Origin of the sequence: Streptomyces marispadix (assembly GCF_022524345.1) — a bacterium.
Taxonomy (GTDB): Bacteria; Actinomycetota; Actinomycetes; order Streptomycetales; family Streptomycetaceae; genus Streptomyces; species Streptomyces marispadix.
Genome location: NZ_JAKWJU010000002.1, coordinates 2241530 through 2298918 on the forward strand (window position 1 = coordinate 2241530; position 57389 = coordinate 2298918).

General features: G+C 71.2%; 49 protein-coding genes and 2 pseudogenes (1 of these 51 cut by a window edge). 25 read left to right on the forward strand and 26 right to left on the reverse strand.

All coding sequences use genetic code 11. The features are described from left to right. Nucleotides 1-1221, reverse strand: partial view of a peptidoglycan recognition protein family protein gene (locus MMA15_RS09495; protein WP_241058675.1) — the 5' portion only. It extends 279 nt beyond the left edge of the window; 1221 of the gene's 1500 nt are visible here — the first part of the coding sequence; it begins with the start codon at nt 1219-1221; its stop codon lies off the left edge, out of view. Between the two features lie 176 nt (nt 1222-1397). On the opposite strand from MMA15_RS09495, the gene MMA15_RS09500 reads away from it, so the two are divergent. The 4 genes from MMA15_RS09500 (at nt 1398) to MMA15_RS09515 (ending at nt 7506) form a co-directional block, all read left to right on the forward strand. After that, nucleotides 1398-2153 (forward strand): TIGR03089 family protein, encoded by a 756-nt coding sequence (locus tag MMA15_RS09500; RefSeq protein ID WP_241058676.1) that lies wholly within the window; start codon nt 1398-1400, stop codon nt 2151-2153. 190 nt (nt 2154-2343) lie between these two features. Then, nucleotides 2344-3906 (forward strand): LCP family protein, encoded by a 1563-nt coding sequence (locus tag MMA15_RS09505; RefSeq protein ID WP_241058677.1) that lies wholly within the window; start codon nt 2344-2346, stop codon nt 3904-3906. A gap of 164 nt (nt 3907-4070) precedes the next feature. Then, entirely contained in the window at nt 4071-5753 is a 1683-nt protein-coding gene (locus MMA15_RS09510) for an LCP family protein (RefSeq protein ID WP_241058678.1), read from the forward strand. 220 nt (nt 5754-5973) lie between these two features. Continuing rightward, nucleotides 5974-7506, forward strand: a complete 1533-nt coding sequence (locus tag MMA15_RS09515; RefSeq protein WP_241058679.1) for an LCP family protein — start codon at nt 5974-5976, stop codon at nt 7504-7506. Between the two features lie 115 nt (nt 7507-7621). On the opposite strand, the gene MMA15_RS09520 is transcribed toward MMA15_RS09515, so the two are convergent. Beyond that, nucleotides 7622-8605, reverse strand: coding sequence for a glycosyltransferase family 2 protein (locus MMA15_RS09520; protein WP_241063108.1), 984 nt, complete (start codon nt 8603-8605; stop codon nt 7622-7624). Between the two features lie 158 nt (nt 8606-8763). Here MMA15_RS09520 and MMA15_RS09525 point away from each other — a divergent pair, with 158 nt between their 5' ends. Then, nucleotides 8764-10272: an LCP family protein gene (locus MMA15_RS09525; RefSeq protein WP_372498217.1), complete on the forward strand. Its 1509-nt coding sequence runs from the start codon at nt 8764-8766 to the stop codon at nt 10270-10272. 120 nt (nt 10273-10392) lie between these two features. On the opposite strand, the gene MMA15_RS09530 is transcribed toward MMA15_RS09525, so the two are convergent. Further along, the gene (locus MMA15_RS09530; RefSeq protein WP_241058681.1) at nt 10393-10968 is read right to left on the reverse strand and encodes an acyl-CoA thioesterase; all 576 of its coding nucleotides are present in this window, start codon (nt 10966-10968) and stop codon (nt 10393-10395) included. Between the two features lie 159 nt (nt 10969-11127). Here MMA15_RS09530 and MMA15_RS09535 point away from each other — a divergent pair, with 159 nt between their 5' ends. After that, nucleotides 11128-12342 (forward strand): LCP family protein, encoded by a 1215-nt coding sequence (locus MMA15_RS09535; protein ID WP_241058682.1) that lies wholly within the window; start codon nt 11128-11130, stop codon nt 12340-12342. Between the two features lie 91 nt (nt 12343-12433). On the opposite strand, the gene MMA15_RS09540 is transcribed toward MMA15_RS09535, so the two are convergent. Further along, nucleotides 12434-12811: a VOC family protein gene (locus tag MMA15_RS09540; protein WP_241058683.1), complete on the reverse strand. Its 378-nt coding sequence runs from the start codon at nt 12809-12811 to the stop codon at nt 12434-12436. A gap of 76 nt (nt 12812-12887) precedes the next feature. Here MMA15_RS09540 and MMA15_RS09545 point away from each other — a divergent pair, with 76 nt between their 5' ends. Further along, nucleotides 12888-13442 carry a CGNR zinc finger domain-containing protein gene (locus MMA15_RS09545; RefSeq protein ID WP_241058684.1) on the forward strand — a complete coding sequence of 185 codons (555 nt, stop codon included), beginning with the start codon at nt 12888-12890 and terminating at the stop codon, nt 13440-13442. A gap of 231 nt (nt 13443-13673) precedes the next feature. Here MMA15_RS09545 and MMA15_RS09550 read toward each other — a convergent pair whose 3' ends face one another. Beyond that, a complete protein-coding gene (locus MMA15_RS09550; protein ID WP_241058685.1) occupies nt 13674-15026 on the reverse strand; it encodes a UDP-glucose dehydrogenase family protein in 1353 nt (450 codons plus the stop codon). A gap of 204 nt (nt 15027-15230) precedes the next feature. Here MMA15_RS09550 and MMA15_RS09555 point away from each other — a divergent pair, with 204 nt between their 5' ends. Further along, the gene (locus MMA15_RS09555; protein ID WP_277400123.1) at nt 15231-16418 is read left to right on the forward strand and encodes an acyl-CoA dehydrogenase; all 1188 of its coding nucleotides are present in this window, start codon (nt 15231-15233) and stop codon (nt 16416-16418) included. Between the two features lie 111 nt (nt 16419-16529). Here MMA15_RS09555 and MMA15_RS09560 read toward each other — a convergent pair whose 3' ends face one another. Then, a complete protein-coding gene (locus MMA15_RS09560) occupies nt 16530-17678 on the reverse strand; it encodes an alpha/beta hydrolase (protein WP_241058687.1) in 1149 nt (382 codons plus the stop codon). A gap of 169 nt (nt 17679-17847) precedes the next feature. After that, nucleotides 17848-19353: a peptide MFS transporter gene (locus MMA15_RS09565; RefSeq protein WP_241058688.1), complete on the reverse strand. Its 1506-nt coding sequence runs from the start codon at nt 19351-19353 to the stop codon at nt 17848-17850. Nucleotides 19354-19899: 546 nt separating this feature from the next. Here MMA15_RS09565 and MMA15_RS09570 point away from each other — a divergent pair. Both MMA15_RS09570 and MMA15_RS09575 read left to right on the forward strand, forming a co-directional pair. After that, on the forward strand, nt 19900-20580 hold the full coding sequence (locus MMA15_RS09570) for a response regulator transcription factor (protein WP_241058689.1): 681 nt from the start codon (nt 19900-19902) through the stop codon (nt 20578-20580). Nucleotides 20581-20605: 25 nt separating this feature from the next. Continuing rightward, nucleotides 20606-21889 carry a sensor histidine kinase gene (locus tag MMA15_RS09575; RefSeq protein ID WP_241058690.1) on the forward strand — a complete coding sequence of 428 codons (1284 nt, stop codon included), beginning with the start codon at nt 20606-20608 and terminating at the stop codon, nt 21887-21889. On the opposite strand, the gene MMA15_RS09580 is transcribed toward MMA15_RS09575, so the two are convergent. Continuing rightward, complete coding sequence (locus tag MMA15_RS09580; protein ID WP_241058691.1) at nt 21803-22339, reverse strand: GtrA family protein; 537 nt, start codon at nt 22337-22339, stop codon at nt 21803-21805. The genes MMA15_RS09575 and MMA15_RS09580 overlap by 87 nt on opposite strands. A 281-nt stretch (nt 22340-22620) precedes the next feature. Between MMA15_RS09580 and MMA15_RS09585 the strand changes: the two genes are divergently transcribed. From MMA15_RS09585 to MMA15_RS09595, 3 genes and pseudogenes are all read left to right on the forward strand, one after another. After that, nucleotides 22621-23847 carry a 5-(carboxyamino)imidazole ribonucleotide synthase gene (locus MMA15_RS09585; protein WP_241063109.1) on the forward strand — a complete coding sequence of 409 codons (1227 nt, stop codon included), beginning with the start codon at nt 22621-22623 and terminating at the stop codon, nt 23845-23847. Continuing rightward, nucleotides 23844-24371: pseudogene (purE, locus tag MMA15_RS09590) on the forward strand (5-(carboxyamino)imidazole ribonucleotide mutase); the annotation flags it as partial. The gene MMA15_RS09585 and the pseudogene purE, both read left to right, overlap by 4 nt. Before the next feature lie 7 nt (nt 24372-24378). Further along, nucleotides 24379-25581, forward strand: a complete 1203-nt coding sequence (locus MMA15_RS09595) for a dipeptidase (protein ID WP_241058692.1) — start codon at nt 24379-24381, stop codon at nt 25579-25581. Nucleotides 25582-25696: 115 nt separating this feature from the next. Here MMA15_RS09595 and MMA15_RS09600 read toward each other — a convergent pair. After that, a pseudogene (locus MMA15_RS09600) lies at nt 25697-26194 on the reverse strand (ATP-binding protein); the annotation flags it as partial. A 626-nt stretch (nt 26195-26820) separates the two neighbouring features. Continuing rightward, nucleotides 26821-27201, reverse strand: a complete 381-nt coding sequence (locus MMA15_RS09605) for an STAS domain-containing protein (protein WP_241058693.1) — start codon at nt 27199-27201, stop codon at nt 26821-26823. Between the two features lie 260 nt (nt 27202-27461). Here MMA15_RS09605 and MMA15_RS09610 point away from each other — a divergent pair, with 260 nt between their 5' ends. Further along, nucleotides 27462-28433, forward strand: a complete 972-nt coding sequence (locus MMA15_RS09610) for an RNA polymerase sigma factor SigF (protein WP_241058694.1) — start codon at nt 27462-27464, stop codon at nt 28431-28433. Nucleotides 28434-28560: 127 nt separating this feature from the next. Here MMA15_RS09610 and hutI read toward each other — a convergent pair whose 3' ends face one another. From hutI to hutU, 4 genes are all read right to left on the reverse strand, one after another. Further along, entirely contained in the window at nt 28561-29739 is a 1179-nt protein-coding gene (gene hutI, locus MMA15_RS09615; protein WP_241058695.1) for an imidazolonepropionase, read from the reverse strand. Nucleotides 29740-29918: 179 nt separating this feature from the next. Further along, the gene (locus MMA15_RS09620; protein ID WP_241058696.1) at nt 29919-31364 is read right to left on the reverse strand and encodes a formimidoylglutamate deiminase; all 1446 of its coding nucleotides are present in this window, start codon (nt 31362-31364) and stop codon (nt 29919-29921) included. Then, the gene (locus MMA15_RS09625) at nt 31361-32602 is read right to left on the reverse strand and encodes an allantoate amidohydrolase (protein ID WP_241063110.1); all 1242 of its coding nucleotides are present in this window, start codon (nt 32600-32602) and stop codon (nt 31361-31363) included. The genes MMA15_RS09620 and MMA15_RS09625 overlap by 4 nt, the downstream gene beginning before the upstream one ends. Before the next feature lie 215 nt (nt 32603-32817). Continuing rightward, nucleotides 32818-34512, reverse strand: a complete 1695-nt coding sequence (gene hutU / locus MMA15_RS09630; RefSeq protein ID WP_241058697.1) for a urocanate hydratase — start codon at nt 34510-34512, stop codon at nt 32818-32820. Between the two features lie 138 nt (nt 34513-34650). Here hutU and MMA15_RS09635 point away from each other — a divergent pair, with 138 nt between their 5' ends. Continuing rightward, nucleotides 34651-36120, forward strand: a complete 1470-nt coding sequence (locus MMA15_RS09635) for a type III PLP-dependent enzyme domain-containing protein (protein ID WP_241058698.1) — start codon at nt 34651-34653, stop codon at nt 36118-36120. A gap of 51 nt (nt 36121-36171) precedes the next feature. Here MMA15_RS09635 and MMA15_RS09640 read toward each other — a convergent pair whose 3' ends face one another. Next, nucleotides 36172-37125 (reverse strand): LysR family transcriptional regulator, encoded by a 954-nt coding sequence (locus tag MMA15_RS09640; RefSeq protein ID WP_443732549.1) that lies wholly within the window; start codon nt 37123-37125, stop codon nt 36172-36174. 181 nt (nt 37126-37306) lie between these two features. Here MMA15_RS09640 and MMA15_RS09645 point away from each other — a divergent pair, with 181 nt between their 5' ends. Next, a complete protein-coding gene (locus MMA15_RS09645) occupies nt 37307-37543 on the forward strand; it encodes a hypothetical protein (RefSeq protein WP_241058699.1) in 237 nt (78 codons plus the stop codon). 58 nt (nt 37544-37601) lie between these two features. On the opposite strand, the gene MMA15_RS09650 is transcribed toward MMA15_RS09645, so the two are convergent. Continuing rightward, the gene (locus tag MMA15_RS09650) at nt 37602-38780 is read right to left on the reverse strand and encodes a 5-methyltetrahydropteroyltriglutamate--homocysteine S-methyltransferase (RefSeq protein ID WP_241058700.1); all 1179 of its coding nucleotides are present in this window, start codon (nt 38778-38780) and stop codon (nt 37602-37604) included. Between the two features lie 148 nt (nt 38781-38928). On the opposite strand from MMA15_RS09650, the gene MMA15_RS09655 reads away from it, so the two are divergent. Both MMA15_RS09655 and MMA15_RS09660 read left to right on the forward strand, forming a co-directional pair. Further along, nucleotides 38929-40308, forward strand: a complete 1380-nt coding sequence (locus MMA15_RS09655; RefSeq protein ID WP_241058701.1) for an APC family permease — start codon at nt 38929-38931, stop codon at nt 40306-40308. A gap of 122 nt (nt 40309-40430) precedes the next feature. Continuing rightward, nucleotides 40431-41153 carry a maleylpyruvate isomerase family mycothiol-dependent enzyme gene (locus MMA15_RS09660; protein WP_241058702.1) on the forward strand — a complete coding sequence of 241 codons (723 nt, stop codon included), beginning with the start codon at nt 40431-40433 and terminating at the stop codon, nt 41151-41153. A 126-nt stretch (nt 41154-41279) separates the two neighbouring features. Here MMA15_RS09660 and MMA15_RS09665 read toward each other — a convergent pair whose 3' ends face one another. After that, nucleotides 41280-42131 (reverse strand): MurR/RpiR family transcriptional regulator, encoded by an 852-nt coding sequence (locus MMA15_RS09665; protein WP_241058703.1) that lies wholly within the window; start codon nt 42129-42131, stop codon nt 41280-41282. Nucleotides 42132-42387: 256 nt separating this feature from the next. Here MMA15_RS09665 and MMA15_RS09670 point away from each other — a divergent pair, with 256 nt between their 5' ends. After that, nucleotides 42388-43860 carry a purine-cytosine permease family protein gene (locus MMA15_RS09670; RefSeq protein WP_241058704.1) on the forward strand — a complete coding sequence of 491 codons (1473 nt, stop codon included), beginning with the start codon at nt 42388-42390 and terminating at the stop codon, nt 43858-43860. An 11-nt stretch (nt 43861-43871) separates the two neighbouring features. After that, on the forward strand, nt 43872-44309 hold the full coding sequence (locus MMA15_RS09675; RefSeq protein ID WP_241058705.1) for a hypothetical protein: 438 nt from the start codon (nt 43872-43874) through the stop codon (nt 44307-44309). Nucleotides 44310-44620: 311 nt separating this feature from the next. Here the strand turns inward: MMA15_RS09675 and MMA15_RS09680 are convergent, their stop codons facing one another. After that, on the reverse strand, nt 44621-46012 hold the full coding sequence (locus MMA15_RS09680) for a cystathionine beta-synthase (protein ID WP_241058706.1): 1392 nt from the start codon (nt 46010-46012) through the stop codon (nt 44621-44623). 298 nt (nt 46013-46310) lie between these two features. On the opposite strand from MMA15_RS09680, the gene MMA15_RS09685 reads away from it, so the two are divergent. From MMA15_RS09685 to MMA15_RS09695, 3 genes are all read left to right on the forward strand, one after another. After that, the gene (locus MMA15_RS09685; protein WP_372498331.1) at nt 46311-47333 is read left to right on the forward strand and encodes an SGNH/GDSL hydrolase family protein; all 1023 of its coding nucleotides are present in this window, start codon (nt 46311-46313) and stop codon (nt 47331-47333) included. A 396-nt stretch (nt 47334-47729) separates the two neighbouring features. Further along, nucleotides 47730-48950 carry an acetyl-CoA C-acetyltransferase gene (locus MMA15_RS09690; protein ID WP_241058708.1) on the forward strand — a complete coding sequence of 407 codons (1221 nt, stop codon included), beginning with the start codon at nt 47730-47732 and terminating at the stop codon, nt 48948-48950. Between the two features lie 245 nt (nt 48951-49195). Then, nucleotides 49196-50236, forward strand: coding sequence for a hypothetical protein (locus tag MMA15_RS09695; RefSeq protein WP_241058709.1), 1041 nt, complete (start codon nt 49196-49198; stop codon nt 50234-50236). A 37-nt stretch (nt 50237-50273) separates the two neighbouring features. Here MMA15_RS09695 and MMA15_RS09700 read toward each other — a convergent pair whose 3' ends face one another. Continuing rightward, the gene (locus MMA15_RS09700) at nt 50274-50612 is read right to left on the reverse strand and encodes a hypothetical protein (protein ID WP_241058710.1); all 339 of its coding nucleotides are present in this window, start codon (nt 50610-50612) and stop codon (nt 50274-50276) included. A gap of 98 nt (nt 50613-50710) precedes the next feature. On the opposite strand from MMA15_RS09700, the gene MMA15_RS09705 reads away from it, so the two are divergent. Then, nucleotides 50711-50938 carry a DUF4287 domain-containing protein gene (locus MMA15_RS09705; protein WP_241058711.1) on the forward strand — a complete coding sequence of 76 codons (228 nt, stop codon included), beginning with the start codon at nt 50711-50713 and terminating at the stop codon, nt 50936-50938. 148 nt (nt 50939-51086) lie between these two features. Here the strand turns inward: MMA15_RS09705 and MMA15_RS09710 are convergent, their stop codons facing one another. From MMA15_RS09710 to MMA15_RS09740, 7 genes are all read right to left on the reverse strand, one after another. Then, nucleotides 51087-51944 carry a Bax inhibitor-1/YccA family protein gene (locus MMA15_RS09710; RefSeq protein WP_241058712.1) on the reverse strand — a complete coding sequence of 286 codons (858 nt, stop codon included), beginning with the start codon at nt 51942-51944 and terminating at the stop codon, nt 51087-51089. A gap of 202 nt (nt 51945-52146) precedes the next feature. Next, the gene (locus MMA15_RS09715) at nt 52147-54078 is read right to left on the reverse strand and encodes a complex I subunit 5 family protein (protein WP_241058713.1); all 1932 of its coding nucleotides are present in this window, start codon (nt 54076-54078) and stop codon (nt 52147-52149) included. A gap of 41 nt (nt 54079-54119) precedes the next feature. After that, the gene (locus tag MMA15_RS09720) at nt 54120-54464 is read right to left on the reverse strand and encodes a sodium:proton antiporter (protein ID WP_241058714.1); all 345 of its coding nucleotides are present in this window, start codon (nt 54462-54464) and stop codon (nt 54120-54122) included. Then, nucleotides 54461-55243 carry an MnhB domain-containing protein gene (locus MMA15_RS09725; protein ID WP_241058715.1) on the reverse strand — a complete coding sequence of 261 codons (783 nt, stop codon included), beginning with the start codon at nt 55241-55243 and terminating at the stop codon, nt 54461-54463. The genes MMA15_RS09720 and MMA15_RS09725 overlap by 4 nt, the downstream gene beginning before the upstream one ends. Then, a complete protein-coding gene (locus MMA15_RS09730; RefSeq protein ID WP_241058716.1) occupies nt 55240-55584 on the reverse strand; it encodes a Na(+)/H(+) antiporter subunit B in 345 nt (114 codons plus the stop codon). The genes MMA15_RS09725 and MMA15_RS09730 overlap by 4 nt, the downstream gene beginning before the upstream one ends. Next, nucleotides 55581-56207 carry a monovalent cation/H+ antiporter complex subunit F gene (locus MMA15_RS09735; protein WP_241058717.1) on the reverse strand — a complete coding sequence of 209 codons (627 nt, stop codon included), beginning with the start codon at nt 56205-56207 and terminating at the stop codon, nt 55581-55583. Before MMA15_RS09735 ends, MMA15_RS09730 begins: the two co-directional genes overlap by 4 nt. Then, nucleotides 56204-56410, reverse strand: a complete 207-nt coding sequence (locus MMA15_RS09740; RefSeq protein ID WP_241058718.1) for a hypothetical protein — start codon at nt 56408-56410, stop codon at nt 56204-56206. Before MMA15_RS09740 ends, MMA15_RS09735 begins: the two co-directional genes overlap by 4 nt. 230 nt (nt 56411-56640) lie before the next feature. Here MMA15_RS09740 and MMA15_RS28190 point away from each other — a divergent pair, with 230 nt between their 5' ends. Next, nucleotides 56641-57282, forward strand: coding sequence for a DUF6153 family protein (locus MMA15_RS28190; protein WP_241058719.1), 642 nt, complete (start codon nt 56641-56643; stop codon nt 57280-57282). Nucleotides 57283-57389 lie beyond the last annotated feature (107 nt).

The following is a 57389-nucleotide window of genomic DNA, read 5'->3' on the forward strand; positions in this document are numbered from 1 at the left end:
GGCGATCCCCGTGGTGTCGGTGTTGAAGCCCAGAGTGTGAGCCCCCATCACGGGTTTGGCCACCCCGCCGGCGCGGCCCTCGTAGATCTTTCCGCACTTGTCGACCAGGAAGTTGTAGCCGATGTCCCGCCAGTGGCTGCTCTGGACGTGGTAGCGGTAGATGCTGCGGATGATCGCGGGCACATCGCCGCAGGCGTAGTCGTTCGTCTCGGCGGAGTGGTGGACGAACGCCGCCTTGACCGTCCTGCTGTAGCTGAACTCCCGCTCGCGCAGGCCCTCGTCCGCACCCCACCCCTTTCGCGTGACGATCGCCGGGCGCGGCCCGATGCGGCTGTCCTGCGCGCGGTCGCTCTTCGAGGGCGTGGCGTCGGCCGCCTCGTCGCCGTATGTGGAACGGGTGTCCGCCCTGGTCAGCCGGGGCAGCACGCCGCCGGGGCGCTTCGCCGGGTCGTCACCGCGCGGGCCGCCCCCTCCAGGAGCGTCACCGGCCCCGGAGCCCGTACGAGAGCCCTTACGGGAGCCGCTGCCGGGTGTCTTCCCAGGGTCTACGAGTTCGAGCCGTGCGCCCTCCGGCAAGCGGGTCTCCCCCGCCTTGCGGTCGCCGGTGCGGTCGCCGGAGGCGCCGCCTGCCTTCGGCCCCTTGGCGCCGTCGGGGACGATCCGTACCCGTACCGCCGTCGAGTCGCCGGTCCACACGGGTGCCGTGGCGCCCACGGCCTTCTTGCCGCCGCGGTCGCGCTCGCCGGGCTGCGGCGTGCCGTCCCCGTGGGTGTCGAGCGTCCGCCACGCGGACCACTTGCCGCTGCCGGACGCACGCGTCTGCACCTGGAGCCGTCCCTCCGGCACGGCGCCCACGTCGTCCCAGACGACGCCCACCAGCGAGAAGGGCTTCACGTCGCGGGACGTCACGCGTCTGCCGCCCGACGGGTCGTCCTCCCATGCGGAGAGCAGCTTGTCGCCTGCGCGTTTGCCGTCACCGCCGGCACGCAGCGAGAGGGAGCGGGTACTGCCGGGGACCGGGCCCCCGCTGTCCGCGGCGGTGGCCCGGCTTCCTCTGTCCGCTCCGCCGGGGCCGCGGGGAGCCGCGGGCGGTGCGGCGTCCCCGCCGGACGACGAGCGCTTGCCGTGCAGCATGGATTCGGCGGACTCGGTGGGCGCTAGCGGCAGGAGCAGGGCTCCCGCACACGCGACTCCGATCGAGGTGACTAGTAGTGCTCGCATGACGCGATCGTGCACATAGCCTCACTTGTCTGTCTATTCGGGCAAAGAGGTAGGTAAATGATGCTCCGTCCGATACCCCCGTAACGCTGCGTCAACCGTCGGGGAGACCGCCGGAGCCCCTCGCACGACGGCCCCTCGGTTCATGGGCGCCGTGCGCGCCCGCGTACGCTTGCCGGGTGAGCAATCCGCCGCGCACACCTGCCGACCTGCTGAGTTCCGCCCTCGACCAGGACCCCGGGCGTCCCCTGGTGACGTACTACGACGACGCCACCGGCGAACGCGTCGAGCTGTCCGTGGCCACCTTCGCCAACTGGACCGCCAAGACCGCGAATCTACTCCAGGACGAACTGGCCACCGAGCCCGGCGACCGGCTCGCCCTGCTGCTGCCCGCTCACTGGCAGACGGCCGTCTGGCTGCTGGCCTGCTCCTCCGCCGGAGTCGTCGCCGACCTGGGAGGCGACCCGGCCGCTGCGTCGCTCGTCGTCGCGGGACCCGACCGCCTCGATGCGGCCCGTGCGTGCGGCGGCGAGCGCGTCGCGCTGAGCCTCCTCCCGCTCGGTGCGCGCTTCCCGCAGCGGCCCGAGGGGTTCGTCGACTACGCGGCCGAAGTGCCGGGCCAAGGCGACCGGTTCATGCCGTATGCGCCGGTCGGCGCGGACGATCCGTTCCTGCGGCTGCCCGGCGGTGAAGCCCTCTCCGGTGGCGAGACCGTACGGCGTGCGCTCGCGGACGCGGAGTCGCTGGGCCTTGAGCCCGGTTCGCGTGTGCTCTCGCTCCGCGCTTACGACGGCTGGGACGGGCTCAGCGCCGGGCTGCTGGCCCCGTTGGCCGTCGGCGGATCGGTCGTGCTGTGCCGTGACCGCTCCGAGGTCGACGCCTCCGGCCTGCGTAAACGTGCCGAGGACGAGCGCGTCACCCACACAATCGACTGAGCGGCACGGACGCCCCGCTTCTCCTCCCGGCACCGCTCGGCCCGGTCGGCGATGATCGTCGGTAATCAGTTGTGATCAGCAGCGCTCAGCGCTGCGTACAACCTCGTATGGGTTCTGGGCATCTGCCTGCGTGAACGAAGGCGCCCTCACGCCCGTACGCGTCCCGCATGCGCCGCCGAGACCACGAGGGATGGACGCAGACGTGACCGACTCCGGGACAGACGAGGACAGAACGACAGCGACGGCCGCACCGGCAGCGGACGACCAGGGCACGCGCACACCGGGCACGCGCACACCGGCGGCACGCACGCCGGGCGCGCACACACCGACCGCGCACACGTCTCCAGCGCGCACACCTTCCGCGCGTACACCGGGCGCCGGTGCCCCCGCCCCCTCCGCCGCCAACTCCGCGGATGCGGCGACCAGTTCGGGCGGCGCCGACGCCGAACCGCCGGGCGCACCGCCCGCGCCGGACCCCGAGAGCGCCCCGCGGCACCCTCGTCCACCACGGTCACGGCGCCGCCGGCGCTGGATGCGCCTCGCCTCGCTCGTCGCCTCGCTGCTCGTACTCACCGCTGCCGGCGTCGGCTGGACCCTCTACAACCGGCTCGACGGCAACATCCGTACCGACGACGCCACCGCCCGCGACCTGAAGGACTACGAGGCACAGCGCCCCGACCGCCCCACAGGCGAGGCCGAGAACATCCTGCTGCTCGGCTCCGACAGCCGTCTCGGCGGCAACAGCGCATACGGACGCGACCAGGGCGGCCAGCACTCCGACACCGCGATCCTGCTGCATGTCGCCGCCGACCACCGCAGCGCGACCGGAGTCTCGATCCCGCGGGATCTGATGGTGCGCGTGCCGTCCTGCACCGGCCGGGACGGCGTCCGCACGAAGGCCCGCTTCACACAGTTCAACAGCGCGTTCCAGAACGGCGGTGCGGCCTGCGCGATCCGCACGGTCGAGACGCTGACGGGACTGCGCGTCGACCATCACCTCGTCGTCGACTTCACCGGCTTCAAGTCCCTGGTGGACACGGTGGGCGGCGTCGAGGTCTGCCTCCCGGGCGCGGTGCGCGACCGGGACGCCAAGCTCGAACTCGCCGCCGGGCGGCAGACGCTGGGCGGTGAGGACGCCCTCGGCTACGTGCGTGCACGGCACGGGCTCGGCAACGGCAGCGACACCGACCGCATGAGCCGGCAGCAGCAGTTCCTCGGGTCGCTGGTGAAGAAAGTGCGGAGCAACGGTGTGCTGCTCAATCCCGCGAAGCTCTACCCCGTGCTGCACTCCGCGACGTCCGCGGTGACGGCCGACGAAGGGCTCGATTCCCTGGGGGAGCTGTACGAACTCGCCCGCGGCGTACGCGACATCCCCGAGGAACAGGTGCGTTTCCTCACCGTTCCTCGGCAGTCGTACAGACTCGACCGCAATCGCGACGAGCTGGTACAGCCCGACGCGGGGCGGCTCTTCGCACAGTTGCGGGCCGACCGCACCGTGCGGATCGGCGAACAGGGCGACGGCGGCACCGGCACGTCCGGAGGCGGCACTGCCGCCCCGGAATCCGGCACGGCGGCCTCCCGCAGCTCACGAAGCCCTGATCAGACCGGCAGGAACCAAGCCGCGGGCGGGGCCGTCAGACCCTCGGTGCGTCAGGACGCGGAGAGCCCGGCACCGGACGGCAGCGGCCGGCCGGGGAAACCGGCGCCGGTCTACCGGGGAACGACCGCGGCGCGCGATGTCTGCCGTACATGACATCTCCACCGTCGACCACATTGAGATTGGGATGACTTGACCACTTTCGAGCCCGTGGAATTTGCCACCGACGTCGCTCGGCGCCGAACCTGCCGGATAGTGTGGCCGCTCCGGTCCGCCCCGACAGGGCGACGCCAGGCGGCAAATGGAGGACTTACGCAATCGTGAACGCGCAAGGCCGTGGGCAGGCGGGAGACGTGGATCCCGCGGATCAGTGGGTGTTCGACCCGAGCACCGGCAGCTACAAGCTGCGGCTGAACCCTGGTGCCGGCGATTCCCCGAATCCGCCGGCACGCAGCCGTCCCGACGCGCCGCGCCAGCGGAGAGCCTCCGCCGCCCAGCAGAGCGAACCGCGGCTTCCCTCACAGCGGCGCCGCGGCGCCCGCTCGCAGCCGCCGGCGCCGCCGGCCGGCCATGGGCGCCGCAAGCGCAAGCCGGGCCCGTCGAGGAAGCAGAAGGTGCTGCGCTGGAGCGCGGGCACCCTGGGGCTGATACTGGTCGCCGGCGGCACCGTGGGCTACTTCCTGTACGACCACTTCAACGGCAACATCAGCAAGATCGACGTCGGCAAGAGCAACGCCGCCGTGACCGACGGCCCGGTGAACATACTGGTCCTCGGCACCGACTCCCGTAAGGGCAAGGGCAATTCCGGCTACGGGGACAACGCGAGCGTCGGCCACGCCGACACCACGTTCCTCTTCCACGTCTCGAAGGACCGCAGCAACGCCACCGCGCTGTCCATCCCGCGCGACATGATCACGGACATTCCCAACTGCCCCACGAAGCAGAAGGACGGCTCCACGAAGACCGTCCCGGGGCAGCAGGACGTGCGGTTCAACACCAGCCTCGGGCAGTCCGGGCGCGACCCGGGTTGCACCTGGCGGACGGTCGAGAAGATGACCGGCGTCAAGATCAACCACTTCATGATGGCCGACTTCAACGCCGTGAAGGCGCTCTCCAGCGCGATCGGCGGCGTGCAGGTGTGCACGGCCAAGCCCATCAAGGACCCCAAGTCGCATCTGAACCTCACGGCCGGCAAGCACGTCGTGAAGGGCGAGCAGGCGCTGGCCTTCGTACGTACGCGGCACTCGGTCGGTTTCGGAAGCGACCTGGACCGGATCAAGCTCCAGCAGCAGTTCCTCAGCTCGATGATCCGGAAGATGAAGTCCGGGGACACGCTCAGCAATCCGTCGAAGCTGTTCGACCTGGCCAACGCCATGACCAAGGCGCTGACCGTCGACACGGGGATCGGCACCGTCGGAAAGCTGACGGACCTCGCCAAGGACCTTCAGCGGGTCAACATCAAGAACATCACCTTCGCCACGGTCCCCGTCGTGGACAACCCTGAGGACCCCGCAACCGTCGTACTTGACGAGGCGAAGGCGAACCCTCTCTTCAAGATGGTGCAGGCGGACAAGTCGCTCACCAAGACGAAGAAGGGGTCCAAGGGGAAGGAGCCGTCGAAGGCGGAGAAGGTACCCGCGTCGCAGGTGCGCGTCGATGTGCGCAACGGCGGCGGACCCGTGGGCGCGGCCCAGGAGACGGTGGACTGGCTCCAGAACCAGCAGGGCGTCCGGCTCTCGACCAACGCCGGCAACGCCGATGCCCAACTGTCCAAGACCACGTTGGAGTTCTCCTCCAGCCAGGCCGGGCAGGCGGCTACGCTCGCCGACATGCTGGGCCTGCCGAAGTCGGCGATGAAGCAGAGTTCGAGCGTCGGCAAGGCCATGGAACTCACCCTGGGCAAGGACTTCACCAAGGCCGGGGAGCCGGTCTCCGCACCCGAGAAGGCGCCTGACGGCGTCCAGAACGTCAAGGCGAACGACAAGAAGGTCTGCGCGAAGTGACGTAAGCGCCCTTCGTACGCCCCGCCAGGCGCACGAAGGGCCTGTACACGCCGCGTGGGGCCGAAGACGGGGAGGTCCCGTGCGGCAGCGGAACGGCACCGGAGGTGCCCGGGGGATGCAGGGCGGCGCGCCGGTGCGCGACCGCGGATGGGACTCGCAGTACGAGGCAGGCCGCGTGCCGCGACAGCGACAGCGGTACACACAGACAGGCGGCGGCGGTATGGGACACGACGACTTCGGCGGAGGCGGGGGCGAGGGCGGCGGCCCGCCCCGCAAGAAGAGACGTGTCCTGCGGTGGTTCACCGTGTGCCTGTCGCTGCTGATACTGGCGACCGCGGGCGCGGGCTACTTCTACATAGAGCACCTGAACGGCAACCTCGCCCGTGACGTGCTCAACCTCGGTGACCGCAAGCTCGACAAGAGCGATCCGAACGCCGCGGGCCAGACCCCGATGAACATCCTGCTGCTGGGCTCGGACTCCCGGCGGTCGAAGGCGAACGTCGAACTCGGCGGCGCGAAGGGCGACAGCGGGCGCCCTCCCCTGGCAGACGTGCAGATGCTGCTCCACGTCTCCGCGGACCGCAGCAACATCTCCGTGATCTCCGTACCGCGTGACACCAAGGCCACGATCCCCAAGTGCACGGACCCCGACGACCAGCAGGTCTACCGGGAGACCACGGACAAGATCAACACCAGCCTCCAGCACGGCGGTCCGGGCTGCACCGTGGCCACCTGGGAGGAGCTGACGGGCATCCCGATCGACCACTTCATGATGATCGACTTCGCCGGTGTGGTCTCCATGGCGGACGCCGTCGGCGGCGTCCCGGTGTGCGTGGACAACAACGTCTACGACCCTCAGTCCAAGCTGCGGCTGAAGAAGGGCAACTCGGTCGTACGCGGCGAGCAGGCCCTGCACTGGCTGCGCACCCGACATGGCTTCGGAGACGGCAGCGACATCGGCAGGGCCCGCGCCCAGCACATGTACATGAACTCGATGGTCCGCCAGCTCAAGGCCGGTACGAAGCTCACCGACCCCGGCAAGATGCGCGGCCTGGCCGAGGCCGCCACCAAGGCACTCACCGTCGACGAGGGCCTCGGCAGCGTGAAGAAGCTCTACGACCTCGGCAACGACCTCAAGCGGGTGCCGACGAAGCGCATCACCATGGTGACGATGCCGTGGCAGTACGCGCCGGGCGGCTACGTCGTACCGAAGAAGGGCGACGCCGACCACACGTTCTCGCTGATACGGAACGACATCGCCCTCGACGGCAAGGACAAGAAGAAGAAGCCCGACAAGAAGCCGGAGCCCACGAAGCCCACCGTGCCCAAGGCGGAGATTCCCGTAAGGGTGATGAACGGCACCGGAAGCGCGCTGCAAGCGCCCGTCAGCGGACGGGCCGGGGTCATCTCCGAACAGCTCGGACGCCAGGGCTTCGCTCAGGCCACGGCCGACCAGACTCCCAAGTCACAGGCGGACACGACGATCAGCTACCCGCGCGAGAGCCAGCGCGGCAACGCGCTCGCCGTGGCGAAGGCGATCGGTCTGCCCGAGGGCGCGGTCAAGCACTCCAGCGGGGTGCAGGGCGTGACGCTGGTGATCGGCGGCGACTGGCGCGAGGGCACCGCCTACCCGAAGGGCGCGGGCGGCGCCTCCGGCGAGAAGCAGGAGAACAAGGCGCCCGACAGTGCCGACGCGCTGCGCGGCGACAACGACAAGGCGTGCATGGAGGTCAATCCCGCCAACGTGTGGTGAGCCTGTCGGCGAGACGAATGAACTGAGGGGCAGCCGCCCGAAGCGGCTGCCCCTCAGTCATGTTCGTCGCGTTCGTCGTCAGTGCGTCGCTCGGCTTCCTTGCGGTCGCGCGGCGTCAGTGCGTCGCGGGCACCGGCTCCCTGCGGGACGCGATCACCTTGCGCGCCAGTTTCCGCGGGCTCGTCAGAAAGCCCCAGCCCCACGACATGTGCATCGTCGCCAGCGCCACCGGTATCCACGCACGGCTCTTCACCGGCAGCCCCTTGCCCGCGGGCAGCGACCCGAGGAGTACGGCCGCCAGATAACCGCCCGGCACGACGAACCCCAGGGGGAACCCGGCCAGGCCGAGGCCCGTCCCCAGCGCGATCGCGCACACCGCGGCAGGCGGCGCGAGATAGCGCAGATTGATCGACCCGGGGTGGTAGCGCGCGACGACATGGCGCCAACGCCCGTAGTTCCGGTACTGCTTGGCCAGCGCGCGGACGCTCGGCCGGGGCCGGTACTCGACCTTCAGCTCGGGCGAGAACCAGATCCTGCCGCCGGACTCACGGATGCGGAAGTTCAGCTCCCAGTCCTGTGCGCGGATGAACTCCTCGTTGTAGCCGCCCTGTTGCTCCAGCACGTCACGCCGGAACACCCCGAGGTAGACGGTCTCCGCCTCGCCTGCCTGCCCGCCCGTGTGGAACGCGGCGTTGCCGACGCCGATCCTGGAGGTCATCGCGGCGGCGACGGCACGCTCCCAGTCGTTCTCGCCCTCGGCGTGCATGATTCCGCCGACGTTCGCGGCGCCGGTCTCCGACAGCAGCCGTACCGCCGTGGCGATGTACCCGGGCGAGAGCATGCCGTGCCCGTCCACGCGCACGACGACCGGATGCCGGGAGGCCTTGATGGCGGCGTTCAGCGCGGCGGGCGTGCGGCCGCTCGGGTTGGGGACCGTGTGCACGCGGGGATCCTCGGCGGCCAACTCCGCGGCGATCTCGTCCGTACGGTCCTCGGAGGGCCCGAGTGCGATGACGACCTCCAGCTCACCGTCGTATTCCTGCTGGAGGATGTGCGTTACGGAGCTGCGCAGATGCCGTTCCTCATTGAGGACCGGCATGATCACCGAAACCGCCGGCAGCTCCGCGCCCGGGGAAGTCCAATCAGTCACGTGTTCACGTTACCGCGACCGGCGAAGGCCCCCGCACGCCAGCCGGGTGCCCTCGTCGTCGCGCGACGGCGTGTGGTCAAGTGCCGCAGATCGTATCGCCCTACGTTATGGCAATGCGCGCGGAAGCACACAGAAACGGCCGTAAGCCTCGTTGGGGACTGCGCCTGGCAACGGCTCTCTCCGTGCTGGTGCTGGGGGCGAGCGGCGTCGGGCACGTCATGGTGAGCGGGCTCAACGCCGATGTGAACAGGGTCGATCCGTTCCAGGGCCTGACCGACCGGCCGCGGGACACCGGAGGCGTCAACTTCCTTGTCGTAGGCACCGACCGGCGCGACAAGCTCTCCGACGAGGAACGCCAGAGATACCGGCTCGGCGGCTCGGCCTGCGACTGCACGGACACCCTGATGCTGGTGCATCTCTCCGCCGGGCACGACCGCGCCAGCATCGTCAGCCTCCCCCGCGACTCGTACACGAAGCTTCCCGCACACACCGATCCGGGCAGCGGCAAACGGCACCCGGCCGAGCCCGCCAAGCTCAACTCGGCCTACGCGCACGGCGGTGCGCCCCTGACCGTGCGCACCGTCGAGGCCATGAGCGGCATCCACGTCGACCACTATCTGGAGGTCGACTTCACGAGCTTCATGCGCACCGTCGACGTGCTTGGCGGAGTGCCCGTCTGCACGGAGAACTCGCTCCACGACACCTACTCCGGTCTCGATCTGCCCGCGGGCACCACGAAGCTCGACGGCGGCCGCGCGCTTCAGTATGTGAGGGCACGGCACCTCGGCGACGGGTCCGACCTGAGCAGGATGGAGCGCCAGCAGCACTTCCTCGCGGCCGTCATCGAGAAGGCCACCGACAGCGGCGTGCTGATGAACCCCGTGAAGCTGCGGAAGGTCGCCTCCACCGTCCTCGACTCCGTACGCGCCGACTCCGGGCTCGGGAGCGAGCAGATGCTCGAACTCGGGCGTGCGCTGCGGCGCTTCGACTCGAACTCCTCCGAGTTCGTATCCGTGCCCGTCGCCGACGCCGACCACCGGGTGCCGGAGCTGGGTTCCACGGTGAGGTGGGACATGCGCAAGGCCCGCAAGCTCTTCGGCGCGCTGCGCGACGACAAGCCGCTGACGAAGCAGAAGCACCGGGACACCGAACGTGCGGAGGGCTCCGGGGGCGGCGAGGCGGCGGGCGGCACTCCCGCAGCCGTCGTCGGCATCCCGCCGAGCGCGGTCCAGGTGCAGGTGGACAACGGCACGCACCGCGAAGGGCTCGCCCGCCGGGTCGAGAGAAAGCTGCGCGGCACCGGCTTCGCCACGACCGGCTCCCCCGGTACCGCGGAGCGCAACGACGTCTCCCGCACGCAGATCGCCTACGACCCGCGCTGGACGCGCTCGGCGCGGGCGCTCGGCGAGGCGCTGCCCGGCTCCGAACTGGTGGAGGAGCCGGGCAGGGGCCCCGTGATGCGGGTCACGGTGGGCCGTGAGAGCCACAGCGTGCGGAAAGTGCGCGTCGGTTCGCACTCGGGGGGTGCGCCGTCCGACGGGTCCGGGTCGTCCTCGGACGGCGGCTCGTCCGGGCATGGAGCGGTCAAGGGCGGCGAGCAGGCGTCCTGCGCCTGACGGCCGGCAGACGCCCACCCGCCGGTTCGGTCCCGGTCCCGGTCAGGTCCTGTCCGTTCAGGTCCGTTCGAAGCCCGGCCGTTCAGGTCCCGGCCCGTTCAGTTCAGGTCCAGGAGGAGGTCAGACGCCCGGCTCCCCCGGCCCCTGCTGCTCGCGGCGCCTGCGGGCACGCAGTTCCCTGATGGCACGCCGGCTGGCCAGCCGGTGCGTGCGGCGGATACCGGCCTCCTGGTGGCGCCGCTCGTCCTCCTCCGTCTCGGGCAGTACGGCCGGTACGGGACGGGGCCTGCCGGCGGAGTCCACGGCGGCGAAGACCAGATAGGCGGAACCGACATGGGTCGCGGGCACCGCCTCGTTCCAGCGCTCCGCCAGCACCCGCACCCCGACCTCCATCGAGGAGCGGCCCGTCCAGTTGACCTGTGCCTTGACGTGGACGAGGTCTCCGACGCGTACGGGCTCCAGGAAGACCATCTCGTCCATCGAGGCCGTCACGGCGGGCCCGCCGGAGTGCCGTCCCGCGACCGCGCCCGCGGCGTCGTCGACGAGTTTCATGATCACGCCGCCGTGCACGGTGCCGAGCAGATTGGTCTCGTTGCGCGACATGATGTGCGAGAGCGTGGTCCGGGAGGCGGCGGTGGGCTTGCCCGGGACGCCCTCCTTCCCGGCTTCCTCACCGGCGGGAACCTGGTCGGCCATGACCCCAGCCTAGAGCGTGAACCGGCTGTGACCGGCCCGTGGCCGTACCGGGGCCGAACAGGGGGCGAACAGTGCCTTTGCATCAGAACGGCTACAGCATCTGTCCGATCTCGCCCCCGGGCTGTGTTCCTCCGGGCGGGTCAAGGCAGACTGCCCCCCATGACTGACTGGCCCGGTGGATACAACGACTCACACGACAGGTACGGCAGCCCGCGAGCCCACAGAGGCGTGCCGCCGCAGTCGAGGGGCGGCTATGACCCGGGCTACGGCGGGCAGCCCGGGTACTACGACGACCCGGGCGCCGGTTACGACTCCGGATACAGCACCGGGCAGGTCTACGGCGGCGGCAACCGCGGCTACGACGACTACGAGCCGTACGACGAGCCGCGGAGGCGGCGCGGACCCCGTGCGAAGACGGTGATCATATCCCTCGTGGTCGTCCTGCTGGCCTGGGCGGTCGGTACCTACTTCTGGGCCGACTCCAAGCTGCGCCGCGAGGTAGACCTCAGCATCGTCGAGGACCGTCCGGAGACGGGCGAGGGCACCAACTACCTGATCGTCGGCTCCGACAGCCGCGAGGGCCTGTCCGCGCAGGAGAAGCAGGAGCTGCACACGGGCTCGGCGGCGGGCAAGCGGACCGACTCGATGATGATCCTGCACGTCGGCAGCGGCGGCCCGACGCTGATCTCGCTGCCGCGTGACTCGTGGGTCACGATCCCGCCGTTCACCGGGTCGAAGTCCGGCAAGCACTACGACAACACCCAGCAGACCAAGCTGAACGCCGCGTACTCGCAGGACGGTGCGCCGCTTCTCGTCCGTACGGTCGAGCACAACACCGGGCTGAAGATCGACCACTACGCGGAGATCGGCTTCGGCGGCTTCGCGCAGATCGTGGACGCGGTCGGCGGCGTCGAGATGAACATCCCGCAGGACATCAAGGACAAGAACTCCGGGGCGGACTTCAAGAAGGGCAAGCAGGTCCTCGACGGCAAGCAGGCCCTGTCCTTCGTGCGCAACCGGCACGCGGGCACCGGCGACAGCGACCTGGGACGTACGAAGAACCAGCAGAAGTTCCTCGCGGCGCTGGCCAACCAGACGGCGACGCCCGGGACGGTCCTCAACCCCTTCAGGCTGTACCCGACCATGGGTGCGGGCCTCGACACCCTCGTCGTCGACAAGGACATGAGCCTGTGGAACCTGGGCTCGATGTTCTTCGCGATGAAGGACGTCAACAGCGGCGAGGGCAAGCGGATGAACATGCCCATCTCCGGGCCCGCACCGGCCGGTTCGCTTCAGTGGGACAAGGCCAAGGTGCAGAAGCTCACGCAGCAGCTCAAGAACGACGAGACGGTCACGGTCACCTCCGACCGCTGAGGCGGCGGCGGCCAGGCGTCACGCCGACCGCCGCTCCTCATGAGCGCCGCCCCCGCACGGGCGCCGCCGGCCGCAGCCGGCCGGGCCGCCCTCAGTCACAGGCGCACAGACAGAACGGGTGCCCGGCAGGGTCCAGATAGACGCGGAAGCCCCGCTTGCCTCCGTCGTCGCCCTGGACCAGCCGGGCACCCAGTTCGATCACCTCTTTCTCCGCCGCGTCCAGGCGCTCCCTCGGCACGTCCAGATCCAGGTGCAGCTGCTGGGCGTGCTCCAGGCTCGGCCACTGCGGCGGAATGAATCCGGGCGACTCCTGGAAGGAGAGCCGCTGCCCGTCGGGGCCGGCGACGTCCACCCACTCCTTCGTGCCGCCCGGCTCCACGGTCCAGTCGAGGACGCCCGCGTAGAACTCGGCGAGGCGGCGTGTGTCGGGACAGTCGAGAACGACGGTGTTCATGCTGGCGATGGCCATTGTTACCCCTTGATGTCGTCAACCGGTAACGCTCTCAGTTACCAGATGATGGCCGTTCATCGGTAACGTTGCAAGAGTGACGGACCGATCGCCCCCGGAAGCACTCGTACTGGTGCGGGAGCTCACGAACACGCTCGACGTCGAGACGGGCGAGGACGCACTCGCCGCGCCGGGCGGCGTCGCCCGCTTCGCACGGCGTCACGGCGTCGAGGGCCTCGGCGGCGGGGAGCACAAGGCGGCCGAGGAACTCGACGGGATGCGCGAGTTGCGGGAGGCGCTGCGCGCGGCGTGCCTGGCGCACACGGGCACGGACATGGAGCCGGCCGCATCCGAGGCGCTGCGGCGACTGCTGGCGGAGGCGCCGCTCACGGTGGACGTGGACGCGGCGGGCCGTGCGGAGCTGCGTCCCGCGAAGGGGCTCTCCGGGCTTCCGCTGCTGACCGCCCGTATCGCGGTCGGCATCGCGACGGCGGAGGCGGACGGCACCTGGCAGCGTCTCAAGGCGTGCGAGGCGTGCGACTGCCTGTGGGTCTTCTACGACCGCAGCCCGGCGGGCCGGGGGCGGTGGTGCTCGATGGCGGTGTGCGGGAGCAGGGCGAAGATGCGGACGTACCGGGCGAAGCGTCGCTAGTCGGCGTTAGTCGGTGCTGGCCGGCGGTATCCGGCGCTGAACCGAAGTCGAGCCGGAGCCGAACCGGAGCCGGACCGGGCCAGGCGTCAAGTCGCTTCGCCTTTACGGCAGTTGGGGCGCCGCCGAAGCGGTTCGCCGGGGACGGCGGCAAGGGCGTGGGCGCCCGGCACCCGGCGCAGCACGCCCCGGACACGTCGCCCTACGCCGTCGGGCGCTAAAAAGCCTCGGGCGCTATGCCGTCGGGCGGCCCAGGGCGCGGAACGTCCAGTTCTCCTTGCGCCAGAGCGCCGGGTCCAGCGTGTTGCGGCCGTCCAGTACGCGGCGGACCGCCACGACCTCGCCCAGCGCCGCCGGGTCGAGCTGCTGGAATTCGCGCCACTCCGTCAGATGCAGCACCGCGTCCGCGCCCCGTACGGCTTCCAGCGCGCTCGGCGCGTACCGCAGGGTGGGGAAGACCGCGCGGGCGTTCTCCATGCCCTTCGGGTCGTAGACGGTCACCTGGGCGCCCTGTAGGTGCAGTTGACCGGCGACGTTCAGCGCGGGCGAGTCCCGTACGTCGTCGGAGTCGGGCTTGAAGGTGGCCCCGAGGACGCCGATGCGGGTGCCCAGGAGAGTCCCGCCGACGGCCTCACGGGCCAGTTCGACCATCTGCGCCCGGCGCCGCATGTTGATGGAGTCGACCTCGCGCAGGAACGTCAGCGCCTGGGACGCGCCCAACTCGCCCGCGCGGGCCATGAATGCGCGGATGTCCTTCGGCAGGCAGCCGCCGCCGAAGCCGATCCCGGCGCGCAGGAACTTCTTCCCGATGCGGTCGTCGTACCCGATGGCCTCGGCGAGCTTGACCACGTCGCCGTCGGCCGCCTCGCAGACCTCGGCCATGGCGTTGATGAAGGAGATCTTCGTGGCGAGGAAGGAGTTGGCGGAGGTCTTCACCAGCTCCGCGGTCGGGAAGTCGGTGACGACGAAGGGCGAGCCCTCCGCGAGCGGCGTCGCATAGACCTCGCGCAGCAACCGCTCGGCCTTCTCGCTCCGTACGCCTACGACGATGCGGTCCGGGTGGAGGGTGTCCTCGACGGCGAAGCCCTCGCGCAGGAACTCCGGGTTCCAGGCCAGTTCGGCGTCCTCGCCCACGGGGGCCAGCTCGGCCAGCGCGGTCGCGAGCCGCTCGGCGCTGCCCACCGGCACCGTCGACTTGCCCACGACCAGGGCGGGGCGGTGCAGATGGCGCGCGAGCGATTCGAAGGCGCTGTCGACGTAGCTCATGTCGCAGCCGTACTCGCCGTGCTTCTGCGGGGTGTTGACGCAGATGAAGTGGACGTCGCCGAACTCGCCCACCTCCTCGTAGGACGTGGTGAAGCGCAGCCGCCCGCTGGAGTCCGGGAACCCCGCGACGTGCCTGCGCAGCAGCTCCTCCAGCCCCGGCTCGTACATCGGGGTCTCGCCGCGTTCCAGCATCGCGATCTTCTCGGGCGAGATGTCCAGCCCCAGGACCTCGAAGCCGAGTTCGGCCATGGCGGCGGCATGCGTGGCGCCGAGATAGCCGGTACCGATCACTGTGATCTTGAGCGGAGCCCTGTTGGCCATGGTTGGGTTGCTCCTGTAGGACGACTTCGACGACGGTCCGCACGCTCCGGTAAAACGCTGCCCGCGCAGCATATCGGGGGCCGCCTGTCGCGAAACTCACGTATCCCGGGCCGGGCAGCGGGCCCTAGAATCGGGTTACTTAACGGTAATTAGCAATGCCCTTCGCCGTATCCGGACAGCACCGCTGATGAGGAGTGAGAAACCTTGGCGCCATCGGGAAAAAGCGCAGCCGCTGACTTCGGTCTCTACCGGCCGTCCGAAGAGCACGACATGCTCAGGGAGTCGGTGCGCGCCCTCTCCGAGGCGAAGATCGCGCCCTTCGCCGCCGAAGTGGACGAGGAGGGCCGCTTCCCCCAGGAGGCCCGGGACGCGCTGGAGGCCAACGACCTGCACGCCGTGCACGTGCCGGAGTCCTACGGCGGTGCGGGCGCCGACGCGCTCGCGACCGTCATCGTCATCGAGGAGGTCGCCCGGGTCTGCGCCTCGTCCTCGCTGATTCCCGCGGTCAACAAGCTCGGTTCGCTGCCGGTGGTGCTCTCCGGCTCGGAGGAGCTGAAGAAGCGGTATCTCACGCCGCTCGCCGCCGGCGAAGCGATGTTCTCGTACTGCCTGAGCGAGCCGGACGCCGGTTCCGACGCGGGCGGGATGAAGACCAAGGCCGTACGCGACGGCGACCACTACGTGCTCAACGGCGTGAAGCGCTGGATCACCAACGCCGGTGTCTCGGACTACTACACGGTCATGGCGGTGACCGACCCGGACAAGCGCACCAAGGGCATCTCCGCGTTCGTCGTGGAGAAGGACGACGAGGGCGTCTCCTTCGGCGCCCCGGAGAAGAAGCTCGGCATCAAGGGCTCCCCGACCAGGGAGGTCTACCTCGACAACGTGCGCATCCCCGCGGACCGCATGCTCGGCGAGGAGGGCACCGGCTTCGCCACCGCGATGAAGACCCTGGACCACACCCGCATCACCATCGCGGCACAGGCCCTCGGCATCGCGCAGGGCGCGCTCGACTACGCCAAGGGGTACGTCGCCGAGCGCAAGCAGTTCGGCAAGCCGATCGGCGACTTCCAGGGCGTGCAGTTCATGCTGGCCGACATGGCGATGAAGCTGGAGGCGGCACGTCAGCTCACTTACGCGGCGGCGGCCAAGTCCGAGCGCATCTCGCTCGGTGGCCCCGACGAGGATCTGACGTTCTTCGGCGCCGCCGCCAAGTGCTACGCGTCGGACGCGGCGATGGAGATCACGACCGACGCGGTGCAGCTTCTGGGCGGCTACGGCTACACCCGTGACTACCCGGTCGAGCGCATGATGCGCGACGCCAAGATCACGCAGATCTACGAGGGCACGAACCAGGTACAGCGGATCGTGATGGCCCGCAACCTGCCGTAGGCGCGGGGGCGTCGGGGCACGCGGGTCTTCGGGTCCGCGCGCCTGCGGATGCGCGGGTGCGGGCGTGGGCGTGTGCACGGCGGTGTACGCGCCCGCCCAAGTCCGGTCCGTTCACCGGTGGTTGCGGCCGAAGGGCGGCGGTGCCGTGCTCGACCTGGCCGCGATCCAGCTCAGCACCGTCCGCTCGACGCCGGGCAAGGTCATCAGCCCGCCGCCGTGCTTCGCGCCCGGTACGGTCATGACCGTGACGCCGTCCTCCGCCATGCCGTGCCGAAGTTCCGCGTCGCGCAGGGCAGTCGAGTGCGCGACGGGTACGAAGTCGTGGCGGGAGTGGATGAGCAGCATCGGCGGATCGTCGGCGCCCGAGGCACGCCGGGCCGCCGACATGTCCCGCCAGGCCCGGCGGCACAGCTTCGGGTCGCGCGTGCGGTCAGCCGCGTGCTCCCCGCCGCGTCCAGCCGCTCGCTGACGACGTGGCGCGGAGGGGTCGCAGCCCGCGAGCCGTGCCGCGCTGGCCCGCAGTACGGCCATGCCCGCGCGGTCGCCTCCGGGAGCCTTCGGAGTGCGCCATGCGCGGTACGGGTCGGCCACCGGGGAGAGTGCCACGACGCCGGCGAGGTGGCGCCGGCCCGGCCCGTACGTAGCGGCGGCGGTGGCGATCTGTCCGCCCGCCGAGGAGCCCAGCAGCACCAGCCTGTGCGGGTCCACGCCGAGCCGGTCGGCATGCTTCCTGATCCAGCGCAGGGCACGCAGCACGTCCGTGCGCTGGGCGGGCCAGGGGGCGTCGACGTTGCGGCGGTATTCGAGGCTGAAGACGGCGGGGCCCGTGGCCGCGATCCGCACGGCCCATCTGTTCCAGCCGGACGACCGCTGCTGGTACCAGAAGCCGCCGTGCACGATCACGACACCGGGGCGGCGCGGTCCCGGGCGGGCGGAACCCGAGCCGCTGTAGGCGATCAGGCGCTCACGAGGCAGCGGCCCGTAGGAGTACACCCGTCCCTTCACGCCCGCACGCCCTAGGCGGGGCACCCGCAAGCCAGGCCGCTGTACGCCGGGCCGCTGCGCGCCGGGCTTCCGTACGCCGGGCCGGTGTACCCCGGGCCCCTCCCCTTCGCGGCTGCCCGCTCCGGCACGATCCGCGCCCGGATCGTAGGCCCCCGGTCCCCGCGGCCCCGGGCGCTCGGCGGCGCCCCGTACGACCGGTGAGGTGCAGAAGACCAGCGCCAGGCACGTGACCAGCAGGAGGGGGAGGCTGCGCACGTTCCCAGCGTCGGCGCCACGGTGGGGCGCCGCAACAGCACTTCCATGACCGTGCGTCACAGGTCATACGTACGGAGGCCCCGGCTCCGCGTCGCACGGTGCGGAACCGGGGCCTCCGGCGCGAGGGCCGTACTGCCTCGCAGCAGAGCCTCGCTGCGCTGGGTCCGTACTACTTCACGGAGCCCAGCAACGGGTTGACCTTCCTGCGGGCCGCCAGGAAGGCGAAGCCCGCGAGCGCCGCGATCACGCCCTGCACCGCGAAGCCCGTGGTGCTGCTCGCGGCGTCGCCGATGACGAGCTGGACGATCGCGAAGACGCAGTCACCCGCGGTGACGGCCAGGAACCAGACGCCCATGAGCTGGCTGGCGTACTTGGCGGGCGCCAGCTTCGTGGTCACCGAAAGACCGACCGGCGAGAGGCACAGCTCCGCGACGGTCTGAAGCAGATACACGGTGATCAGCCACAGCGGGGTGACCTTGGCGCCGCCGTCGGCGGAGGCGATGGCCAGCATCATCACGCCGAAGGAGACGCCGATGCCGATGAGGCCGAAGGAGAACTTCGTGGTGGTGGCCGGGTTGCGGCTGCCGAGCTTGACCCAGAGGGCGGCCAGCACGGGGGCGATGATCATCACCCAGAGCGGGTTGACCGACTGGAACCAGCTCGTGGGGAACTCGATCCCGAACAGGTCGGTCGCGGTGCTCTTCTCGGCGAAGAGGCTCAGCGTCGAGCCGGACTGGTCGAAGATCATCCAGAAGATCGCGGCGGCCACGAAGAACCAGATGTAGCCGCTGAGCTTCTTCCGCTCGTCCTCCGTGACTTCGCGGTCGCGGCGCATCCGTACGAAGTAGTACGTCGGCAGCACGAGACCGGCGATGCTCAGCGGCCACAGAACCCAGTCGATGGTGAAGAGGTCGGCGAGCACGACCGCCGCGTAGAAGACGCCCGCGACGACGGCGGCGATCACGGTGTTGCGGATCGCCTTGCTGCGGTCCTCGTCGTCCATCGGCTGCGGCACGACGCTGGACTCGGGGGCGAGGTGGCGGGTGCCGACCAGGAACTGGATGAGGCCCAGGGCCATGCCGACGGCGGCCAGGCCGAAGCCCAGGTGCCAGCTCACCTTCTGGCCCGCCCAGCCGATGAGGAGCGGGGCGGCGAAGGCGCCTATGTTGATGCCCATGTAGAAGACGGTGAATCCGCCGTCCCTGCGCGGGTCGTTGGGGCCCGCGTAGAGCTGGCCGACCATCGTGGAGATGTTGGCCTTCAGCAGGCCGGAGCCGACGCCGATGAAGACCAGCCCGGCGAAGAAGAGGGCGTCCACGCCCACGGCCAGCAGCGCGTGACCGATCATGATGACGAACGCCGAGATCGCGACCGTCTTGCGGGGGCCCCAGACGCGGTCGCCGAGCCAGCCGCCCGGCATCGCCATCAGGTAGACGGTGGCGTTGTAGACGGAGTAGAGCGCCACGGCGGTCGCCGAGGCCATGCCCATGCCGCCCTCGGTGACGGCGGCCGTCAGATAGAGGACGAGCAGGGCGCGCATCCCGTAGAAGCTGAAGCGCTCCCACATCTCGGTCATGAAGAGGGTGGCGAGACCGCGGGGGTGACCGAAGAAGGTCTTGCCGTCGGCCGCAGGCGGATGCTGCGACGCGTCCTTGGACGCTGCTGTGGAGGCCATGTGGGGGGTTCCTCGCTGTGTGAGAAGGGGGCCGGTGCCGGACGCCGACGGGGTGCTGCCGGCCTACGGCGAGCCCCGCGTGCTTCTCACACGGCAGGGCCCGGCGCTGGGGACATGTGGCTGTGGTGCCGCTTCCGCCGCACGGTCCCCGAGGCCGGGAAGCGGCGGGTGGGCCCTTGCGGGCGGACGTTCCTGAGAAGTCCGGGCATCACGGGGCCGGCTCATGCGCGTGCTCGCCCGCCCCCCTTGGCGGAAAGTCCGCCGCCGGACCGGCCGGCCACGGCACTGGGCTCGCATGGCCGACGACACAGGATCACCGCCGTACTGGTCTCCGCCCCGCCGGGCGCCGCCCCTGGGTGATCACGCCGGAAGCCAGCTCACCATACGTCAGATGGGTGCCCGTAACGGAAGGGTTTGGGAGCAGGATCACAGGTACAAGCAGTAAATTCCCAGTCAATCCGAAGGTAACGAGTTCGCATCGCCGAGGATCCGGGCGGGTTGACGGGGACCGGCCTTGCCCTCGGCCACGAGGACTACCATCGGCGCATGACCCGTGTACTGCTCGCCGAGGATGACGCCGCGATCTCGGAACCCCTCGCCCGCGCGCTGCGCCGGGAGGGATACGAGGTCGAGGTGCGCGAGGACGGCCCCGGGGCGCTCGACGCCGGCCTCAAGGAGGGCATCGATCTGGTCGTGCTCGACCTCGGGCTGCCCGGCATGGACGGCCTGGAGGTCTGCCGCCGGCTGCGCAACGAGGGGCACGCCTTCCCCGTGCTGGTCCTCACGGCGCGCGCCGACGAGGTGGACACCGTCGTCGGCCTGGACGCGGGTGCCGACGACTACGTCACCAAGCCCTTCCGGCTGGCCGAACTGCTGGCCCGTGTGCGTGCGCTGCTGCGGCGCGGCGCCGCGGCGGAGCCGACGCCGCCGCCCGCCACCCACGGCGTGCGCATCGACGTCGACTCCCACAGGGTGTGGATGGGCGAGGAGGAACTCCAGCTCACGGCCAAGGAGTTCGACCTGCTGCGGGTGCTGGTGCGGGACGCCGGGCGCGTCGTCACCCGCGACCAGCTCATGCGCGAGGTCTGGGACACCACGTGGTGGTCGTCGACGAAGACCCTGGACATGCACATCTCATGGCTCCGTAAGAAGCTCGGCGACGACGCCGCCAATCCGCGCTACATCGCCACCGTGCGGGGCGTCGGATTCCGCTTCGAGAAGAGCTGAGTACGACCGGCGTGGAGGGCTGCACGTGCGGCGCAGGCTGATTCTCTCGACGCTCGCCGTCGTGCTCGTCGTGGTCGCCGTGTTCGGGATCTCGCTGGTCCTCGTCGAGTCGCGCTCCATCGAGAACAGCGCCCGTGACGGCGTGAAGTCGGAGGCCGTGCAGCTCGTCTCCGTGGTGGAGAGCCGCATAGTCGCAGGCGAACAGGTCTCCCCCGCGACCATGGGCAACGCCGTCCCGCACAACCGGCACGTACGCATCGAGGTCCCCGGCAAGAAGACCATCACGCTGGGCGAGCGCCCCGAGGGCAAGGTCATAGAGGCGTCGCAGTCGGGAGCGCACGGGGAGCGCATCACCGTGCGGCAGGGATACAGCTCGGTGCAGGACGAACTGGGCCGCACGCTGCTGATCATCCTCGCCGTGGCGCTGCTGGCCGTCGCCGCCGCGGCCATCCTCGCCGTACGGCAGGCGCACCGCGTCGCGGCGCCGCTCACGGACCTCGCGGAGACCGCGGAACGCCTCGGCTCGGGCGACCCGCGCCCCCGGCACCGGCGCTACGGCGTGCCCGAACTGGACCGCGTGGCCGACGTGCTGGACGGCAGCGCCGACCGTATCGGCCGGATGCTGACCGCCGAGCGGCGCCTGGCCGCGGACGCCTCGCACCAGTTGCGTACGCCCCTCACCGCGCTGTCGATGCGGCTGGAGGAGATCATCGCCACCGCCGACACCGACGATCCGGAGGACCGTGCGACCGTCAAGGAGGAGGCGACGATCGCGCTTGCGCAGGTGGAGCGGCTCACGGACGTCGTGCAGCGGCTGCTGACCAACTCCCGTGATCCGCGCTCCGCTTCGGCCGTCGGCTTCGACCTCGACGAGGTGCTCAAGCAGCAGATGGAGGAGTGGAAGCCGGCGTATCGCAGCGCGGGGCGGGCGATCGTACGTTCCGGGAAGCCTGGCCTGAAGGCCGTGGGCACGCCGGGCGCGGTCGCCGGCGTACTGGCGACGCTGATCGAGAACTCCCTGATGCACGGCGCGGGACGGGTCGCGCTGCGTACCCGCGTCACCGGCAACCAGGTCGTGGTCGAGGTGACGGACGAGGGCCCCGGCGTCGACTCCGCGCTGGGCTCACGCGTCTTCGAACGGACCGTGAGCGGCCACAACTCCACCGGTCTCGGACTCGCCGTCGCCCGCGATCTCGCGGAGGCCGACGGCGGCCGGCTGGAGCTACTTCAGCATCACCCGCCGGTCTTCGCTCTCTTCCTCAGCCGGGAGACCGTTCCTGGAACGGGAGCGGGCGAGAACGCGGCCTGAGCCGGATACGAAGACCCAAGTGCGGTACGTCCAGAAGCGGAAGACGGTGCCGATGCCGAGGCCGACGACGTTCTTGGCGATGTTGTCGGCGAGCGGCGAGGTGTAGCCCATCCCGTAGTGGGAGACGGCGAGCACGGCGTTCTCGATGACGAGCGCGATGCCGCTGAAGAAGAAGAACCGCACGGTCTCGCGGTGCATGCGGCGCTTGTCGGTGTGCCGGTACGTCCAGTAGCGGTTGCCGAGGTAGTTGGTGACGATCGCGACGAGCTGGGAGATCACACCGGAGCGGATGGGCGCCAACTGGAGCGTGTGGATGCACAGGTTGAAGACGGCCACGTTGACCAGGAAGCCCACCGCGCCGACCGCTCCGAACTTCGCGACCTCGCGGACGAGACGTTCGAGCCGGCTGCGCAGACCTCTCAGCGTGCGCGCTGCGCTCCAGTCACCCATAGTGCCGCTGCCCCGTTCCGGTCGCCGTCGTCCGTCCCCCGCGCCACATGCTAACCAGCGCCGCTCCGCTGTCGCAGTGCAGCCGAGCCGGGCCCGTGGCGGGCGGGCCACCGGCGGCGCGTCGGCACGAAGGACACGAAGGTACGCCTCAGGGGGCCGCCGGGGCGGTCCTGCCGCGCACCGTGAGCCTCGATGCCGGTCGCTGCCCGCCGGTCACCCGCCGCGCACAGGGGTAGACGCCGTACGGATACGCTGAGGTTGTGACGTTCCCCGTAGTCGGCATGGTCGGTGGCGGCCAGCTAGCCCGCATGACTCACGAAGCGGGCATTCCGCTAGGCATCAGATTCAGGCTTCTCTCCGGCGCACCGCAGGACTCGGCGGCGCTGGTGGCGCACGACGTGGTGGTCGGCGACCACCGCGATCTGGGCACCCTGCGCGAATTCGCGCGGGGCTGCGACGTGATCACCTTCGATCACGAGCATGTGCCCACCGAGCATCTTCGGGCGCTGGAGGCGGACGGCGTCGCCGTACGGCCGGGCCCCGACGCGCTCGTGCACGCACAGGACAAGGGCGTGATGCGGGCGCGGCTCGACGGCATCGGGGTGCCCTGCCCGCGGCACCGCGTCGTGCGGGACCCCGCGGACACGGCGGCCTTCGCACAGGAGATCTCAAGCCCTGGCGGCGACGGTCCGGACGGCGGCACAGGCAGCGGAACCAGCGTCGCGGGCAGTGGCGAAGGCAGCGGCACCGCGGCCCAAGTCCCCGCGGACGGCGCCTTCCCCGTGCCCGTGGTGCTGAAGACCGTGCGCGGCGGCTACGACGGCAAGGGCGTCTGGGTCGTACGCAGCCGCGACGAGGCGGCGGAGCCCTTCAAGGCGGGGGTGCCCGTACTGGCCGAGGAGAAGGTCGACTTCGCACGCGAGCTCGCGGCCTGTGTGGTGCGCTCGCCGCACGGGCAGGCCGTCGCCTATCCCGTCGTCGAGTCCGTGCAGGTGGGCGGCGTCTGCGACACGGTGATCGCGCCCGCACCCGGCCTTCCCGGCGAAGAAGCCGTACGGGCACAGGAGTTGGCGCTGCGGATCGCCGACGAGCTCGGCGTCGTGGGGCACATGGCGGTGGAGCTGTTCGAGACGCACGACGGGCGCGTGCTGGTGAACGAGCTGGCGATGCGCCCGCACAACTCCGGCCACTGGACCCAGGACGGGGCGGTCACCTCGCAGTTCGCCAACCATCTGCGTGCCGTGCTGGACCTGCCGCTGGGCGATCCGCGCCCACGCGCCCGCTGGACCGTGATGGCGAACGTACTGGGCGGCGACTACCCGGACATGTACTCGGCGTACCGCCACTGCATGGCACGCGACCCGCGGTTGAAGATCCACATGTACGGCAAGGACGTGAAGCCCGGCCGTAAGGTCGGCCACGTCAACACCTACGGCGACGACTTGGACGACGTGCGCGAACGCGCCGCACACGCCGCCGGATACCTGCGAGGAACGATCACCGAATGACGAATGGAACCCCGCTCGTCGGCCTCGTCATGGGCTCCGACTCCGACTGGCCGGTCATGGAGGAAGCCGCGAAGGCGCTGGACGAGTTCGAGGTGGCGTACGAGGCCGACGTCGTCTCCGCGCACCGCATGCCGCGGGAGATGGTGGCCTATGGCGAGGAGGCCGCCGAGCGCGGACTGCGCGTCATCATCGCGGGCGCGGGCGGCGCCGCCCATCTGCCGGGCATGCTCGCGTCGGTGACGCCGCTGCCGGTCATCGGCGTGCCGGTGCCGCTGAAGTACCTCGACGGCATGGACTCGCTGCTGTCCATCGTGCAGATGCCCGCGGGCGTGCCCGTCGCCACGGTCTCGGTGGGCGGCGCCCGCAACGCCGGCCTGCTGGCCGTACGGATGCTCGCGGCGCAGGACCCCGAACTCCAGGAGCGCATGCGCAAGTTCCAGCAGGAGCTGAACGAGGAGGCCACCGAGAAGGGCCGTCGGCTGCGCAGCAAGGTCGAAGCGGGCAGGACCGGCTTCGGCTTCGGGGGAGCTGATGACGGCGGACTCCGCGGAGAGCCTGCTGGAGCGTGCGCGCGGACTCCTCGCCGAGCACCCCGTGCTGGACGGCCACAACGACCTGCCGTGGGCACTGCGTACACAGGTCTCCTACGACATCTCGCGGCGCGACGTCTCCCGCGACCAGTCGGCCCATCTGCACACCGACATTCCGCGGCTGCGGGCGGGCGGCGTGGGCGGGCAGTTCTGGTCGGTGTACGTGAGCTGTGAGCTGGCGGGGGACGCCGCGGTCAGCGCGTGCCTCGAACAGATCGACGTCGTACGGCAGTTGGCAGCCGCATACCCGGCCGATCTGCGGCTGGCCCTGACCGCGGGCGACATCGAGGCGGCGCGCTCCGAGGGCCGCATCGCCTCGCTGATGGGCGCCGAGGGCGGGCACTCGATCGCCAACTCCCTTGCCACGCTGCGTGCTCTGCACGAGCTGGGCGTGCGCTATATGACGCTCACGCACAACGACAACACCGACTGGGCGGACTCCGCGACCGACGAGCCGAGCCACGGCGGCCTCACCCGCTTCGGCGAGGAGGTCGTACGGGAGATGAACCGGTCCGGGATGCTCGTCGACCTCTCCCATGTCGCCGCCTCCACGATGCGGGACGCGCTGCGCGTGAGCGAGGCGCCCGTGATCTTCTCGCACTCCTCGTCACGCGCTGTCTGCGACCACCCGCGCAACATCCCCGACGACGTGCTGGAGGCGCTGCCGCGCAACGGCGGCGTGGCGATGGCCACCTTCGTTCCGAAGTTCGTGCTGCCGGAGGCCGTCGCTTGGACGAAGGCGGCCGACGACAACATGCGGGCGCACGGCCTCGATCCGCTGGACACGGGCGAGGAGGGGATGCGCGTGCTCCGCGCCTTCGAGGAGGAGCATCCGCGTCCGATCGCGGACGCGGGCACCGTCGCGGACCATCTGGACCATATGCGCGAGGTCGCGGGCATCGACCATCTCGGCATCGGAGGCGACTTCGACGGCACGGCGTTCCTGCCGGCGCAGTTGGAGGACGTCTCCGGCTATCCGAACCTCGTGGCCGAACTGCTGCGCCGCCGCTGGTCGGTTGAGGATCTGGCGAAGCTGACGTGGCGGAACGCGGTGCGTGTGCTGGGGGACGCGCAAGCGGTCTCGCGTGAACTACGCGGTCGGCGCGCGCCGTCGGTCGCGACGATCGGCGCGCTGGACGGCTAGGGCGCCTCTCGTCGCGAAGGCGCGCGGGGAGGGGCGTAGGGACGGATCGGCCGGGAGGCAGGGCGTCGGCCGTCAGCGCTCGGCCGCCGGTGAAGGCTCGGCGGCCGGTCAACGCTCAGCCGGGCGCGGCCAGTTCGGCCCAGACCGTCTTGCCCATGCCCTCGGGGTTGCGTACGACGCCCCAGTCCAGGCAGAGCCGCTGGACGATGAACATGCCGTGCCCGCCGGGGCGTCCGGCACGGTGGGGCGTACGCGGCGCGGGCGAGCCGCTCCCCTGGTCGACGATCTCCAGGCGCAGCACCTCGGAGCCGCTGCCTACGCGCAACTCCTCGGGCCCGTCCGCGTGCAGGCAGGCGTTCGTCACCAACTCCGAGACGACCAGCAGCACGTCCTCGGCGGCGGCACGCTGATCACCGGTGGCGGCAGGCAGCCAGCCCCAGTCCTGTAGCGCCTGGCGTACGAAGTCGCGGGCGCGGGGCACGGCACCGGCGACGCCGACCAGGCGCAGTCTGCGCACCTGCCGCATCGGCCGCCCCTCCCCGGCCTCTTCACTCGCCGACTTCCCGGGCTGCCGGGCCGTCGCAGGACCGGCCTCGTGCTCCGGGCCCGACGGTGCGGCGGGCGAAGCGGCAGCGGACGACGAGGGGCGGGAGGCGGCGGGGCCGGAGGATGAGGGACCGGACGAGGAGGGTGCGCTCCTGCCCGCGGGGCCGCCCTGACCGGCACGCCCCGAGTCGTCGGTCTGATCGGTGTGAGCCGTCCTGCCCTGCGCCCCGGAGTGCTCCGGTCCGCCCGGGGTGCCCGAGGCGGCAGTGCCCGATGCCGCGGAGGCCGACGAGGCGGCGGACGCGGCAGAGGTGGACGCAGCAGAGGTGGACGCAGCAGAGGCCGAGGCCGCGGACGACGCTCCCGGCCCACCCGTCATGGCTCCGCCCCCGGCGCTCCCGGCCCCGGAGGCGGCTGCCGCCGTCGCGGGGCCCTCGGGCTCCGGACCGCAGTCGCCCGCCGGAGACGGCCGGGTGGTGCTCATCAGCGGTTCACCTCACCGATCACCGATAGTGCCTCTCGTCGCCGCACGCCGTAGCAGCGGGCAGCTCGGGAGTGTTCTGACTCTCCATGTGGCTGACTCAGAGAATCTCCTGCCCTACGGGTCCGTGAGAACACCCACTGAATCGGACCTACTGATGTGACACGTGTAACTCGTGCGTTGCGTCTCGTACACACAAGCCGTAATCCGCATCACGCCTCCGCCACATCGGCGAGCGCCGCGTCGAGGTCGTCGTGGAGGGTGAACACGGCGCCCGCGCCCGTGATCTCGAAGACCCGGGCGACGACGGGCAGCATGCCCGCCAGATGGACGCCTCCTCCGGCGGCCTCGGCCTTGAGCCGCGCCCCGAGCAGGACGTTGAGCCCCGTTGAGTCGCAGAACTCCAGCCCCGCGCAGTCCACCACCAGGCGGCTGCCGCCGGCCGCGATCGCCTGCTCCAGCGCGTCGCTGAGCAGATCCGCGGTGTGGTGGTCCAGCTCACCCTCGGGCGTCACGACGGCACTGCCCCCCTGGTGCCGTACGTCGACCGTCAGCCGACCCCGGCTCGTGCTGCCGGGCATCCCGCGGTCCATGCACACCCCTCTTGATCGCAAAAGCGCCGTCTTCTTCTGCCCCCGTGAAACGACTCGAACCCTACGCCTTCACCGGCACTACCGGTAGACGAACAACCCACACATTGGCGCAAATTCGGACATTTAGCACTTGCCATGCCCGTACGCGAGCGGGTAGGCGTATAGGAATACAGAAACACGTCGGCATTGGAGGCGCCGCACCCTCGTAGTGCACGGCACGGCTTCGGCAGCCATATGCCGAGATGACGGAGGACACCACCATGTCACCCAGGCTCGATCAGGGGATACCGGACGCCCCCACCGACCCGGTCGTTCCGGAGCAGCTCGGCAGCGAGCAACTCATACCGGAACAACTCGGCGCGGAGCAGCCCGGCCTGGTCCAGGTGCCGGAACCCACGAGCCAGGAAACGGTCGAGGAGATCTTCGACCAGCTCCAGCTCCCGGAGATCCCACCGTACGACGAGGTGGGCCCTGTCGACGCGCGGGCCATGTCGAAGACCCTCTTCAAGCGGCTGGAGAAGCTGGAGGAGGGCACCCACGAGTTCGCCTACGTGCGCAACACGCTCGTCGAACTCAACCTGGCGCTGGTGAAGTTCGCCGCCTCCCGCTTCCGCTCCCGCAGCGAGCCGATGGAGGACATCGTCCAGGTCGGAACCATCGGCCTGATCAAGGCGATCGACCGCTTCGAGCTTGAACGTGGTGTGGAATTCCCGACGTTCGCGATGCCGACGATCGTCGGCGAGATCAAGCGCTTCTTCCGTGACACCTCCTGGTCGGTACGGGTTCCGCGCCGTCTTCAGGAGCTGCGCCTGGACCTGGCGAAGGCCGGCGACGAACTCGCCCAGAACCTCGACCGCGCACCGACGATGGAGGAACTGGCCGAGCGGCTCGACATCTCCGTCGAGGAGGTCGTCGAGGGCATGGCGGCGAGCAACGCCTACACCGCCAGTTCCCTCGACGCCCAGCCCGAGGAGGACGACACCGAGGGCGCGCTCGCGGACCGCATCGGCTACGAGGACAACGGGCTGGAGGGCATCGAGTACGTCGAGTCCCTCAAGCCGCTGATCGCCGAACTCCCCGCCCGCGACCGTACGATCCTGTCGCTGCGCTTCGTCGCCAACATGACGCAGAGCGAGATCGGCGAGGAACTCGGCATCTCCCAGATGCATGTCTCGCGGCTGCTGTCACGGACGCTGAACAGACTGCGCAAGGGTCTGATGATCGAGGAGTGAGGCGAGCCGCGTCACGCGGCGCCGCATCCAGGACTCCGCCTCGCAACTCCGACTCGTAAGCGGGCCACCCCGGTCGACACCGGGACGGCCCGCTTCGTAGTGCGGCCCGCATCGCCGTGCTGGGTGCTCACACCGCGAGCGGCGTCCCCCGGTGCCAGACGCGGGCGGTGAGCGGAACCCCCGGCCGGTAGGCCAGATGGACATGCGACGGGGCGTCAAGCAACGTCAGATCGGCGAGCGCCCCGGGGGTGAGGCGTCCTACGTCGGTGCGGCGCAGCGCGCGGGCGCCGCCCGCGGTGGCGGACCAGACGGCCTCGTCCGGCGTCATGCCCATCTCCCGTACGGCGACGGCCACGCAGAAGGCCATCGACGAGGTGAACGACGAGCCGGGGTTGCAGTCGGTGGAGAGTGCGACGGTGGCGCCCGCGTCCAGCAGGCGGCGGGCGTCCGGATAGACGGCCCTGGTGGAGAACTCGCAGCCGGGGAGCAGCGTGGCGACGGTGTCGTCCGCGGCGGCGAGTGCGTCGACGTCCGCGTCGCTGAGGTGTGTGCAGTGGTCGGCGGAGGCAGCACCGAGTTCGACGGCCAACTGGACGCCGGGGCCGTGCGAGAGCTGGTTGGCGTGGATGCGGGGCGTGAGGCCCTTCGCCTTGCCGGCGGTGAGGACGGCACGCGCCTGGTCGCCGTCGAACGCGCCCTTCTCGCAGAAGACGTCGATCCAACGGGCGTACGGGGCGCAGGCGTCCAGCATGGGCCCGGTGACGAGTGCCACGTAGCCGTCGGGGTCGTCGGCGTACTCGGGGGCCACGACGTGGGCGCCCATGTAGGTGACCTCGTCGGTGTGCTCGGCGGCGACGCGCAGCGCGCGGGACTCCTGCTCCGGGGAGAGGCCGTAACCGGACTTGGTCTCCATGGTCGTTGTGCCCTGGCGGCAGGCCTCGTCGAGGAAGTGCCGCAGATTGCGGGCGAGTTCGTCGTCGGTCGACTCGCGGGTCGCGGCGACGGTCGTACGGATGCCGCCCGCGGTGTAAGGGCGCCCGGACATGCGGGCGTTGAACTCGGCGGTGCGGTCACCGCCGAAGAGCAGATGCGAGTGGGAGTCGACGTAGCCGGGGAGCGCGGCCCGGCCCCCGGCGTCGTAACGGGCGTCGGCGGCGGGGGCGTCGGCGGCGGGGCCCACCCAGGCGATGTGTTCGCCGTCGAGCACGACGGCGGCGTTCTCGACGAGGCCGAGTGGGCTTCCGTCGCCGAGGGCGGGGTCGTTGGTCACCAGGGTGCGGATGTCAGTGACGACGGTGCTGGTCATGTGGGGCTTCCTCGCTCCTCGTCGGTATGGAGGGATCGGCGGCGCGGGCGTCCAGCGGCTCGGTGTCGGGTGTGCGTACGGGGGCCGGTCGGTCGCGCCGGCCGACTTCCGCCCGCGCCGGACGAGTCGGGGTCGTCGCCGTGCCTGGAGGCTCGCGGCCGGGGCCCGGTTCCCGCGGCTCAGTGCAGGGCACCGATCGCCTCGGCGAGAGCCGCGGGGACGTCCTGTACGTATGCGTGCCGCCCGTCGCGGACCACATGGCGTCCGCCCACGACGGTGTGGCGGATGTCGGCGGCGGTGGCCGAGAAGACCGCGGCCTCGGCGGCCATGCGCGGCGCGGGCCCCACGGTGCGTACCGAGTCGGTCGCCACCGTCGTGAAGTCGGCGAGCATGCCCGCCTCCAGGCGGCCCGCCTCGGGCCAGCCGAGTGTGCGGTGCCCGTCCTCCGTTGCGGCGCGCAGCAGTTGGGCCGCCGTCCAGTGGCCGCGGGTGCGGGTGCGCAGGCGCTCGTCGAGTTCCAGGGCCCGCGCCTCCTCCAGCAGGTCGACGACGGCGTGGCTGTCGCTGCCCAGGGACAGGGTGGCGCCCGCGCGTTCCAGCCGGGGGGCGGGGCCGATGCCGTCGGCCAGGTCGCGTTCGGTGGTGGGGCACATGCACACTCCGACGGAGGCGTCGCCGAGCAACTTGACGTCCTCGCCGGTGAGATGGGTGGCGTGGACGGCCGTCGTACGGCGGCCGAGGACGCCGTGGTCGGCGAGCAGCCGCGTCGGGGTGCAGCCGTGTGCTTCCTGGCAGGCGTCGTTCTCGGCGGTCTGCTCGGAGAGATGGACGTGCAGCGGCGCGGAGCGCTCCTCCGCCCACTGAGCCACCGGGCTCAACTCCCTTGCGGGGACGGCCCGTACGGAGTGGATCGCGGCACCGATACGTGCGTGCCCGTTCTCGTCGGCGCGCAGCGAGGACGCCCGTTCGGCCCAGGCCGCGGCCGTGCCGTCGGAGAAGCGCGACTGCTGGCGGCCGGGCGGCTCGCCCCGGCCGCCGCGTCCGAACCCGGAGGCCAGATACGCCGTGTCGAGCAGGGTGATGCGGATGCCCGCGTCGGCGGCGGCGGCGATGAGGGCGTGGCCCATGGCGTTGGGGTCGTCGTAGGGACGGCCCCCGGGCGCGTGGTGGAGGTAGTGGAACTCCCCGACGCAGGTGATGCCCGCCAGCGCCATCTCGGCGTACACGGCACGGCCCAGGTCGTAGGCGGAGTCGGGGGTGAGGCGGCTCGCGACCTGGTACATCATCTCGCGCCACGTCCAGAACGTGCCGGAGCCGACCTGGACGGTGCCGCGCAGCGCACGGTGGAAGGCGTGCGAATGGGCGTTGGCGAGGCCCGGGACGGTGAGCCCGCGCAGCGGTTCGGCGCCCTGGGGCGGGGCGCCGACTCCCGTGCGTACGGCGGTGATCCGGCCGTCGCCGCCGGTCTCGACGAGGACGTCCGGCTCGACCGTCCCGTTGAGCCAGGCCAGGGAGCACCAGTACGTGCGCGAAGGGGCGGGGGACGCCGCCGAACGGGACGTCTGGGACGGGGAAGCCGTGGAAGAGGGCTTCGCGGACGAGGGCTTCGCGGACGGCGGCGTCATCGGCAGGCCAGCCCTTCGAGCACGTCGGTCAGGGCCCGCACTCCGGCCACGCAGTCGTCCTCGCGGGCGTGTTCGGCGGGCGAGTGCGAGACACCGGTGGGGTTGCGCACGTACAGCATCGCGGTCGGCACGGTCCCGGAGAGGATGCCCGCGTCGTGTCCGGCGCCGGTGGGCAGCAGCGGCGCCCCGCCGAGCCGCCGGGCGATCCGGTCGCGCAGTCCGTGTGCGAACTCCACGACGGGCGTGCGGGATTCACGGGTGACGCGCACATGGACGCCGTCCGCCTGCCCGCGCCGGGTGGCGGCGCCCTCGATGGCGGCGACGGCCGCGGCGAGCGTCTCCTCGTCGGCGGCGCGGGAGTCGAGCCAGCCGCGCACGAGGGACGGCACGGCGTTGACGCCGTTGGGTTCGGCCGCGACCTTTCCGAACGTGGCGAGTGCGCCGGTGCGTCGTGCCTCCTCGCGGGCGGCGAGCACGGTGGCGGCGTAGGTGAGCATCGGGTCGCGGCGGTCCTCAAGGCGCGTGGTGCCCGCGTGGTTGGCCTCGCCGTGGAAGTCGAACCGCCAGCGCCCGTGCGGCCAGATCGCGGAGGCCACGCCGACGGGGCACCCCTGCGGGCCGCTGTCCACGCCCTGGGAGGCGAGCGCAGCCGGGTCGGCGAGGGCGCGTCCCTGCTCGATGTGGAGTTCGACGAACGCACCGATGCGGGCGAGGCGTTCGGGGTCGGGCCCGATGGCGTCGGGGTCGTGGCCTGCGCGCTCCATGGCCTGCGCCAGCGTGGTGCCGCCGGAGTCGCGCAGCTCGTGTGCCTGCTCACGGGTCAGTCCGCCCACGCTGAGCCGGGAGCCGACACAGGCGAGCCCGAAGCGGGCGCCCTCCTCGTCGGTGAAGTTGACGATGCCGAGGGGCGCGGTGAACTGCGCGCCACGCGCCCGTAGTTCGTCGAGCGCGGCGAACGCGGAGACCACGCCCAGCGGCCCGTCGAAGGCGCCGCCGTCGGGCACCGAGTCCAGATGGGAACCGGTGACGACGGCCTCCCCGGGCGCGATGTCGCCGACGGTGCGCGCACCGAGCCACGCCCACTGGTTGCCGTTGCGGTCCGTCTCGCAGGCGAGGCCACGAGCTTCGGCCTGCGTACGGAACCAGGCGCGGCAGTCGGCGTCCGCGCCCGTCCATGCGTAGCGGCGGTAGCCGCCGGTCGGGTCGTGACGGCCCACCGGGGCGAGGTCCCGCCACATCTCGTGGAACGAGGCGGGCTCGGCCGACGGGGCGCCGTTCGCGCCCGCGCGCCCGCTGCGCGCGCCGCTCACAGAATTCCCCGAGGCCCCCGAGGCCGCCGAGGCCGCCGCTTGCGCCGCGTCAGCGCTGCCCGAGCCCGAACTGCCCGCGCCCGCCGCCGGGTTCGCGGGCGCCGCCGGGTTCGCGGGCGCCGCCGGTTCCGCGTCCTCGGCGGTCATGCGCCCTCTCCGCCTTCCCGGCTCGCCGTGCCTTCTCCGGTCTCCCGCATCGGCACCCGTACGCCCCGCTCCGACGCGATCTCCTCGGCGCGCTCGTATCCCGCGTCCACATGCCGTACGACGCCCATGCCCGGGTCGTTCGTCAGCACCCGGCGCAGCTTCTCGCCCGCGAGCGGCGTGCCGTCGGCGACCGTGACCTGGCCGGCGTGCAGCGAGCGGCCCATGCCGACGCCGCCGCCGTGGTGGATGGAGACCCATGTCGCGCCGGAGGACGCGTTGACCATGGCGTTCAGCAGCGGCCAGTCGGCGATGGCGTCCGAGCCGTCGCGCATCGCCTCGGTCTCCCGGTACGGGGAGGCCACCGATCCGCAGTCCAGATGGTCGCGCCCGAGCACCACCGGAGCGCTCAACTCCCCGCTCGCCACCATGTCGTTGAAGCGTTCGCCCGCACGGTCGCGTTCACCGTAGCCGAGCCAGCAGATCCGGGCGGGCAGCCCCTGGTAGTGCACCCGTTCACCGGCGAGCCTGAGCCAGCGCGCCAGCGACTCGTTCTCCGGGAAGAGTTCGAGCAGAGCGCGGTCCGTGGCCGCGATGTCCTTCGGATCGCCGGAGAGGGCCGCCCAGCGGAAGGGGCCCTTGCCCTCGCAGAACAGCGGCCGGATGTACGCCGGTACGAAGCCGGGGAAGTCGAACGCGCGCTCATAGCCGTGGAGCCGGGCCTCGCCGCGGATGGAGTTGCCGTAGTCGAAGACCTCGGCTCCCGCGTCCATGAAGCCGACCATGGCCTCCACATGGCGGGCCATCGACTCGCGTGCCCGCAGAGTGAAGTCGGCGGGCTTGTCCGCCGCGTAGCGCGCCATGTCGTCGAAGTCGACGCCCGCCGGAAGGTACGACAGCGGGTCGTGGGCGCTGGTCTGGTCGGTCACGATGTCGACGGGGGCGCCACGCCGCAGCAGTTCGGGCACCACCTCGGCGGCGTTGCCCAGCACGCCGATCGAGAGCGGGCGCCGCTCGTCGCGGGCCTTCGCCGCCAACTCCAGTGCGTGGTCGAGCGAATGGGCACGTACGTCCAGATAGCCGTGGCCGATGCGGCGCTCGATGCGGGACGGATCGCACTCCACGCAGATCGCGACGCCGCCGTTCATCGTCACGGCGAGGGGCTGAGCGCCGCCCATGCCGCCGAGCCCGGCCGTCAGCGTGACGGTGCCGGCGAGGGTGCCGCCGAACCTCTTCGCGGCCACGGCGGCGAACGTCTCGTAAGTGCCCTGGAGAATGCCCTGCGTTCCGATGTAGATCCACGAACCGGCCGTCATCTGCCCGTACATGGTGAGCCCGAGGGCGTCCAGCCGCCGGAACTCCTCCCAATTCGCCCAGTCGCCGACGAGGTTGGAGTTGGCGATCAGCACGCGCGGCGCCCACTCGTGGGTGCGCATGACGCCGACGGGGCGGCCCGACTGCACCAGCATCGTCTCGTCGCCTTCGAGGGTGCGCAGGGTGCGGACCATGGCGTCGAACGACTCCCAGTCCCGCGCCGCCTTGCCGGTCCCTCCGTAGACGACGAGCTTGTCGGGGTGCTCGGCGACCTCCGGGTCGAGATTGTTCTGAAGCATCCGCAGGGCGGCTTCCTGGGGCCACCCACGGGCACTCGGTTCGCTGCCGCGTGGCGCCCTTACGGGTCGCGGTCCTGACATCTCCCGTGCCTCCCTGCCGTGTGCCTGTCCCGACTCCCCCGACGTCAATTATTCACACACTCTACGGTGTGAATAGAACTAGTCAATATCGCAAGTGGTCCACACCCCTGGCAGAGGCCGACGTGTTTGGCTTGACGTATGCACGACTTCAGCAGCACCGCAGACGACACCGGGAAACCCGGGGAGACCGGGAGCACAGGGGCGGCACGGGAGACCGCCGGGCCCGGGGCCCGGGGCGAGACCCTGGGCGCCCGGCGCGACCTCGCCGTACGTGCCGCCGTGGAGCAGGGCCTGGTCACAGGCGACGGGCAGCCGATCGCCGCGCTCCTCGACATACGGGCGATACGGGAGGCGGCGGCAGCGCTCCGCACGGCCTTCGAGGGCGTGGCCGCCCCCGGCCGTCCCGTTCTGCACACCTTCGCCGTCAAGGCCGCCTCACTGGTGCCCGTGCTGCGCCTGCTCGACGGCGAGGGCATCGGCTGCGAGGTCGCCAGCCCCGGTGAACTGGCCCTGGCCCGGGCGGCAGGCGTACCGGCCGCGCATACGGTGCTGGACTCCCCCGCGAAGACCGTCGGCGAGCTGCGCGAAGCCCTCGGTCTCGGCATCGCCCTCAACGCCGACAACCCGGAGGAACTCGCCCGCCTCGACGAGCTGATCACCCCCGGCGGGCCCGCGCCCTCACCGCTGGGCCTGCGTATCAACCCGCAGATCGGGGAGGGCTCCATCGGCGCGATGAGCACCGCGACCGCCACCTCGAAGTTCGGAGTGGCCCTCGGCGACCCCGGTGCGCGCGAGTGGGTCGTAAGGGCCTACCGGGAGCGCCCCTGGCTGACGCGGCTCCACTCCCACGTGGGGTCCCAGGGCATGCCGCTGAAGCTGATGGCACAGGGCGCGCTGGCCACCTACGAGCTGGCGGAGGAGATCAACTCCGCGGTGGGCAGGCGGCAGATCGACACCCTCGACCTGGGCGGCGGCCTCCCGGTCAACTTCGGCAGCGACGAGATCACCCCGACCTTCGAGGAGTACGCACGGCTGCTGGCGGACACGGTCCCCGGGCTCTTCGACGGCCGGTACGGCATCGTCACCGAGTTCGGGCGGTCGCTGCTGGCGAAGGCGGGCACGGTTCTCGCCCGCGTGGAGTACGCGAAGTCCGCGGGCGGGCGGCACATCGCCGTCACCCATGCGGGGGCGCAGATCGCGGTACGTACGGTCTTCACGCCGGAGGCCTGGCCGCTGCGGGTCGCGGCATACGACGCACAGGGAGCGCCCAAGGGCGGAGACACGGCACACGGCGCGGGCGGCGCGGGCGCGGTCGAGCAGGACGTCGCCGGGCCGTGCTGCTTCGCGGGGGATCTGGTCGCCCGCGGACGCCTGCTGCCGCGCCTGGAAGCGGGCGACTACGCGGCGCTGCTGGACACCGGCGCGTACTACTTCTCCAACCCGTTCGGCTACAACTCGCTTCCACGGCCGGGGATTTACGGCTTTACGGCCGGCGGGGACGGGGTGCGGTTCACGACCGTGCGCGAGCCCCAGTCGCTGGAGGAGATCGTCGCGGACTCGGGCGGAGCGCACCGGGACGCGCTGCGGGAGGCGCTGCGGGACGCGTGAGCCCAGGGAGGGTCTGGAACTCGGTCCCGAACTGCGGTCCCGGACTCCCTTTCACGGGGCGGCCGTTCGAGGTCCGGTCAGGCCGCTTGCACCACCTGCTTCTCGGCCAGCTCCGTCAGCAGACCGAGCGCGGCGGCGATGGCGGGATGGCCGTCGCTGCCCCGCCGTGTGACGCTGAGGAAGCGTCGCGAGGGTACGTACCGGCCGGTCAGCGGCGTACGTACCAGATTCAGATGCGGGGGCAGCGGGGCGAGGCGCGGCACCAGGGCGATGCCGAGCCCGTGGGCGACGAGCGTGGCGACCACGCTCCACTCTCCTCGCCTCGTGCGCGACCGACGGCGCGAATCCGGCGCTGCGGCACGCGGCCAGCACCAACTGCCGTGCGGAGCAGCCGACTCCGGGCATGCCGATGATCCAGGGCTCGGACGCGAGGTCCTCCAGCGCGGGCCCCGGCTCGCGGACCTCGTGACCGGCGGTGGTGATCAGGTCGAACGGGTCGTCCAGCAGGGGCCGCTGGTCGAAGCGGCCGTCGTCGAGGGGCGGATTGTCCGTCATCGCCTCCACGACGGCCAGATCCGTCTCACCTGAGAACAGCAGGTCGAAGCAGTCGAGAGGCTCGGCCTCCCGCACCTTCACCGTCAGCGCGCTCCACTGCTGCTGAAGCCGTACGGCGAGGGGCACGAGCAGGGCCGACGCGGCCGTCGGGAAACCGGCGACGCGAAGCACTCCGCTCGGCTCCCCCACGGCCGTGGCGTGCAGCTCGGCCTCGGCGCGCTGCCACAGCTCCTCCATGGAGTCGGCGTGCCTGAGCAGCGCCTGCGCGGCCTCCGTCAGGCGCACCCGCCGCCCCTGGGGTTTCAGCAGCGTCACGCCCAACTCGCGGCCGAGCTGCCGTACTTGCTGTGAGACGGCCGAGGGCGTCAGATGCACGGCCCCGGCCGCCGCCGTCACCGTGCCGTACTGCTCTATGGCGCGGAGCACGGTGAGGCGTCGCAGATCAATCATGTAGCCGTTGTACACGATTCGGTGAAGAAATCGAACCTGGACCTGAACGATCGCTCCCGGCAGGCTTTCGGTAAGGGGACCTCACCGGCCCCCGCCGACTCACCGACCAGTCGGCCCGCCGAACTCACCGAGCGATGCGCCGGTGCGACGCGGACGAGAGACAACGAGTGGAGGAGCACCAGTGTCCGACTGCCCGCACTGCGGATGGCCCGACAGCCGTCCTGTCCAGGATCTGTCCCAACACCCCACCGAGGAAGGCGTATTGAGCTGGACGCGCTGTGTCTGCGGCTCCGTGCAGGCCAGGCTCCTCACCGCCGGTACGGTCAGGATCGTGGCCCGGGGGCAGCCCGCGCCCACGCACACCGGGGACAGGGAGCCGGAGGCCGCACGGGACGCCGCACGGCACCCCGCAGGCTGAACGGCCCCGGAGGCAACGCCGTTCGGCCATGGCGATTCGACGGCGGGGAAGGGCCCGGTCAGGCGCCGCCCCAGACCTCCTCCGCCGTCTCGACTATCAGCCGCAGCTTCGCCAACTGGTCGTCGATCGTGAGGTTGTTGCCCTCCAGCGTCGAGGAGAAGCCGCACTGGGGCGACAGGCAGAGCTGGTCGCCGTCGACGTAGCGGGACGCCTCCTCGATGCGGCGCTTCAGCGCGTCCTTGCTCTCCAACTCCGGACGCTTGCTGGTGACCAGACCCAGCACGACCTGCTTGCCCTTCGGCACAAAGCGCAGCGGCTCGAAGCCCCCGGAGCGCTCGTCGTCGTACTCCAGGAAGAAGCCGTCGACGTCGAGCGAGCCGAAGAGGGCCTCGGCGACGAAGTCGTAGCCGCCCGAAGCCACCCACGACGAGGCGAAGTTGCCCCGGCACATGTGCGTGGTGACGCGAAGGTCGCCGGGGCGCCCGGCGAGAGCGCGGTTGATGTTGGCGATGTACGTCTCGTGCTGGTGCTCGGGGTCGCCGCCGATCTCCGCTACGTGGCGGCGCTGTTCGGGGTCGTTGAGGTAGGCGAGGCTGGTGTCGTCGAGCTGGAGGTAGCGGCAGCCCAACTCGTAGACGCCGCGCACCTGTGCCGCGTACGCGTCGGTGAGGTCCGTCCAGAAGGACTCCATGTCCGGGTAGACGGACTCGTCGATCGAGGCGCGTCCGCCCCGGTAGTGGACCATGCTGGGCGAGGGGATGGTCAGCTTCGGGGTGGTTCCCTCCGCGACGGTGTCACGGAGGAAGGCGAAGGCGTCGGCGAAGATCGTGCCGTCCAGGCGCACCCGTTCGTCAACGTGGGCCGACGGCGGCGCCCACTCGATGTCGCCGTCCGCGTTGTGGAACTTCACCCGCAGATTGCCGTCCTGGACCTTGTTGATCCCGCCGAGCGAGTAGATGAAGTCCATGTGCCAGGACTGCCTGCGGAATTCGCCGTCCGTCGCGCTCCGCAGGCCGGCCTCCCGCTGCATGGCGACGACTTCGCGTACGGCCTCGTCCTCGGCGGCGCGCAGTTCGGAGGCGTCGATGCGCCCCGCGCCGTACTCCTCGCGAGCGTGCTTGAGCGCGGCCGGGCGCAGCAGGCTGCCCACGTGGTCGGCGCGGAAGGGCGGCAGCGTCCGCGGACCGCCGGCCGCCTCGCCGGAGGGCGTCGTCGGCGTCGTCGGCTCTGACGTCATGGGTGGTCCCTTCGTCCGGTGAGGGGCTCACACTGCTCCGGAGTGGTCCATTCCTCAACCATGTGTTCCGGTGTCCGGAAGCCAGGGCGGACGAACGTACGGAAATCAACGCAGTCTGGATCGGTACGCCGATGGGAAACTACGGCCCATGCCGGATTCTGAAGCTGCCCCTGACGCAAAGGGCCCCGAGCCCACCGCCCCCTCCGAAGGGCCCCCTCTCGTCCGCGCCATCGGACCCAGACTGCTGATCCTCTTCATCGTCGGCGACATCCTCGGCACCGGCATCTACGCCACCACCGGCAAGGTCGCCGGCAAGGTCGGCGGCGCGCTGTGGCTGCCGTTCGTGATCGGCTTCGCGGTCGCGCTGCTGACGGCGGCGTCCTACGCGGAACTGGTGGGCAAGTACCCGAGGGCGGCCGGTGCCGCGCTCTACACCCAGCGGGCGTTCAGGCTGCCGTTCCTGACCTTCATCGTGGCGTTCATGGTCATGTGCTCGGGGCTGTCGTCGGCGAGCGCGGCGGCACGTGCCTTCGCGGGCGACTATCTGGGCGAGCTCGTGGACGTACCCCCGACGCTCATCGCGATCCTCTTCGTGCTCGCCCTGGCGGCGCTCAATCTGCGCGGCGTCTCGGAGTCGGTGAAGACGAACGTCGTGCTCACCCTCGTAGAGCTGGCCGGACTGCTGATCATCATCGCCATCGGCGTCTTCGCGGTCTTCTCGGGCGAGGGCGACCCGGGCCGCCTGGGCGACGTCCATACCTCCGACGGCACCGGATACGCGCTCCTCACCGGCGTGATGGGGGCGACCGCACTGGGGTTCTTCGCATTCGTCGGCTTCGAGGACTCCATCAACATGGCCGAGGAGACCGTCGACCCCACCCGCAACTTCCCCCGCGCTCTGTTCATCGGCGTCACCGTCACCGGGACCGTCTACGTGCTGGTCGCGCTCGTCTCCTCGCTGCTCGTCGACTTCCGGGTACTGGAGAAGTCCAGCGGTCCGCTGCTGGAGGTCGTCAAGGCGGGCGGGGTCAGCTTCCCGCCCGAACTCTTCGCCGTCATCGCGCTGTTCGCGGTCAGCAACTCCGCGCTGATCAACATCATGATGGCGTCGCGCCTGTGCTACGGCATGGCCAACGAGGGCATCCTGCCCGCCGTGATGGGCCGTGTGCTGCCGCATCGGCGCACCCCGGTCGTGGGCATCGTCTTCGTCTCCCTGCTGGCCGTCGCCCTGGTCTCCACCGGCGAGATCGAGGGCCTGGGCGATACGACGTCCTTCCTTCTGCTGTGCGTCTTCGCCGTCGTCAACATCGCGGTCCTGGTGCTGCGCAAGGACCGCGTGGAGCACCGCCACTTCCGTACGCCGACCGCCCTGCCCGTCGTCGGCACGGTCGCCACGGCCCTGCTGGCGAGCCCGCTGGCCGACCGTGCGGCGGACGTATACGTACGGGCCGGGCTGCTGGTGGCGCTGGGCGTGGTGCTGTGGGCCGTGAACAGGGCCTTCCTGGGAATCACCGCACGCCGCCGATGAGTTCGCCCCGTCCACGCGGTCGGTACGAGTGACGGTAGACCGTGGGCGACGGGACGCCCGGGTGTCCGGGGCGGCCGGAGGGCTGCCACGGCGGCGTGCGCGGAAGGGCAGGCGGGCGGGCGATGGACGACGGTACGCCGGAGACGGGCACCGCGCTGCTGGAGCGGGCGCTCGGCTATGCGCTCTGCGCCGTACGGCCCGTGACGGCGCCGACGCTCGACCGGCCGACGCCGTGCGGGAGTTGGGACCTCGGGGCGCTGCTGTGGCACGCCTGCGACTCGCTGGCCGCGCTGTACGAGGGGTTCGAGGACGGGTACGTGGCACCGGCCGAGCGGGAGCCGAGGCCCGAGCCGGAGCCGGTACGGGACATGGGCCGGGAGCCTGTGCCGGGGACTGAACCGGAGTCGCAGCACAGCCTCGGGCGGGGGCGGACCGTCCGGGACGACGACCCGGCGGCGGTCTTCCGCGCACGGGCGTCGCGGCTGCTGGGCGCGTGGACCGCGGCAGAGGGCGGCGGACGCCTCGTCGCCATCGGCGATCTGCCGCTGACGGCGGCGGCCCTCGCCGGTGCGGGAGCACTGGAGATCGCCGTGCACGGCTGGGACGTCGCACAGGCCACCGGCCTGCCCCGGCCGGTACCGGCTTCGCTGGCGACCGTGCTGATGCGCACGGCACGGCAGTTGGTGCCCAGGCCCTCGGCCCGTCATCCGCTCTTCGGTCCGCCGCTCACGGTCCCGGCGGAGGCCGACCCCAGCGACCGTCTCGTCGCCTTCCTGGGCCGCGATCCGTACTGGGCATGGCGCAATCGGGCCCCCGGGTGCGGGAGTTCGGGACGTCCACGCTGACGACCTCCCGCACACCTCCCGCACGCCGCCGTGACGCCCCACAGCAAGCGGCCCGACGAACCACGCCACCCCGACAGTTGGCGCCCGCCCCCGTCGACACCTCACGCGGCGGACGCGGTTGCGCCGCTACTCCAGGAACAGCCCGCGCTCCGCCGCCCGAGCGTCGAACTCCTCCAGCCTCGACTGCGCCTCCGGCAGCCCGTCGCACATGGCCTCCAGCAGCACCCGCCCCAGCAGCATCGGCGCGCACGCGGTGTCGAAGACGAGCCCCGTGCCGACGGCCGCGGGAAGCAGCAGGTCCTCGGGATGTGCGACCGGCGCGAAGGCGCTGTCGGCGACGGTGACGATCCGCAGGCCCGCGCCCCGCGCGTGTCCGAGCGCTTCCGCGACCTCCTTGGGGTGGCGGGGCAGCGCGAAGCACAGCAGCACGTCCGCACCGGCACGTACACAGCCGTCGATACGGTCGGCCAGCATGCTGCCGCCCTCGTCCAGCAGCCGTACGCCGGGGTGGACCTTGGCGGCGAAGTAGGCGAAGCCCCGTGCCTGAGCGGAGGCGGCACGCAGCCCCAGCACGGGCAGTACGGGACTGGCCGCGAGCAGGCGTCCCGCGCGCTCCACGGGAGCCGGGTCCGCGAGCAGCGCCGCCAGGTGCCGCAGATTGTCGATCTCGGCGTGCACCGCCTGCTGATAGGCGTTGTACGGATCGGGCTCGGTGTCCCGCTCGCCGGACGCGCTCCCCGCCTCGGGCGCTGATTCCCGCAGGTGCCGGCGGAGCGCCGGATAGCCGTCGAAGCCGAGGGCCACGGCGAAGCGGGTCACGGACGGCTGGCTGACACCTGCCAGTTCGGCCAGTTCGACGCTGGAGAGGAACGGCGCGTCCCCGGCCTGCCGCACCATGCAGTGCGCGATGCGGCGCTGGGTGGGCGTGAGCCTGTGCCCCTCGAAGAGCTTCAGCAGCCGCGCGCTCGCGCTGCTCATCCCGTCCTCCCGCTGTCGCGCCGTCGCATGGTCAAAGGCCGTACCGCCGTACCGCCGTACCGGTGTGGAGCCGTCCCGCTGTCACCGCCGCCGCGGCCGAGGGTCCATGTGCTCGCGGTGGTGAGCCCCTGCCCCTGTGTACCGGCCGCGCGCCCCGCCCGTGCCGCACACCGGAGTTTCACAACGGGACCCTTGACAATCTATTCACCACAGAACGACTGTGCATGACTATATGCAGTCGGGCAAGGGAGCACGAATGCCCACCTCCCTCGTAGAGCGCCGCTCGATCGACGTCGTACCGGACGACGAGCGGCACGGCAGCGCCTTCAGCCAGTTCACGCTGTGGCTGGGCGCCAACCTTCAGATCACCGCCGTGATCACCGGCGCCCTCGCGGTCGTCTTCGGGGCGGGCGCGTTCTGGGCCGTGATCGGACTGGCCCTCGGCAATGTGCTGGGCGGAGCCGTGATGGCGCTCCACTCCGCGCAGGGGCCGCGGCTCGGCCTGCCCCAAATGATCTCCTCCCGGGCTCAGTTCGGGGTACGCGGCGCGATCGTGCCGCTGGCCCTTGTCATCGTGATGTACGTCGGCTTCTTCGCGAGCGGCAGCGTCCTCGCCGGTCAGGCCGTCGGCGAACTCACCAGGCTCGGCGAGACACCCGGCATCGTCCTCTTCGCGCTGGCCACCGGTGTCGCCGCCGCCGTCGGCTACCGCCTCATCCACACCCTCGGCCGCCTCGCTTCGCTGATCTGCGCGCTCGCCTTCGTCTATCTCGGCGCCCGCCTGATGGAACGAGCCGACCTCGGCGCGCTGCTCGCCGACCGCGCCTTCGAACTCCCCGTGTTCCTGCTGGCGGTCGCGCTGGCCGCCTCCTGGCAGCTCGCCTACGGGCCCTACGTGGCGGACTACTCGCGCTATCTGCCGCGTTCGACGTCCGCCCGCGCCACGTTCTGGTGGACCCTCGCCGGCACGGGGCTGGGCTCGCAGTGGTCGATGACCTTCGGCGCACTGGCGGCCGCCGCCGCGGGCGGGCGCTTCACCGGCCACGAGGTGGAGTACATCGTCGGCCTGGGCGGAGCCGGACTCCTGGCGTCCGCCCTGTACTTCGTCATCGCGCTCGGCAAGCTGACCATCAACGTGCTGAACACATACGGCGGTTTCATGTCGCTGGTCACCAGCGTCAGCGGATTCCGCGGTCAGGCCGTGCTCTCGCAGCGCGCCCGTGCCGCCTACATCGGCGGGATCATGGTGGCGGGCACGGCGCTCGCGCTCCTCGGCAAGGACAGCTTCCTCACCTCGTTCAAGGACTTCCTGCTGTTCCTGCTGACGGCGTTCACGCCCTGGTCAGCGATCAATCTCGTCGACTACTACCTGATCGCCAAGGAGCGCTACGACCTGCCCGCGTTCAGCGATCCGGGCGGGCGCTACGGCGCCTGGCGGTGGCGTGCCCTGACCGTGTACGGCATCGGGCTGCTCGCCCAATTCCCCTTCCTGGCGACCCACTTCTACACCGGGCCGTTCGTCGGGCCGCTGGGCGGCGCCGACGTCTCCTGGATCGTCGGGCTGGCCATGCCCGCGGCCGCGTACTGGATGCTCGCCCGGCACGACACCTCCCACATCCCGGACCGTACGATCCTGGGCACCGAACCTGCCGCGAGCAGCGGGGGTGGGGCCCGGCCGCACGCCGATACGGGGGCTAGCACCACTGCCGGGAGCGGCCCGCACGCGTAACGTCCCCGCACATGGACGCCCGCGACCCCGAGCTGACGCGAGAACTGAACGCGACGCTCCAGACCCGCAGAGAACTCGGCCAGGAGTACGACGAGGAGCTGATCTCCTCGTTCCTGGAGAAGTTCGACAAGCGTCTGGAGACGGTCGTGGACAACCGGCTGCGCCGGCAGGCGGCCGAGCAGCAGATGGCCGTCGCCCGCGGCGCGCGGCCCTCCTCGGGCGGGGCCTCGCCCTCGTATCCGGAAGGCATGGGCCCCCGGCTGCTGGCGGTGGCCTCGCTGGTGCTCGCCGTGCCGCTGTCGGCCATCGCCGCCGTCAACACGGGCCTGCCGGGGCTGCTGGTGTGCTGGGCGGGCATCGTCGGCGTCAACGCCGTGCAGGCGAACGGATTCCGGCTCCCCTTCGGACGGGAGCGGGACGGCAGCCGCAAGACGAGCGACTGGGACTAGGCGAGCCACGCGAGGGGCCGGAGACGGCGGGGGCCGCCGCACCCCGGCGCCGTCGCCGGGGCGGGACGAACGGCGGCCCCCGCCTGGATACACGCCGGCGTCAGTACCGGTCGCGTCCTGGCGTACACGGACCCGGGAGCCGCACCGGAGTTCCACGACGCCTGCGCACTCCACTGTGCGGGACGAGTGTCAACTGCGCGTTTCGCGGCCGTGACACTCTCCCACCGAGCCGGCTCGACCCATCACCCCGTCGCCCCATCGCCTCGATGTGTCACGCCACTTCGAGGCGCGCCCTCACTTCGATCGGGCACTCACTTCTTCGTGCCGCTCGCCAGATACGCCAGCAGATCCTGCCTGCTGAGCACGCCCACCGGCTTGCCCTCCGCCAACACCACTGCCGCGTCGGCCCGTTCGAGCACCGGCATCAGGTCGCCGACGGACTCGCCCGAGCCGACGTGCGGCAGCGGGGCGCTCATGTGCTTCTCCAGCAGGTCGCCCAGCGAGGCCCGCTGCGCGAACAGCGCGTCCAGCAGCTCCCGTTCGACGACGGACCCCACGACCTCGGCGGCCATCACGTCCGGATGCCCCGCACCCGGCTTGACCACCGGCATCTGCGAGACGCCGTACTCACGCAGCACCTCGATGGCCTCGCCGACCGTCTCCTCGGGATGCATGTGCACGAGGGAGGGGATGGGGCCCTCCTTGTGCCGCAGTACGTCTCCCACCCGTACCGCCGTGGCCTCGCCCTCCTCCAGGAAGCCGTAGTCGTTCATCCACTCGTCGTTGAAGATCTTGCTGAGATAGCCGCGGCCGCCGTCCGGCAGCAGCACGACCACCACGTCGTCAGGGCCCAGCCCGCGTGCGACCTCCAGCGCGCCCACCACGGCCATACCGCAGGAGCCGCCCACCAGCAGGCCCTCCTCCTTCGCCAGACGCCGCGTCATCTGGAAGGAGTCCTTGTCGGAGACGGGAACGATCTCGTCCGCCACGCCGCGGTCGTAGGCCTCCGGCCAGAAGTCCTCGCCGACGCCCTCCACCAGATACGGACGGCCGGAACCGCCGCTGTAGACCGAACCCTCGGGGTCCGCGCCGACGATGCGCACGCGCCCGTCGCTGACTTCCTTGAGGTAACGGCCGGTTCCGGAGATGGTGCCGCCGGTGCCGATGCCCGCGACGAAGTGCGTGATCCGCCCGTCGGTCTGCCGCCACAGCTCCGGCCCGGTCGTCTCGTAGTGCGAGCGCGGGTTGTTGGGGTTGCTGTACTGGTCGGGCTTCCATGAGCCGGGGGTCTCGCGCACGAGCCGGTCCGAGACGTTGTAGTACGAGTCGGGGTGCTCGGGGTCGACGGCCGTGGGGCAGACCACGACCTCCGCGCCGTAGGCGCGCAGCACATTGATCTTGTCCGTCGAGACCTTGTCGGGACACACGAACAGGCAGCGATAGCCCTTCTGCTGGGCGACGATGGCAAGCCCGACGCCGGTGTTGCCGGAGGTGGGCTCGACGATGGTGCCGCCCGGGCGGAGTTCGCCGGACGCCTCCGCCGCCTCGATCATCCGCAGCGCGATCCGGTCCTTTACGGAACCGCCGGGGTTGAAGTATTCGACCTTCGCGAGCACCGTGGCACGGATACCCTCCGTAACACTGTTGAGCTTGATCAGCGGGGTATCGCCGACAAGGTCGATCATGGACTCGTGATACTGCAACGTGGTCTCCGCGCGTCCGTGGGCAGCGTCGTTGCATGCCCTTACCGTCACGATATTGCGCAACACGCGCACACCGGAGGCCCGTTGCGAAGGTTGCAGAGCGGTCCCCACGGGGCAACACAGTGTTAAGGGCGCTCGGCCCGCACGTCACAGGACGCGCACCGAGCGCTCACACCGACTACCCAACCAGAGTGCCCTTTCATGCACTCGGCCCGGTGTCGTCCCAGGTGACACACGCGTCACCGTGGCCGCGGCAGACTCACGAAGCACCAGCAGGAGGCGGACCAGAAACATGCCGATGTCGAAGGCGGCGAGCGCAAGAGTGGCACGGCGGATCGCGACCGCGGCCGCATACGGCGGCGGCGGCCTCAGCCTGCTCGGCGGCGCCGCGGTCGGACTGCTGTTCACCGAGGCCCAGCTCGCCAAGCGCAGGATCGGCGGCTCGGACGACGAACCGCCCAAGGCCGACGGCGTCTACGGCGCCGCCTTCGCAGGACAGCACCGGGGACGCCCCGTAAGGCTCGGATTCCTCGGCGACTCCACCGCGGCGGGGCAAGGCGTCCAACTGCCCCGCCAGACACCGGGAGCGCTGCTCGCCTCGGCGCTCGCCGCCGTCGCCGAACGTCCCGTGGAACTGCGCAACGTGGCGCTGCCCGGCGCCCAGTCCGACGACTTGGAGCGCCAGGTCACGCTGCTGCTGAGCGAGCACGACCTCGACCTCGCGCCCGACGTCTGCATCATCATGATCGGCGCCAACGACGTGACCCACCGGATGCCCCCGTCCCGTGCGGTGCGACTGCTGTCCGACGCGGTGGCGCGGCTGCGTACCGCGGGATGCGAGGTCGTCGTCGGCACCTGCCCCGACCTGGGCTCCATCGAGCCGGTGGGGCAGCCGCTGCGGTGGGTCGCACGCCGGCTGAGCCGGCAGCTCGCCGCCGCGCAGACCATCGCGGTCGTCGAGGAGGGCGCCCGTACGGTCTCGCTCGGCGACCTGCTCGGGCCCGAGTTCGCGGCGCACCCGCGGGAGCTGTTCGGACCGGACAACTACCACCCCTCGGCGGAGGGTTACGCGACGGCCGCCATGGCGATACTGCCGACGCTGTGCGCCTCGCTCGGGCTGTGGCCCACGGAGGACGAACGGCCCGACGCGGCACGGCGCGAGAGCATCCTGCCGGTGGCGCGGGCGGCGGCCGAGGCCGTCACAGAGGGCGGCACGGAGGTCGCGGGAGTGCGCGGGCCGTGGGCGCTGCTCAAGCACCGCCGCAGGCGGCGGCTCCCTCCGGCGGAGGAGATCGAGGCGACGCCGGAACAGGCCCTGTAGCGGAACGGGCCTCGCGGCAGAGCGAGCCCCACGGCAACGGACCCTGCTCGACGGGCCCCGCCGCAACGGGCCCTGAACGCGGGCCAGTCGGCGGCCCGTGTGCCGGCACCCCCCGGTATCCGCGCTTCCCGGCCTACGGTGGACAGTGGGCCCGGCGCACGGGCCCGGGTACGGCACCCGTACCACTTGGAAAGCAAGCGCTTAGAAAAGAGTCCCGAGTCACACCGTGCAAGCCGTGACCCCCGGACTACGGGCAGGTAGCTTCCCGGAGGAACCCGGAAGACCCGCCTCCCGCAAGGGAATCGGTCCCTCCCGGCGAATTCCGGGTTCCGTCAGGACCCCTGGCCCCGCCAGGGCCCCGGTTCAGCCCGAGCCCGTCGACCCTCTGGAGCCGTGATGCCCGAAGCAGTGATCGTCTCTGCCGCCCGCTCGCCCATCGGACGCGCCTTCAAGGGGTCGCTGAAGGACGTACGTCCCGACGACCTGACCGCGCACATCGTGAAGGCCGCCCTCGACAAGGTGCCGGAACTCGACCCCGCGCAGATCGATGACCTGATGCTGGGCTGCGGCCTGCCGGGCGGCGAGCAGGGGCACAACCTCGGCCGCGTCGTGGCCGTACAGCTCGGCATGGACCACCTTCCGGGCTGCACGATCACCCGCTACTGCTCCTCGTCGCTCCAGACGACCCGCATGGCGATGCACGCCATCAAGGCGGGCGAGGGAGACGTCTTCATCTCGGCGGGCGTCGAGACCGTCTCCCGTTCCGTCAACGGGAGTTCGGACGGCATGCCCGGCACGCACAACCCCCTCTTCGCCGACGCCGAGGCCCGTACCGCCGAGCGCGCCGAGAAGGGCGGCTCGGGCTGGGAGGACCCGCGCGAGAGCGGGCAGGTGCCCGACGTCTACATCGCGATGGGGCAGACCGCGGAGAACCTGGCCCGCCTCAAGGGCGTCACGCGCAGGGACATGGACGAGTTCGGCGTACGGTCCCAGAACCTCGCGGAGAAGGCCATCGCGGACGGCTTCTGGGAGCGGGAGATCACGCCCGTGACGACGCCTGACGGCGACACCGTGGCCAAGGACGACGGGCCGCGTGCGGGCGTGACCCTCGAAGGCGTCGAGGGCCTCAAGCCAGTCTTCCGCCCCGACGGACTCGTCACCGCCGGAAACTGCTGTCCGCTCAACGACGGCGCCGCCGCGCTGGTGGTCATGTCCGACACCAAGGCACGGGAGTTGGGCCTCACGCCGCTGGCCCGGATCGTCTCCACCGGCGTCTCCGGCCTCTCCCCCGAGATCATGGGCTACGGGCCCGTCGAGGCGAGCAAGCAGGCGCTCGCCCGTGCGGGAATGACTATCGGCGACATCGATCTCGTCGAGATCAACGAGGCGTTCGCCGCCCAGGTCATCCCCTCCTACCGCGACCTCGGCATCGATCTGGACAAGCTGAACGTCAACGGCGGCGCCATCGCCGTCGGGCACCCCTTCGGCATGACGGGCGCACGGATCACCACGACACTGCTCAACTCCCTGAAGTGGCACGACAAGCAGTTCGCCCTGGAGACCATGTGCGTCGGCGGCGGCCAGGGCATGGCCATGGTGCTGGAGCGCCTGAGCTGACGGGCGCGGGGATGTGATTTATCCCCCTGGACCGGTGTGTTCCCCCAGCTCACGGGCGCTGTGGCGACGTAGATGACAGTTCACCTCTGTCCTATTCACGGAGTTTGGGACTACGGTCGACTTTCCCTCGGGCTTCTGCCTCGCGCTTTCGCCGGGCGGGGGCCCGGCGGAGGTCTCCTCCGGGGCTGCCCCCGGGGAGGTCCCATCAGCGTTCGGGGGGAACGAACGGAACCAGGAGTACGTCTGTGAGCGCCATATCTCTGCTGCTGCTCGCGACCTCGGTGGCCTCCGCCGCGGTCGCCGGCGCGGCCCTGCACTCGGCGCGCGACCTGCGCCGGCGGCTCGACGAGTGCGCGCGTAACGCCGGTGCCAAGGTCCCGCACGCTCGTTCCGCAGAGGAGATCCACAGCATCGTCGTCGAGGCGATCGCGGAGGAGCGGGAGCGGGAGCTGGCCGAGGCCCGTGCCGTGTGGAGGGCGCAGGAGTCGGGCGCGGCAGGCGCCGACGACGACGCGACGCTCGCCGGACGCGGCACGGAGTACGAGATCGTCCCCGTACTGGACGCACTGCTGCGGGGCCGCGTCGACGAGGACGTCCTGCGCGGGCTTCGCGAGCTCCGGGACCGTGACATGCCGGGGCCGGGCATCTTCGTGCCGCGGCAGTCGGGCCCCGATCTGGAGCCCATGGACCACGGGGACAACCTCACGGACCACGAGGGCCTCACGGAGCACGGCGGCCTCACGGAGCACGGCGGCTTCACCGACCCCGGAGGTCCCGGAGGCCCCCGCGACCACGGCGGCCTCACGGACCACGGCGGCCCGGTGGATCACGGTGTGGACCACGGCGTACCGGGCGACGGCGGCCAGGACCATCAGCACCCCGGGATCGCGGCGGCCCGCCGCCGTCACCCCTCGGAGCCGGACTTCACGCTCCGCGGCGAACCCGCCGTCCCGGCGCAGACTCCGCTGCGCGCGAAGGACCACGAGGGCCGTGAGCAGACCGTGGGGCGCCTGGAGAAGCTGGCGGAGGCCCGTACACCGCTGTCTGACGTACGGCAGGGCCCGCTGGGCACGCTCGACGTCTACCTCTTCCAGGACGGTACGACCGTGTGCCTCTCGCCCGGCCACCGTGAGACGGCGGAGGCCCTGCGCGAGGCGCTGCGCGAGGGCGATGTGCCGGTGCTGATGGGCGGCTCCAGCGTCTCCGGCGCGTACGCCCTGACGTTCTCATACGGCGAGGGCCGCACCGCCTATCTCCTCGCGGACCGCGTCATCGCCTCCCGCTAGGTCGCCGCTGCCCGCAGGGGCTTCGGTGCCCGGCAGGTCATCGCTTGCCGGTCGCGGCGGCGGCGATTCGCGCGGTGCCGAGGTGAACGAGCCCGACGGCGTCGGTGAGTTCATGATCGGCATCAAGTTCGACGACGATTTCCGCCAGATCGTGTGCGGCCACGAGAAGCTGGTCCCCGACCGCGAAAACACCCACGTCCGGAAGCTCCAGCGGGTCTCGTCCGGGGAACTCCAGACGCTGTGCCCGCACCGCCAACTCCCGGGCCAGCGCCAGCCCTTCAGCGGCTGCACCCCTGCGCAGAGCGCTCTCCGGGAGGGTCCGCAGACGGTCCGCGGCGGGCTGCACCGCGGTGATCAGAGAGGCCGTATCGAGCACCTCGCAAGGGTATGCGCCCCCGACACACTGTTGCCAACGTCCGCGCGCTCAGGCACCTTGGCGGGAAGGACTCCATAAGGCAGCGTCCGGAGGCGCCGATGTCCCAGATCTTCTCCGAAGAGACCCACCGGAACATGCTCACCCGCATCCCTCATTGCACCGGCCGAGAAGTATCCGACTGGCTGCGGACCGTCGACGAAGGCCCTTCCCTCTTCCGCTTCGAGGAGAAGGTGAGCTGGCTGCGTGGCGAGCACAACCTCGCCTACGGCCACGCGAAAGCGATCATCCACGAGTACGACCTGCGGCGCGCAGCGCGCCACCTGTAGTAAGCCCCTCTAGGACCTTACTGAGACTTCCTGTTCCACTTCCGGATACTTCCGGTGCGTGCATACGAAGGGCCCGGAGGACGGTGAACGTCCTCCGGGCCCTTCGTCGTGCGGTCCTGCGCTCAAGTCAGCGCGCAGACCGGCGACTTCAGTCGTTGCCTTGCAGAATCGCGATCAGCCGCAGGAACTCCAGGTAGATCCACACCAGCGTCAGGGTCAGCCCGAACGCCGCCAGCCAGGACTCCTCGCGCGGAGCGCCGTAGGAGATGCCGTCCTCGACCTGCTTGAAGTCGAGCGCCAGGAACAGCGCACCGATCAGAATGCCGACGATCCCGAAGAGGATGCCCATCCCGCCGCTGCGGAAGCCGAGTCCGTCACCGCCGCCGAAGACGGCGAACAGCAGGTTCACCATCATCAGCAGCACGAAGCCGATGGCCGCCGCCATCGCGAAGCGGTAGAAGCGGCGGGTGACCCGGATGATGCGGGTCTTGTACATCACGAGCACCGCGGCGAAGACCGCCATGGTGCCCAGCACGGCCTGCATGGCGGCGCCGTCGGCGATGTAGCTGTCGACGAAGTTGCTGATGGCGCCGAGGAAGAGACCTTCCAGGGCCGCGTACGCGAGGATCAGCGCGGGCACGGCCTTGCGCTTGAAGGACTGGACGAGCGCCAGCACCATCGCGACGAGACCGGCGCCGATGGCGAGCGGCAGGGCCAGGTCCGTGATCCAGGCCACGGCCGCCATGACGACGACGAGACCGACCGTCATGCCGGTACGTGCGACGACGTCGTCCATCGTCATCACGCCGGTCTGCGGCGGGGCGGCGGGCGGGGCGCCGTAGGGCTGGCCGACCGCCTGCGGCTGCTGCTGGGCGTAAGGGTTGTTCGCGTAAGGGCTGTTCGCGTAAGGGTTCCCGGCCTGCGGCTGCTGGCCGGCGTCGAAACCGGCATAGCCGCCTGAGCGGCTGAACCCCCGTCGCGAGAAGACCGGGTTGCTGCTCCTCATCTCACTCCTCCATGGCCGCACGGCACGGCACTAGCCTTCAGAGTAATGCGTTAGCAAAACCAGCACGCTACTCCGAAGTCAAGAACGAAGAAAAGCGGCTGCTGGTTCCGTCTTGGTTCCGTTCTTGTACCGCTGCGGCCCGCCATCGACACTGCCCTTACGGGCCCGGACGGGCGGGCCTCGGGGAGACGGGCCGCCCGCGTCAGCCGAAGGTGTGCGTGCCGGGTGCGGTGAGCAGGGCCAGCAGTGCGACGCCCGCGACCGTCCAGGCCACGTAGTCCCCGATGTGCCCGGACTGCAACCTGGCCGGGAGGCGCAGCAGCCGTTCGGTGCCTTCCGAAGGCGTGCGCCGCCGCAGGCCCAGCAGTGCGGCGCCTACGCCGAGCGCCGTCGACAGCAGACCCAGCAGTACGCCGACGGCGGTCCAGTGCGCGGGGGGACCGGGTGCCGGGCGCGGGTTCACGCCGTCCAGCACGACCGACTCGTAACCCTCGTGCGAGGCGAAGAACTGCGCCGCGTCGGCCGTGGCCGTGGCCCACTGCGGGACGATCCCCGCGGCCAGGGCGGCAGCGAGCAGCACGGCGGGCACCGCGAGCATCGTGACGGGGATGCGGCGCAACCGGCCGCCGGTCTCGGGTGGTTCGTCGCCACGGGTGCCGACGTCGCCGGTGCTGTCGGCGTCGGTGGCGAAGTCCTCCGTGCGGTCGCTGCGGTCGCTGCGTTGGCCGGTGTGGTCCGCGCTCCCCGCGGCCCCCGTCCGCCGCCGCACCTCCTCCGGGCGCGTTCCCACTCCGGCGAAGACCCGCAGCCCTGCACGCAGCACCGCGCCGCCGGTCACCGCGGAGGCCAGTACGAACACCGCGGTCAGCCAGTGGCCAGTGTGGCCCGCGGCCTCCTCGGCGACCGCCTTGCCCAGCGACGTGCCGAACGGCGGCATCCCGCACACCGCGAGCCCGCCGAGGACGAACAGGCCGCCGGTGAGGGGGAGTTCGCGTGCCTTCCCGTGCAACTCCCGCTCGTCGACGGAGGCGTAGCGGTCGAGCAGGATGCCCGTGCAGGCGAACAGCGCCGCCTTGACGCAGCCGTGCGCCAGTACGTACAGCGACGTGCCCGCGGTGCCCTCGGCGGTCAGCAGCCCGGCGCCGATCAGGAACAGCCCGATGTGCGCGACCGTCGAGAACGCCAGCAGCCGTTTGAGGTGCCGCTGCCGCCAGCTCATCGCCGCGCCGAGCAGCGCGGTCACCACGCCGACGGCGACGAGGGCGCGGCCGACGGCCTCCTGCGGCAGTCCGCCGGGTCCGGCGAACACCGTCCAGTACAGGCGGGCGACACCGAAGACGCCCAGCTCGACCATGACGCCGGACAGCAGCATCGACACCGGTGTCGGGGCGACGGCGTGCGCGTCCGGCAGCCAGAAGTGGAACGGCACGGCCGCGGCCTTCACCAGCAGCCCGGCGGCGACCAGTACGAACGCCGCGAGAACCAGCGCGTCGGGGTGCTGCCCGTCGAGCCGGCGCCCGGTCTGTGCGAAGCCCAGCTCGCCGGTGCGTGCGTACAGCAGCGCGATGCCCAGCAACATGGCGTAGCCGCCGAGGGAGTTGACGATGCCGAAGGCCAACGCGCCCTGCACCGGCCGCCGTTCCTCCACGCGGAAGCCGGTGAGCGCGTATGCGACGACGCCCATCAGCTCGAAGAACACGAACGAGTTGAAGAGATCGCCCGTCAGGCAGAAGCCGCACATGCCCGCCTGGAAGATCAGCATCAGCGCGGGGAACGAGCCGCTTCCGCGCCGGGGCGGCTCCTCGAAGTAGCGCCAGGAATACAGGAGTACGGCGACGACGAGCAGCGATGCGAAGGCCGCCAGCCCCAGCGACAGCGGGTCGCCCGCGAGTACGATCCCGACGCCCTGGCCGCCCGGTCCCGGACGCCATCCGCCCAGCCACTCGACGACGTAGGGGTCGCCGTGCGCACCGCCGAGCAGCGCCGCACCGGCGAGCACCGCGGACACCGCGGCGAAGGCGACGCTCACGCTGTCCGAGGCGACGCGGGGCAGCCGTCTGCCGCCCGCCGCGAGCACGGCGGCACCCAGCAGCGGCACCACGACGACGAGCGGCAGCAGCCGCGCCACGTTCACCCGTGCATCACCCCTGGACCACGCTCGTCCGCCCCCACCCGTCAGCCCTTCAGCGCCGAGAGCTGGTCGGGGTCGACGGTGCCGTGCCGCTTGTGCAACTGGATGACGAGGGCCAGCAGCAGCGCCGTCACGGTGGCGCCCACGACGACGTCCGTGAGGGTCAGCGCCTGTACGACGGGGTCGACGACGCGGGCGTCCTTCGGCACGTCCGCGTAGACGGGCGCGGTGCCGCCGTCCCGGTAGCCGACGGCGAGCAGCAGTACGTATGTGGAGGACTGGGTGACGGAGAGGCAGCCGACGGTGTGGATGAGATCGCGGCTGACGACGATTCCGTAGACGCCGATCAGGAAGAGCCAGCCCGCGACGAGGTAGGGCAGCAGGGTCATCCGGCGTCACCGCCGCTCCCGTCGGGCGTGCCGCCGGATGCCGGGGCGTGCGACGGCTCCTCGATCTCCACCGCCTGGTCGAGGAACGTCGCCAGCAGCACGACCACTCCGCAGGCCACCTCCATGCCGACGGCCGCGTTGAGCACGACGACGGTGCCCGCCGAGGTCAGCGTGCCGAACGTCCCCCAGGGCAGGACGTTGGCGAGGAAGGCCGACCCGGCCAGCACCGTCGCGACGCCGGTCACCACGTAGGCGGCCTCGCCGGTCGCGTCCCCGATCTCGTACAGCGACAGCGGCCGTACACGCTCCAACGCCCCGTAATCGGCGGCCACATAGAGCAGATGAAGTGCCGTGGCCACGACGACGCCGCCCTGGAATCCGCCGCCGGGCGTGATCTGCCCGTGCGCGACGACGTAGAGGCCGGTGAGGAGCGCTACGGGCAGCATCGCCACTCCGAGGCGGCGGATCGCGCCCGAGACCCGGGCCCGGCGCGGCGGCCGGCGGCGCTCCCCCGCGATCTGACGCAGCAGCACCACGGCACCGAGCACGGCGGAGAAGAGGATCGTCTCCTCGCCGAGGGTGTCGAGGGCGCGCTGGTCGAAGTTGACGGCGGCGACGGCGTTCGCGGTGCGGTGCGCGAAGGCCGCACGTACGGCACGGTCGCCGTAGGGGTGGAAGTCGCCGCCGAAGGGCGGCAGTCGGACGAAGGCCGCGACGAAGAGCAGCGCGACGGCGGCTGCCGCCACGAGGAAGAGCACGAACCTGGCCCGCCGGGTCACCGCCGCTCCTCCCCGCCGCCGGCGTCCCGGTCGCCGGCGTCCCGGTCGCCGCGGGTGCCCTGGTCATCGGAGGCTCCCGTGGTCTCTGAGGCCGTGGAGTCGCCTGTTCCGCGCCGAACCTTCCGTACCGTCAGCACGATCATCAGCGGCGTCAGCGCCGAGCCGACGGCGAGCTGCGACAGGCTCACGTCCGGCGCCTGTACGAGGGCGAAGAGCAGCGCGAGCGTCAGTCCCAGGAAGGAGAGCACGAGCGCCTGACGCAACGGCTCATGGTTGAGCACGGCTGCCGTGGCCGTGACGGCGACGAGTACGAGGGCCACGGCGATCAGCACATCGGTCACCCGGAGCCGCCCCCTCCGCCTCGCCGGGCGCCGATGCCGTGCCCGGCGCCGGACTCGTCCTGCGCATCGGACCTCCGCGTCGTGCCGGGCCCGTACGTTCCATCGCACTCGTACGGTCCGCCGGACTCGCCGGACTCACCGGACTCACCGGGCTCCGCTCCCGGCCCGGGCTGAGGCTCGGGCTCCGGCTCCCCCGACTCGGCGCTGGTCTGCGAACCCCCGCCCGTCACCAGTGCCCCGGCCAGCAGCAGGCCGCCGATCACCAGCACCTTGACGGCCTGACGCCCCGGGCCCGCGGTCACGCACAGCGGTACGACGGACGCCGGTACGCCCACGAGGGCCGTCCATCGCACGACGCGGGCGGGCCGCAGTCCGCCGAGGAACCGCGCGTACACGAGCGTGCCGGCGGGCGCGAGGACGGCGAGCACCAGTGCCAGGTCGAGGAAGTCGGGACGGCGGAAGCCCTGGGCGGAGAGCAACAGCGCGATGGCGACGAGGAGTTGGGCGAGGTTCAGGGCGACGAGCCGCCGGGCGGGCGCGCCGGTCGCGACGTACCACAGCACCGGCGCCAGACACAGCGAAGGCAGCGCGGCGGCGATGAGCCAGCCCTCGGACGTGCTCACTCCGTGCCCACCTCCCGCCGGGCGGCGAGCCGTGCCGCACGTGCGCCGACGGCGGCGGGGACGGCAGCCACGGCGCCGACGGCGGCCTCGACGGCGTCCACGGTCGAGATCAGCATCAGCCACAGCCCCGTCAGCGCGACCCACCACGCGACCACTTCCGGCAGCGCCCTGAGACCCTTCGCACCCCGCCGAACCGCGAACACCCCGGCCTCACCTCGCCTTCTGGGCGAGTGGGTACCACGCGCCGGGTCACGCACACCTGCACCGGCTCATGGCGGACGGGGGCCGGGCGGGACCGCGGGGCCTGAGCGGCGCGGGTACGGGGACTGACAGCGCGCGGGGCGCTTCGCATGTTCCGGGCGTGGATGTCCGGGAGTTCGGCCAACGGGCGCAACTTCGTCTGCGGCACGCGGCGCCGCCGTACGATGCACGCGTGACCGGCAGCCGACCGTACGGAGTTCGCGCGTGCGCCCCGCGGGGGCGCGGCACGGTGCTGCCGTCGCTGCCGTTGCTCGTCATGGCGCTGCTTTACGGGCTGCTGGCGATGCACGGCCTGGGCGGGGCTCCCACGGCGGACACCCACGCCCGCGGGTCACACGGTCCCGGACCGACCCACTCGGTGCGCTCAGCGCACGCGGCCGCTTCGGAAGACGCGGCCCCCTCGGCGGACCCGGCACATAAGGCAGCCTCCGCGCACACCGGCAACGCCGCCCCGTCCGCCTTCTCCGCCCCGTCCGCCTTCTCCGCTCCGTCCGGCTCCGGGCATTCCGCGATGCGTTCGGCGGCGAGCGACGTGCACACGGATACGGCTCGCCACGCCCCGCACGGCTTCCGGATGCTGCCGGAGCATCAGCACGCCGACGAGTGCGAGTGCGGCGGCGCGGACGGCCATCCGGCACACGCCGACGCGATCTGTGCGGCGAGCGGGGTCAGCGGAGCGCCCGCCATGGACGCCGTCGCGGCCGTCACGGCGGTCGGCCCGCGGCCGGTCACCGGCCTGGAAGGGCGCTGCCCTGACGCGGACGGCGAGCGTGCGCCGCCGTCGCTGCACCGGCTTCAACTCCTGCGCATATAGGGGCGCCTCACGGCATCGGCCACCGGCCGCCGCCGTTTCCGGCGCACCCACCGAGCACGGCTCTTCCATCACATCCGGCACAGAGCACGGCTCTTCCATACGCAGAG

Bases quoted from the DNA above. Each gene is read 5' to 3' on its own strand.
- MMA15_RS09505 (WP_241058677.1), top strand. From the start codon at position 2,344: ATGGACGCAGACGTGACCGACTCCGGGACAGACGAGGACAGAACGACA.
- MMA15_RS09515 (WP_241058679.1), top strand. From the start codon at position 5,974: ATGGGACACGACGACTTCGGCGGAGGCGGGGGCGAGGGCGGCGGCCCG.
- MMA15_RS09520 (WP_241063108.1), bottom strand. From the start codon at position 8,605: ATGCCGGTCCTCAATGAGGAACGGCATCTGCGCAGCTCCGTAACGCAC.
- MMA15_RS09525 (WP_372498217.1), top strand. From the start codon at position 8,764: ATGGCAATGCGCGCGGAAGCACACAGAAACGGCCGTAAGCCTCGTTGG.
- MMA15_RS09530 (WP_241058681.1), bottom strand. From the start codon at position 10,968: ATGGCCGACCAGGTTCCCGCCGGTGAGGAAGCCGGGAAGGAGGGCGTC.
- MMA15_RS09535 (WP_241058682.1), top strand. From the start codon at position 11,128: ATGACTGACTGGCCCGGTGGATACAACGACTCACACGACAGGTACGGC.
- MMA15_RS09540 (WP_241058683.1), bottom strand. From the start codon at position 12,811: ATGGCCATCGCCAGCATGAACACCGTCGTTCTCGACTGTCCCGACACA.
- MMA15_RS09550 (WP_241058685.1), bottom strand. From the start codon at position 15,026: ATGGCCAACAGGGCTCCGCTCAAGATCACAGTGATCGGTACCGGCTAT.
- MMA15_RS09565 (WP_241058688.1), bottom strand. From the start codon at position 19,353: ATGGCCTCCACAGCAGCGTCCAAGGACGCGTCGCAGCATCCGCCTGCG.
- MMA15_RS09570 (WP_241058689.1), top strand. From the start codon at position 19,900: ATGACCCGTGTACTGCTCGCCGAGGATGACGCCGCGATCTCGGAACCC.
- MMA15_RS09580 (WP_241058691.1), bottom strand. From the start codon at position 22,339: ATGGGTGACTGGAGCGCAGCGCGCACGCTGAGAGGTCTGCGCAGCCGG.
- MMA15_RS09585 (WP_241063109.1), top strand. From the start codon at position 22,621: ATGGTCGGTGGCGGCCAGCTAGCCCGCATGACTCACGAAGCGGGCATT.
- MMA15_RS09595 (WP_241058692.1), top strand. From the start codon at position 24,379: ATGACGGCGGACTCCGCGGAGAGCCTGCTGGAGCGTGCGCGCGGACTC.
- MMA15_RS09605 (WP_241058693.1), bottom strand. From the start codon at position 27,201: ATGGACCGCGGGATGCCCGGCAGCACGAGCCGGGGTCGGCTGACGGTC.
- MMA15_RS09610 (WP_241058694.1), top strand. From the start codon at position 27,462: ATGTCACCCAGGCTCGATCAGGGGATACCGGACGCCCCCACCGACCCG.
- hutI (WP_241058695.1), bottom strand. From the start codon at position 29,739: ATGACCAGCACCGTCGTCACTGACATCCGCACCCTGGTGACCAACGAC.
- MMA15_RS09620 (WP_241058696.1), bottom strand. From the start codon at position 31,364: ATGACGCCGCCGTCCGCGAAGCCCTCGTCCGCGAAGCCCTCTTCCACG.
- MMA15_RS09625 (WP_241063110.1), bottom strand. From the start codon at position 32,602: ATGTGGCGGGACCTCGCCCCGGTGGGCCGTCACGACCCGACCGGCGGC.
- hutU (WP_241058697.1), bottom strand. From the start codon at position 34,512: ATGTCAGGACCGCGACCCGTAAGGGCGCCACGCGGCAGCGAACCGAGT.
- MMA15_RS09635 (WP_241058698.1), top strand. From the start codon at position 34,651: ATGCACGACTTCAGCAGCACCGCAGACGACACCGGGAAACCCGGGGAG.
- MMA15_RS09640 (WP_443732549.1), bottom strand. From the start codon at position 37,125: ATGATTGATCTGCGACGCCTCACCGTGCTCCGCGCCATAGAGCAGTAC.
- MMA15_RS09650 (WP_241058700.1), bottom strand. From the start codon at position 38,780: ATGACGTCAGAGCCGACGACGCCGACGACGCCCTCCGGCGAGGCGGCC.
- MMA15_RS09655 (WP_241058701.1), top strand. From the start codon at position 38,929: ATGCCGGATTCTGAAGCTGCCCCTGACGCAAAGGGCCCCGAGCCCACC.
- MMA15_RS09660 (WP_241058702.1), top strand. From the start codon at position 40,431: ATGGACGACGGTACGCCGGAGACGGGCACCGCGCTGCTGGAGCGGGCG.
- MMA15_RS09665 (WP_241058703.1), bottom strand. From the start codon at position 42,131: ATGAGCAGCGCGAGCGCGCGGCTGCTGAAGCTCTTCGAGGGGCACAGG.
- MMA15_RS09670 (WP_241058704.1), top strand. From the start codon at position 42,388: ATGCCCACCTCCCTCGTAGAGCGCCGCTCGATCGACGTCGTACCGGAC.
- MMA15_RS09675 (WP_241058705.1), top strand. From the start codon at position 43,872: ATGGACGCCCGCGACCCCGAGCTGACGCGAGAACTGAACGCGACGCTC.
- MMA15_RS09685 (WP_372498331.1), top strand. From the start codon at position 46,311: ATGTCGAAGGCGGCGAGCGCAAGAGTGGCACGGCGGATCGCGACCGCG.
- MMA15_RS09690 (WP_241058708.1), top strand. From the start codon at position 47,730: ATGCCCGAAGCAGTGATCGTCTCTGCCGCCCGCTCGCCCATCGGACGC.
- MMA15_RS09705 (WP_241058711.1), top strand. From the start codon at position 50,711: ATGTCCCAGATCTTCTCCGAAGAGACCCACCGGAACATGCTCACCCGC.
- MMA15_RS09710 (WP_241058712.1), bottom strand. From the start codon at position 51,944: ATGAGGAGCAGCAACCCGGTCTTCTCGCGACGGGGGTTCAGCCGCTCA.
- MMA15_RS09720 (WP_241058714.1), bottom strand. From the start codon at position 54,464: ATGACCCTGCTGCCCTACCTCGTCGCGGGCTGGCTCTTCCTGATCGGC.